Source organism: Streptomyces sp. AF1A (genome assembly GCF_047340315.1).
Lineage (GTDB): Bacteria > Actinomycetota > Actinomycetes > Streptomycetales > Streptomycetaceae > Streptomyces.
On sequence record NZ_JBLEBI010000042.1, the window covers coordinates 1 to 44,534 of the forward strand.

Annotated in this window: 35 protein-coding genes and 3 pseudogenes; 25 read left to right on the plus strand and 13 right to left on the minus strand. The window is 72.7% G+C overall.

The window, feature by feature from the left end; genetic code table 11:
* Positions 1-44: 44 nt before the first annotated feature.
* Positions 45-533 (minus strand): carboxymuconolactone decarboxylase family protein, encoded by a 489-nt coding sequence (locus ACLU3S_RS15005; RefSeq protein WP_413952331.1) that lies wholly within the window; start codon positions 531-533, stop codon positions 45-47.
* A 124-nt stretch (positions 534-657) separates the two neighbouring features.
* Here ACLU3S_RS15005 and ACLU3S_RS15010 point away from each other — a divergent pair, with 124 nt between their 5' ends.
* Positions 658-1,638: a pirin family protein gene (locus ACLU3S_RS15010; RefSeq protein ID WP_413952332.1), complete on the plus strand. Its 981-nt coding sequence runs from the start codon at positions 658-660 to the stop codon at positions 1,636-1,638.
* A 28-nt stretch (positions 1,639-1,666) separates the two neighbouring features.
* Here the strand turns inward: ACLU3S_RS15010 and ACLU3S_RS15015 are convergent, their stop codons facing one another.
* Positions 1,667-2,998 (minus strand): PP2C family protein-serine/threonine phosphatase, encoded by a 1,332-nt coding sequence (locus ACLU3S_RS15015; protein ID WP_413952333.1) that lies wholly within the window; start codon positions 2,996-2,998, stop codon positions 1,667-1,669.
* Between the two features lie 172 nt (positions 2,999-3,170).
* Between ACLU3S_RS15015 and ACLU3S_RS15020 the strand changes: the two genes are divergently transcribed.
* Positions 3,171-3,503, plus strand: a complete 333-nt coding sequence (locus tag ACLU3S_RS15020) for a cupin domain-containing protein (protein WP_413952334.1) — start codon at positions 3,171-3,173, stop codon at positions 3,501-3,503.
* Positions 3,504-3,616: 113 nt separating this feature from the next.
* Positions 3,617-4,420, plus strand: a complete 804-nt coding sequence (ppk2, locus tag ACLU3S_RS15025) for a polyphosphate kinase 2 (RefSeq protein ID WP_413952335.1) — start codon at positions 3,617-3,619, stop codon at positions 4,418-4,420.
* 228 nt (positions 4,421-4,648) lie between these two features.
* Here ppk2 and ACLU3S_RS15030 read toward each other — a convergent pair.
* A pseudogene (locus ACLU3S_RS15030) lies at positions 4,649-5,179 on the minus strand (transcriptional regulator); the annotation flags it as partial.
* Between ACLU3S_RS15030 and ACLU3S_RS15035 the strand changes: the two are divergent.
* Positions 5,168-5,581, plus strand: a pseudogene (locus ACLU3S_RS15035) (SDR family NAD(P)-dependent oxidoreductase); the annotation flags it as partial. The pseudogenes ACLU3S_RS15030 and ACLU3S_RS15035 sit on opposite strands and share 12 nt — an antisense overlap.
* 105 nt (positions 5,582-5,686) lie before the next feature.
* On the opposite strand, the gene ACLU3S_RS15040 reads toward ACLU3S_RS15035, so the two are convergent.
* On the minus strand, positions 5,687-6,559 hold the full coding sequence (locus tag ACLU3S_RS15040) for an SGNH/GDSL hydrolase family protein (protein WP_413952336.1): 873 nt from the start codon (positions 6,557-6,559) through the stop codon (positions 5,687-5,689).
* A 328-nt stretch (positions 6,560-6,887) separates the two neighbouring features.
* On the opposite strand from ACLU3S_RS15040, the gene ACLU3S_RS15045 reads away from it, so the two are divergent.
* The 7 genes from ACLU3S_RS15045 to ACLU3S_RS15075 all read left to right on the plus strand — a co-directional run bounded on the left by ACLU3S_RS15045 (position 6,888) and on the right by ACLU3S_RS15075 (position 16,090).
* Positions 6,888-7,442, plus strand: coding sequence for a TetR family transcriptional regulator (locus ACLU3S_RS15045; protein WP_413952337.1), 555 nt, complete (start codon positions 6,888-6,890; stop codon positions 7,440-7,442).
* Between the two features lie 539 nt (positions 7,443-7,981).
* Entirely contained in the window at positions 7,982-8,320 is a 339-nt protein-coding gene (locus ACLU3S_RS15050; RefSeq protein ID WP_413952338.1) for a GNAT family N-acetyltransferase, read from the plus strand.
* Positions 8,321-8,906: 586 nt separating this feature from the next.
* Positions 8,907-9,680, plus strand: a complete 774-nt coding sequence (locus tag ACLU3S_RS15055; protein ID WP_413952339.1) for a polysaccharide deacetylase family protein — start codon at positions 8,907-8,909, stop codon at positions 9,678-9,680.
* 226 nt (positions 9,681-9,906) lie between these two features.
* Entirely contained in the window at positions 9,907-11,061 is a 1,155-nt protein-coding gene (locus tag ACLU3S_RS15060; protein WP_413952340.1) for an imelysin family protein, read from the plus strand.
* A complete protein-coding gene (gene efeB / locus ACLU3S_RS15065) occupies positions 11,058-12,290 on the plus strand; it encodes an iron uptake transporter deferrochelatase/peroxidase subunit (RefSeq protein WP_413952341.1) in 1,233 nt (410 codons plus the stop codon). Before ACLU3S_RS15060 ends, efeB begins: the two co-directional genes overlap by 4 nt.
* 172 nt (positions 12,291-12,462) lie before the next feature.
* Positions 12,463-14,292, plus strand: coding sequence for a phospholipase C (locus tag ACLU3S_RS15070; RefSeq protein WP_413952342.1), 1,830 nt, complete (start codon positions 12,463-12,465; stop codon positions 14,290-14,292).
* Positions 14,293-14,542: 250 nt separating this feature from the next.
* Positions 14,543-16,090 (plus strand): N,N-dimethylformamidase beta subunit family domain-containing protein, encoded by a 1,548-nt coding sequence (locus ACLU3S_RS15075; RefSeq protein ID WP_413952343.1) that lies wholly within the window; start codon positions 14,543-14,545, stop codon positions 16,088-16,090.
* Positions 16,091-16,149: 59 nt separating this feature from the next.
* Here the strand turns inward: ACLU3S_RS15075 and ACLU3S_RS15080 are convergent, their stop codons facing one another.
* Positions 16,150-16,317 (minus strand): hypothetical protein, encoded by a 168-nt coding sequence (locus ACLU3S_RS15080; protein WP_413952344.1) that lies wholly within the window; start codon positions 16,315-16,317, stop codon positions 16,150-16,152.
* 216 nt (positions 16,318-16,533) lie between these two features.
* On the opposite strand from ACLU3S_RS15080, the pseudogene ACLU3S_RS15085 reads away from it, so the two are divergent.
* The 3 genes and pseudogenes from ACLU3S_RS15085 to ACLU3S_RS15095 all read left to right on the plus strand — a co-directional run bounded on the left by ACLU3S_RS15085 (position 16,534) and on the right by ACLU3S_RS15095 (position 18,579).
* Positions 16,534-16,628: pseudogene (locus tag ACLU3S_RS15085) on the plus strand.
* 371 nt (positions 16,629-16,999) lie between these two features.
* Positions 17,000-18,106 (plus strand): YihY/virulence factor BrkB family protein, encoded by a 1,107-nt coding sequence (locus ACLU3S_RS15090; protein WP_413952345.1) that lies wholly within the window; start codon positions 17,000-17,002, stop codon positions 18,104-18,106.
* 77 nt (positions 18,107-18,183) lie between these two features.
* The gene (locus ACLU3S_RS15095) at positions 18,184-18,579 is read left to right on the plus strand and encodes a VOC family protein (protein WP_413952364.1); all 396 of its coding nucleotides are present in this window, start codon (positions 18,184-18,186) and stop codon (positions 18,577-18,579) included.
* Between the two features lie 70 nt (positions 18,580-18,649).
* Here the strand turns inward: ACLU3S_RS15095 and katG are convergent, their stop codons facing one another.
* Positions 18,650-20,872, minus strand: coding sequence for a catalase/peroxidase HPI (gene katG / locus ACLU3S_RS15100; protein WP_413952346.1), 2,223 nt, complete (start codon positions 20,870-20,872; stop codon positions 18,650-18,652).
* A gap of 32 nt (positions 20,873-20,904) precedes the next feature.
* A complete protein-coding gene (locus tag ACLU3S_RS15105) occupies positions 20,905-21,342 on the minus strand; it encodes a Fur family transcriptional regulator (RefSeq protein WP_413952347.1) in 438 nt (145 codons plus the stop codon).
* 585 nt (positions 21,343-21,927) lie between these two features.
* Here ACLU3S_RS15105 and ACLU3S_RS15110 point away from each other — a divergent pair.
* The 4 genes from ACLU3S_RS15110 (at position 21,928) to ACLU3S_RS15125 (ending at position 26,313) form a co-directional block, all read left to right on the plus strand.
* Positions 21,928-23,001: a Ku protein gene (locus tag ACLU3S_RS15110; RefSeq protein ID WP_413952348.1), complete on the plus strand. Its 1,074-nt coding sequence runs from the start codon at positions 21,928-21,930 to the stop codon at positions 22,999-23,001.
* A 224-nt stretch (positions 23,002-23,225) separates the two neighbouring features.
* Positions 23,226-24,398: an acyltransferase family protein gene (locus ACLU3S_RS15115; protein ID WP_413952349.1), complete on the plus strand. Its 1,173-nt coding sequence runs from the start codon at positions 23,226-23,228 to the stop codon at positions 24,396-24,398.
* Positions 24,399-24,644: 246 nt separating this feature from the next.
* The gene (locus tag ACLU3S_RS15120) at positions 24,645-25,394 is read left to right on the plus strand and encodes a class I SAM-dependent methyltransferase (protein WP_413952350.1); all 750 of its coding nucleotides are present in this window, start codon (positions 24,645-24,647) and stop codon (positions 25,392-25,394) included.
* A 595-nt stretch (positions 25,395-25,989) separates the two neighbouring features.
* Entirely contained in the window at positions 25,990-26,313 is a 324-nt protein-coding gene (locus ACLU3S_RS15125; RefSeq protein ID WP_413952365.1) for a hypothetical protein, read from the plus strand.
* Positions 26,314-26,645: 332 nt separating this feature from the next.
* Here ACLU3S_RS15125 and ACLU3S_RS15130 read toward each other — a convergent pair whose 3' ends face one another.
* Positions 26,646-27,461: an inositol monophosphatase family protein gene (locus ACLU3S_RS15130; protein ID WP_413952351.1), complete on the minus strand. Its 816-nt coding sequence runs from the start codon at positions 27,459-27,461 to the stop codon at positions 26,646-26,648.
* Positions 27,462-28,389: 928 nt separating this feature from the next.
* Between ACLU3S_RS15130 and ACLU3S_RS15135 the strand changes: the two genes are divergently transcribed.
* Entirely contained in the window at positions 28,390-28,710 is a 321-nt protein-coding gene (locus ACLU3S_RS15135; protein WP_413952352.1) for an acetyl-CoA synthetase, read from the plus strand.
* Between the two features lie 36 nt (positions 28,711-28,746).
* Here ACLU3S_RS15135 and ACLU3S_RS15140 read toward each other — a convergent pair whose 3' ends face one another.
* Positions 28,747-31,386 (minus strand): glycosyl hydrolase, encoded by a 2,640-nt coding sequence (locus tag ACLU3S_RS15140; protein WP_413952353.1) that lies wholly within the window; start codon positions 31,384-31,386, stop codon positions 28,747-28,749.
* A gap of 340 nt (positions 31,387-31,726) precedes the next feature.
* Between ACLU3S_RS15140 and ACLU3S_RS15145 the strand changes: the two genes are divergently transcribed.
* The 4 genes from ACLU3S_RS15145 to ACLU3S_RS15160 all read left to right on the plus strand — a co-directional run bounded on the left by ACLU3S_RS15145 (position 31,727) and on the right by ACLU3S_RS15160 (position 34,942).
* Positions 31,727-32,143: a PaaI family thioesterase gene (locus tag ACLU3S_RS15145; protein ID WP_413952354.1), complete on the plus strand. Its 417-nt coding sequence runs from the start codon at positions 31,727-31,729 to the stop codon at positions 32,141-32,143.
* Between the two features lie 156 nt (positions 32,144-32,299).
* The gene (locus ACLU3S_RS15150; RefSeq protein ID WP_413952355.1) at positions 32,300-33,502 is read left to right on the plus strand and encodes a carbohydrate-binding protein; all 1,203 of its coding nucleotides are present in this window, start codon (positions 32,300-32,302) and stop codon (positions 33,500-33,502) included.
* Positions 33,503-33,610: 108 nt separating this feature from the next.
* Entirely contained in the window at positions 33,611-34,387 is a 777-nt protein-coding gene (locus ACLU3S_RS15155; protein ID WP_413952356.1) for a polysaccharide lyase family 7 protein, read from the plus strand.
* A 93-nt stretch (positions 34,388-34,480) separates the two neighbouring features.
* On the plus strand, positions 34,481-34,942 hold the full coding sequence (locus tag ACLU3S_RS15160) for a hypothetical protein (RefSeq protein ID WP_413952357.1): 462 nt from the start codon (positions 34,481-34,483) through the stop codon (positions 34,940-34,942).
* Between the two features lie 30 nt (positions 34,943-34,972).
* Here the strand turns inward: ACLU3S_RS15160 and ACLU3S_RS15165 are convergent, their stop codons facing one another.
* The 3 genes from ACLU3S_RS15165 to ACLU3S_RS15175 form a co-directional block, all read right to left on the minus strand.
* Entirely contained in the window at positions 34,973-38,347 is a 3,375-nt protein-coding gene (locus ACLU3S_RS15165) for a pyruvate carboxylase (RefSeq protein ID WP_413952358.1), read from the minus strand.
* A 213-nt stretch (positions 38,348-38,560) separates the two neighbouring features.
* A complete protein-coding gene (locus ACLU3S_RS15170; RefSeq protein ID WP_413952359.1) occupies positions 38,561-39,424 on the minus strand; it encodes a hypothetical protein in 864 nt (287 codons plus the stop codon).
* 354 nt (positions 39,425-39,778) lie between these two features.
* On the minus strand, positions 39,779-41,203 hold the full coding sequence (locus ACLU3S_RS15175) for a selenium-binding protein SBP56-related protein (RefSeq protein ID WP_413952360.1): 1,425 nt from the start codon (positions 41,201-41,203) through the stop codon (positions 39,779-39,781).
* 278 nt (positions 41,204-41,481) lie between these two features.
* Between ACLU3S_RS15175 and ACLU3S_RS15180 the strand changes: the two genes are divergently transcribed.
* Positions 41,482-42,471, plus strand: coding sequence for an aldo/keto reductase (locus tag ACLU3S_RS15180; RefSeq protein WP_413952361.1), 990 nt, complete (start codon positions 41,482-41,484; stop codon positions 42,469-42,471).
* Positions 42,472-42,588: 117 nt separating this feature from the next.
* Here the strand turns inward: ACLU3S_RS15180 and ACLU3S_RS15185 are convergent, their stop codons facing one another.
* On the minus strand, positions 42,589-42,933 hold the full coding sequence (locus ACLU3S_RS15185) for a DUF6343 family protein (RefSeq protein WP_413952362.1): 345 nt from the start codon (positions 42,931-42,933) through the stop codon (positions 42,589-42,591).
* Positions 42,934-43,390: 457 nt separating this feature from the next.
* Between ACLU3S_RS15185 and ACLU3S_RS15190 the strand changes: the two genes are divergently transcribed.
* A partial coding sequence (locus ACLU3S_RS15190; protein ID WP_413952363.1) for a PP2C family protein-serine/threonine phosphatase occupies positions 43,391-44,534 on the plus strand: 1,144 nt, incomplete at its 3' end.

Genomic DNA, 44,534 nt, shown 5'->3' on the forward strand with positions numbered 1-44,534 from the left:
GGCCGTCGGCCGGCGGCGGACCGGAGGCGGCGCGAGCCGGTGTCTCAGGCGGAGGACTCCGGACGGACCGGATGCCTGCTCATGATCGAGACGCGGTTGAAGGCGTTGATCGTGACGGCCACCCAGATCACCGCCGATATCTGGTCGGCGGTGAGGACGTCCCGTGCCGCGCCGTAGGCCCGGTCCTGGGCGTCGGCGTCCGAGGCGGCGGTGGTCGCCTCGGCGAGGGCGAGGGCGGCCCGCTCGGCGGGCGTGAACACTTCCGTGTCCCGCCAGGCGGCGAGCACACCGAGGCGCTGCGGGGTCTCCCCGGCGCGCAGAGCGGCGCGGGTGTGCACATGGAGGCAGTAGGCGCAGCCGTTGATCTGCGAGACGCGAAGGTTGACCAGTTCCACCAGGGCGCGGTCGAGGCCGGCGTCGGCGGCGACCGCCCGGACCGCCTCCGCGGTCTGCAGCAGCGCGTGGTAGGCCTTCGGGCTCTGCTTGTCGACGAAGATCCGCCGGGTGGCGCCGGCCGGGACGGGACTGGTCAACCTGGACTCCTCCGGATGGCGCGGCCCGGGCCTGGCCGGTGCACGTGCGCGATGCCGCGACGGGGGGCTATGCTCACTGCTAGTTGTTGAACATAAAACTATCATGGAGGGGAGGTGGGCTCGGATGAGCAACACCGAGACGCGGCCCGCCGAGATGCGGTGCGGCACGCCCGGAGAGGACCACCGGCAGGGCACGGCGGCCCCGGTGCAGGTGCTCGAGCCGCGGGACGTACCGCTCGGCGGACCGCGCGCGATGACCGTTCGGCGCACCCTTCCGCAGCGGGCCCGCACCCTGATCGGCGCCTGGTGCTTCGCCGACCACTACGGCCCCGACGACGTCGCCCGTACCGGGGGGATGGACGTCGCCCCGCACCCCCACACCGGGCTGCAGACCGTGAGCTGGCTGTTCAGCGGTGAGATCGAGCACCGCGACAGCCTGGGCAGCCACGCCCTGGTCCGTCCCGGCGAGCTGAACCTGATGACGGGCGGGCACGGCATCAGCCACTCCGAGGTGTCCACACCCGGCACCACCGTGCTGCACGGCGTCCAGCTGTGGGTCGCGCTGTCCGAACGGCACCGGCACACCCGCCCCGACTTCCAGCACCACGAACCCGCGCCGGTGCGCCTCGACGGTGCCGTCGTGCGGGTCTTCCTGGGCTCCCTCGCCGGCTCCGTCTCACCCGTTCCCACCTTCACCCCGCTGCTCGGCGCCGAGATCACCCTGGACCCGCGCGCCGCGCTCACCCTGGCCGTCGACCCGGGCTTCGAACACGGCGTCCTCGTCGACCAGGGCGACGTCCGCGCCGCCGGCACCCTGCTGCGCCCCGCCGAACTGGGCTATGTGCCCGACGGGGCCGGCGAGCTGCCCCTCGTCAACGAGTCCGACGCCCCGGCACGCGTCGTCCTGCTCGGCGGACCCCCGTTCGGCGAGGAGATCGTGATGTGGTGGAACTTCATCGGCCGCAGCCACGAGGACATCGCCCAGGCTCGCGAGGACTGGACGGTGGGCACCCGCTTCGGCGAGGTGAAGGGCTACGACGGCGATCCGCTGCCCGCGCCCGAGCTGCCGTCGGTGCCCCTCAAGCCGCGGGGCCGAGCACGCTGAGCCGGCATGCGGCACGACACCTTCGACGTCACGGTGCCGGGGTGCGCAGGGCGAGCAGGGCGACGTCGTCGTCGTACACCCCGCAGCTGGTGATCAGGGCGTCGCACAGCTCCTCCAGCGGAGCCCCGGCCAGGGAACCCGAATGCGCGGCCAGCTGCGCCAGGCCGGTGTCGATGTCCTGGCCGCGGCGCTCGACCAGCCCGTCGGTGAAGAGCAGCAGCGTGGCGCCGGGCGGGATGGGATGCGTGTGGCTGAAGCGTGGGACGGAGGGGTCGATGCCCACGGGGATCCCGTGGCGGGCGGGCGCCAGGTAGCCGGTGCTGCCGTCCGCCCCGATGAGCAGCGGGGGCGGGTGCCCGGCGTTGCTCCAGCAGAAGGCGTGTCCGTCACGGCCGTGGTCGATGCGCCCGAGCACCAGCGTGGCCGTCGGCGGGTCCTCCAGCATCGCCAGGGCGCGGTCCAGGCGCGACAGAACCGAGCTGGGCGTCCCCCACCGGTCGAGCGCGAGTGCCCACAGCATGTTGCGGATCTGGCCCATCAGCGGGGCGGCCTCGACGTCGTGGCCGGTCACGTCGCCCACCACCACGCAGGTCGCACCGTCGGGCAGGACCATGGCGTCGTACCAGTCCCCGCCCAGCCTGGACAGCTCGGACGCGGGCTCGTAGCGGGCCTCGGCCAGCAACGGCGCCAGGTCCGGGAGCACGGGCAGCATGCGGCGCTGGAAGTGCTCGGCGGCGCGAGCGAGGTGGGCGTACAGGCGGGCGTTCTCGATGCTGACGCTCGCGGCGCCGGCCAGCGCGGTCAGCAGCTGCTGGTCGTCGTCGTCGAACGGCGTACCGTCCGTCTTGTCGGCGAGGTAGAGGTCGCCGTACACGGTCCCGCGCACCATCAGCGGAACGCCGAGCAGGGTGCGCATGACCGGGTGCCCGGGCGGAAACCCGGCGGCGCGCGGGTGTGCCGACACGTCCGCCACCCGCAACGGCCGCCGGTCCGCCACCAGCGACTGCAGCACGCCGTGCCCCTGCGGCAACCCCATGTCGGCGCACAGCTGCGGGTCGTCGATCCCCACGGTGATCAGGTCGACGAAGGCGCCGCCCTCCCCCATGACGCCCAGGGCCCCGTAGCGCGCCCCGACGAGGTCGGCGGCCGCCTCCACGATGCGGTGCAGCACGCTGCGGCTGTCCATGTCGGCGCTGATCGCCGCGACGGCGCCGAGAAGCCGCCGCAGTCCGTGCCGGCCGAGGACGAGCTGCGGGGCGTCCGGAGGCGTCCCCCTCCGGGCCGCTTGCCGCGGCTGCCCGGCCGACGGGACGGCCGGCTGCGGGGTTTCCTGGGACCGCTGCCGTGGCTCGTGCACCATGGGGCTTCCTCCCGGTGCCGTCCGACGGAGTCATCACGTCGCCCTGCCTGCCACCCTACGCGCTCACCCGACCGGGAGCAGGTCCCGCGACACGACGGGCGCCGGCCGCGACAGTGGACACCGAGGGATGCGCAACCGGCATCCGGTCCCGACCCGGAAAGGTCCCACCACCATGAAGAAGTTCTCCCTCGACGCCCGCGTGCGCGAGCACCTGGAACGGGCCGCGGCGTCCTCCGCCGGCCGCAGCGCCGAGACCGTCTACGGCGGCCCTGAGCACGTCCTGCGCCAGACCCTCATCACCCTGCGCGCGGGCACCGTTCTCGCCGAGCACGAGAACCCCGGCGAGGCGACGGTGCTGGTGCTGCGGGGCCGCGTCGCGCTGCTGAGCGGGGAGGACCGGTGTGAGGGCAGGGCAGGGGACCTCCTCGTCGTACCGCCCGCCCGCCACAGCCTGGAGGCCGTCGAGGACGCCGCCGCGCTGCTGACCGTCGCCAAGGCCCCCTGACCGGCCGCGCGGGCGGCGGGGCCGCCGACAGGGTGCGGCAGCCGGCGACGATCGCCCCGTCTGCGGCCTAAGGTGTGAGTGATTCGGCGGTCGGCGGCGGTGATGGAGGCGGCATGGCCGGCAAGAAGACGGCGAAGTTGTCGCGCGAGGTCTACGAGAGGGAACTGCTGCGCCTGCAGACGGAATTGGTGAAGCTGCAGGAGTGGGTGCGGGCCGAGGGCGCCAGGCTGGTCGTGGTCTTCGAGGGGCGGGACGCCGCGGGCAAGGGAGGCACCATCAAGCGGGTCGCCGAGCACCTCAATCCGCGGGTGGCGCGGATCGCGGCGCTGCCCAGGCCGACCGAGCGCGAGCGCACCCAGTGGTACTTCCAGCGCTACGTCGAGCACCTGCCCGCCGCCGGGGAGATCGTGCTGTTCGACCGGTCCTGGTACAACCGGGCCGGCGTCGAGCACGTGATGGGCTTCTGCACCAAGGAGGAGCACCAGCTCTTCCTGCGCCAGTGCCCCGTCTTCGAGCGCATGCTGGTGGAGGACGGGATCCTGCTGCGCAAGTACTGGTTCTCGGTGAGCGACACCGAGCAGCAGGAGCGCTTCCGGCGCCGCCTGGAGGATCCGCTGCGCCGCTGGAAGCTGTCCCCCATGGACCTGGAGTCGATCACCCGGTGGGAGGCCTACTCCCGGGCGAAGGACGAGATGCTGGTCCACACCGACATCAGCGAGGCGCCCTGGTACGTCGTGGAGAGCGACGACAAGCGGCGGGCGCGGCTGAACATGATCGCCCATCTGCTCGACTCCGTCCCGTACCACGACGTACCGCCGCCGGTCCTGGAGCTTCCGCCCCGGCCGCCGTCCACCGGCTACGAGCGCCCGCCGCGCGATCTGCAGACCTACGTCCCCGACCACACGGCGGGCAACTGAGCCGCCGGCCGCCCTCCCGCACGGCCGCCGGGGACCACCGCGACCGGCCTTCACCCGTCGTGCACGGTGCCGTCGTACAGCCGGTTGACCGGCAAGTGGGCCGCCCGGTACGGGAAGTGACGCGCCGCCTCCACGTCCCGGTCGGCTCCGGGCCCCGGGGCGCTGGACGGGTGCAGCGGAGGCTACTCTCCGCCGAACACCGCGCAAACGGCCCGGCGTCAGGGGGACTCAGCGGGGCGCGGTCATGCGCTGGGTGCCGATGACCGACAGCAGCCGCAGGGCCTCCTCCGAGGGTGAGCCGGGCACGGCGGTGTAGATGACGACCTGCTGGTCGCGGTCGGTCAGGTCGAGGGCGTCGCAGTTGACGGTGACCGGGCCGACCAGCGGGTGCTGGAAGGTCTTGCGCAACGTCGGCTCCGTGTCCACGTCGTGCGAGGCCCACAGCCCGGCGAACTCCTCGCTGCCGTCCAGGAGTTCACGGATCAGCCCGCTGAGCTCGGGGTCGTCGGGGTAGCGGGCGGCGGCGCTGCGCAGCCGGCGCGCGGCGTGGCGTGCGAACGCGTCGGCGTCGGACACGCCGTACAGCCGGCGCCCCTCGGTGCGCGGGCCGAGGAAGGCCCGGCGGGCCAGGTTGCGCTCGCGCCGGGGCAGGGCGGAGAAGTCCTCCATGAGTGCGGCCGCCAGCTCGTTCCAGGCGAGCACCTCCATGCTGGCCGAGGTGACGAAGGCGGCGGACTGCGGCAGCCGGTGAAGGGCGTCTGGCTGGCCATGGCCGCCGAGGTCGCCGCCATACGGGCCACCGCCGGGGCGGGTGCCATCGTCAACAACTCGTCCGTCGGCAGCCTCCGGGGCAACCCCGAACTGCCCGTGTACGGTGCGATGAAGCGGGCGGTGAACAGCCTCACCGAGTCGGCCGCGGTGACGTACGGCCCGGAGGGCATCCGCGTCAACGCGATCGCCCCCGGCTTCACGCCGACGGAGATGACCCGGGCCTGGGAGGCCGCCTCGCCCGGTGTGCGGCAGCGGATCACGGCGTCCATCCCGCTGCGTCGCGCGGCGGACCCGGAGGAGATCGCCCAGGCCGCCGCATGGCTCCTGAGCGACCGGGCCTCCTTCGTGACCGGCACGGTGCTCCCGGTCGACGGCGGAGCACGCGCCTGATCCGCCGGTGCCCGCCCCTTGGTCGCGGAGCCCGGGACCCGTCGCTGGACGCACCTGCGTTCGGCGCCGGGCCCCAGGTGTACGACGGCCGGGGCGGGCCGTGGGTCAGCCGAGGCCGAGGACGCTCATCGTGCGCTCGGCCATGCGCCGCTCGCCGAGCGCGTTGGGGTGGACCGGGACGAGGTTCCGCCCGAACAGCAGCGGCTCGATCCACCGGGTGCCGACGGCCTGGCACGCGTCGTGGCCTGCGGACGCCTGGGAGAAGTCCACGTACGTGGCGCCGGTCTCCTCGGCGGCGCGCTGGACGACGGCGTTGAGATGGGCCTGCATCTCGTGCAGATAGGGCACATCGCCGGAGGCGATCGGCAGTTGGGCGTAGCAGGACGGGACGGCGGCGGCGGGCGTGATCCACGGGTAGCCGAGCACCGCCACGCGGGCGCCCGGCGCCTTGGCCCGGACGGCCCGCAGGGCGGACTTCAGCGCGGGATAGGTCTTCGTGTCGATCGCGTCGTCGAACGACGATCCGTACGCGTCCTTGCAGGGGCTGCCCTTGCCCCCGGTGAGGATGCCCGCACTCCCGCAGGCGAGCATGGCGTTGATGAAGGTGCCGTTGTCGTTGCCGCCGATGGTCAGGGTCACCAGGTCGGTGTTCGAGGTGACCGCGTCGGCCTGCGGGGCCACGCCCGGGTACTGGGCCTGGGTGAAGTCCTTGGTCTGGGCGGCGCCGCAGGTGACGTCCGTCAGCCGGGCGCCCGTGCGGGCGGCGATGACGTGCGGATAGTTCGCGGTGGAGCGCAGGCAGAGCAGGTTGCCGGTGTCGATGGGCAGGACGCCGGAGGCGGCGCTGTAACTGTCGCCGAGGGCGGCGTAGTCGAGGGTGGACGTGGCGTGGGCGGGGGCCGCGGTGAGGCCGAGGGTCAGGGCACCGGCGAGTGCGGAGGCGGCCGCGACGACACGGCGCAGGGCAGGAAGGGGCATGGGGTTCCCTCTTCTCGGGATAGGACGCAGGGCGGGCACGACGGAGCCCGGGCGTGTGCTGGTTCGCGAGAATGTGCGGCTCAGGGCAGGGGGGAGTGCCGGTCGCCGGGGGCGTGGACGTGGGGGCGCACGCACGACGACGGCCGTGAGGTGGGGGTTGCGGGATTACCGCCGGGTAGTACCGATAAGTAATGTGCGGTCACCGCACCCCCGAGTCAACATTGTTGACCGAACTTCTTGAAACCCTCACCGAACCGGGCTGCCAACTCCCCTGCCATGTATACGAGTTCGCCGATCACCGCGGCCGGACGCCACCTATCCTGACCCCATGCTGCAGACCGGATCCGGCTCCTCCACCCGCGACGCCATCCGTACCGCCGCCACCCGGTTGTTCCGGAACCACGGGTTCGCGAGGACCACCGTCCGCCGGATCGCGGCGGAGGCCGGGACCGACCCCGCGCTGGTGATCCGGCACTTCAAGAGCAAGGAGTTGCTGTTCCTGGAGACGATGCATCTGACGATCGACGACGCGCCGCTGCTCGACGTCCCGCTCGAGCAGCTGGGAGAACGGCTCGCCACGCTGCTGCTCGACCTCGACGGTGCGGCGCGCGGCATCTTCCTCGCCCTGGTGCACGGCAGCAACGAGCCGCAGATCCTGGGCCGCTTGCGCGAGACCCACGAGCGGGTGTTCGTCGGCCCCCTGCGCGACCGGCTGTCCGGCCCGGACGCCGACCTGCGGGCACGGCTGGCGGCGGCCCTGGCCGGCGGGCTGCTGTACGCGCTGTGGGTGGCGCGGGACGAGAGCCTGCTGCAGACGGAACGCAAGGAACTCATCACCCGCTACGGCGCCCTCTTCCAGGAGATCCTGACGCCACGCGACTGACGGAGCGCGACGCCGCCTCCACGGGACGCTCGTCCCCGAACGGCGCCCTCGCGCGCGGACCTTCGCACAGTACGCCTTCGCGCACGACACACCCCGCACACCTCCACACCTCACGACCGGCCGAAAGGCCACGCCCACCCCCGCGAGACCGTCGCCCCGAACGGCGCCACCCCGGCCACGCCCGCCCAGCACGCCCCGCGGACCTGGGCGAACGGCCTTCGTTGCCGACAGTGCGGGACCGCCCCAGGAGCGTTGGCACGACACGTCGCCGCCGCCGGCGGGCCCGTCACCGACACCGGCGCTCATGACCTGCGGGAACGGCTATAGAGTGCGGTGTGTGGTGGAACGTTCTCCGGCCGCGGGCATGGCCGCGCGGGTGCCGTCCTGTCCGGCGAGGGCATGGGGCAGGCATGCGACCGCCTCGGCCGCGCCCGGGGCGCCCCTGCTCCGGACCGACTCCGCCCTCCCTCCGAACGCCGCCGCCCTCGCCCCGCGCCGCATCCCGCCGCGCCGGTGCCCCTCCCGCCGAAAGGACGATCATGAACCAGTCCTCCCCCGCGCCCGTCGTCGAGCGGGTCGACGCACGGCACCGCTACGAGATCCGGGTCGGCGGCGAGCGCGCCGGCCTCACTGCCTATCGTGACCGCGGCGACCAGCGTGTCTTCTTCCACACCGAGGTCGACGACGCCTACGCCGGACAGGGCCTGGCCGGGCAGCTGGTCCAGTACGCGCTCACGGACGTGCGCGCCCTCGGCAAGCGGATCGTCCCGGTGTGCCCGTACGTCGCCAAGTTCCTGAAGAAGCACGAGGAGTTCGCGGACATCACGGACCCGGTGACCCCCCAGATCCTCGACTGGCTGGACTCCCAGGGGGACTGATACCGCACCGGCAACAGCGGGGCGACGCTCGGCAGGACCACCGCCAGGGTGGGGCTGCGCCGCCCCGGCGGCCCGGACAGGGTGCCGAGTGCGGTGAGTGACCAGGTGCGGCCCGGCACGGACGGAACGCAGGCCGCGCAGCCGTCGCGGGCGAGGAACGCGAGCGTTCCGGCGAGCAGTTCCGGCGGCACCGCGCACACCGGGGCCGGCAGCATCGGCGGCCGGATCCGGGGCAGGGGCACTGCTCTGCGGACAGCAGGACGCTGTCGATGGCGGAGATGCCCGGCGGCAGACTGAGCATGATCCTCGTCAGGGCCTCGGGCCGGGGCGGCCCGGTCGTCGTGTCGTACGTTCCCGCCGCTGGTGGCGGCATCTAGGATCACCCCGTCCCTCGGGCCCGGCACGGTGCGTGCGCGTCACGGGGTACCCCGCCGCAGCCGGTGCGTGCCCCTCGCCGCCCGGCGCCGGAGGTCCACGTTCCGCCGCGGAATTGTCCGTGATCGGTAACAGGGGGAGCCCGCGCTGCTTCCCGGCCGTCCTGCCAGGTGCACGAGGACCCAACGACACGGCGAGGAGCGGGGCGGACATGGCGCGGCACGGCGGGCGGGGATGGTACGGCCGGGTGATCGGGGCGGCGGTCGGGGTGACGGCGGTGGCCACCGCGGCCTCGCTGTGGACCGCGCAGGCCGGCCAGCCCGGGGGCGCCCCGGCCGCACGGGGCGCCGCGGGCCGCCCCGCCGCTCCCCAGGCCGCGCCCCTGTCCCCCGTCATCGCCCACGCCTCCGACCGGGGCGAGCACGCCGTCAACATCACCATCGACGACGGCCCGGACCCGGTCTGGACGCCGCAGGTGCTGCAGGTGCTGCGCGAGAACGGCGTGAAGGCGACGTTCTGCATGATCGGCACCCAGGCCCAGGCGCACCCGGAGGTGGTCAGGCAGGTGGTGGCGGCCGGGCACCGGCTGTGCGACCACACCGTGTCGCACGACACCTCGATGGACAAGAAGTCCCAGGCCTACCAGTCGCAGCAGATCATGGACGCCCAGCGGCAGATCACGGCCGCGTCCGGCGGCGTGCGGCCGATGTACTACCGGGCACCGGGCGGCGCCTTCACGCCGTACAGCCGGCACCTCGCGGCCTCGCACGGGATGCGGCCGCTGGGCTGGAACGTCGACTCCAAGGACTTCGAGCGGCCGGGCACCGACGCCGTCGTCGCCACCGTCAAGGGCGAGCTGGGCAACGGTCCCACCCTCCTGTTCCACGACGCGGGCGGCGACCGCTCGCAGACCGTGGCCGCGCTGCGCACCCTGCTGCCCTGGCTGAAGCAGCAGGGCTACGCCTTCGGTTTCCCGGTGCGCTGACCGGGCCGCACCGCCCCGGGTCGTGCCAACGACCGGTGAACCAGGGGGGAATTCTCGGCCATTGACGTGCCGGGACGGCTGTTCGGTTCCGTGGCGGTGTCTACCATGAGGCCGTCCCGCCGGCGATCCTGCCGCGCGGACCGCTGCGTACGCCGTCCCGGAAAGGCTCAGCATGCCGTTGCCCCGCCTCGGCACGCCGTCGGCTCGTCTCCGGACGGCCCCGGCCGTGTTCCTCGTCCTCGCCGTGGGCGTCGCGGGCGCCGAACTGGCCGTCTCCGTCCAAGGCCCGCGGCACGAGCGGGCCTTGGACGACAAGGGCCGGCACGTCGTCGTCGAGGTGTCGAAGAGCCGCTGCGGCCGCGGCTGGACGCGTCCCGAGCCCGGGGTGCAGACCTTCGACCTGCACAACTCCTCCGACGGCGCCGCCGAGGTGTACCTGGAGGACCCGGGCAGCCACGTGGTGTACGGCGAGGTTGAGGGCATCGGCCCGGGTACGACACGGCAGTTGACCGTCCGGGTCGGCAAGGGGGCGTACGCCTTCATGTGCGTGCCCGACGACGCCGACGCCGTGACCGGACCCACCGTCCGGGTCACGAGCGGCCGGCGCGGTCCGGGCGCCGCGCCCGTCACCGAGCACGACCTCATCCCGCCCGCGCTCGCCTACCAGAAGTGGGTCGGCAGCGGGCTCTTGGACGTCGTCCGGCTGACGACGGCGCTGCGGGACGCGATCGACCGCGGGGACCTCGCCGCCGCCCGGTCGGCCTGGCTGCCCGCGCATCTGCAGTACGAGCGGCTCGGGGCGGCGTACGACGCCTTCGCGGACGCGGACGCCCGGATCGACGGCACCGACGCGGGGCTGCCCGGCGGGGTGCACGACAAGGACTTCGCCGGGTTCCACCGGATCGAGTACGGGCTGTGGCACGGCGCGTCGCCCAGGGCCCTGCGGGCGCCGGCGGCGGCGCTGGTGAAAGCGGTGACCGGCCTGCGGGACAGCTGGTCGCAGGCGCGCATGGACCCCGCCCAGCTGGGTCTGCGCGCGCACGAGATCCTGGAGGACACGATGCGGTTCGAGCTGACCGGCCGCACCGACTACGGCAGCGGCAGCGACCTCGCCACCGCCCGGGCCAACCTCGACGGCACCCGCGAGGTCCTGTCCCGGCTGCGCCCGCTGCTCGCCACCCGCTACGCCGATCTCCCCGGCCTGGACAGGGCCGTGGACCGAGCCGGGAGGACCCTGGACGGCTTACGGCACGGTTCCCGCTGGACCCCGCTCGCCCGGCTGACCCGCGGCCGGCGCGAGCACGTCGACGCGGTCCTCGGCGACCTGGTGGAGCGGCTGGCGTCGGTGGCGACCCTGTGCGACCCCCGGAGGACCGCGTGAGCACCGCCGAACGTCCCGAACGGCGCGAGGGCCTGGGCCGGCGCGGCTTCCTGCGCGGCGCCGCCCTCGCCGGGGCCGGCCTCGCCACGAGCGCCGCCGCACCCGAGGCCCCGGGGACCTCGTCGGCGCCGGTCGCCCCGTTCCACGGGGTGCACCAGGCCTCGGCGATCGAGGCTCCCCGCCGCACCTGCGTGTTCGCCTCTCTCGACGTGACGGCCGAGAACCGCGCCGAACTCACCGAGCTGCTGCGCACGCTGACCGGCCGGGCCCGCTTCCTCACCTCCGGCGGCACGCCGTCCCCGGTGGGCATCACCGGCCCGCCCGCCGACTCGGGCATCCTCGGCGACCGGCTGCCGTCCGGGCAGCTGGCCGTGACGGTCGGCGTCGGCGCCTCGCTGTTCGACGACCGGTTCGGGCTGTCCGCGCTGCGGCCCCGGCGGCTGACCGCCATGCCGGCCTTCCCCGACGACGACCTGGACTCCGCGTGGTGCCACGGCGACCTCAGCCTCCAACTCCACACCGACGAACCGGACACCGCCCTGCACGCGCTGCGGGACATCGCCCGGCACACCCGGGGCGGCCTGCAGGTCCGCTGGCGGCTGGACGGCTTCACCAGCCCGCCCCGGCCCTCCGGCACCCCGCGCAACCTGATGGGGTTCAAGGACGGCACGGCCAACCCGGACGCCACCAGCCCGCGCGAGATGGACCAATTCGTGTGGGTCGGCCGGGACATGGGCGAGCCGGACTGGGCGGTGGGCGGCAGCTACCAGGTCGTCCGGCTGATCCGCATGCTGGTGGAGTTCTGGGACCGGGTCTCGCTGAGCGAGCAGGAGCGGATCTTCGGCCGCGCGCGCTTCTCCGGCGCTCCGCTGGACGGCGACCACGAGCACGACACGCCGCGGTACGCCGACGACCCCAAGGGTGACGTCATTCCGCTGGACGCACACATCCGGCTCGCCAACCCGCGCACGCCCGGCACCGCCGGCCAGCGTCTGCTGCGCCGCGCCTACAACTACGACCGGGGCACGGACCGCAGCGGCAACCTCGACATGGGTCTGCTGTTCTGCTGCTACCAGCAGGATCTGAAGCGGCAGTTCGAGACCGTGCAGCACCGGCTGGCGGGCGAGCCGCTGACGGACTACATCAGCCCGTTCGGCGGCGGCTACTTCTTCGTACTGCCCGGCGTGCGGGACGCTTCGGACTGGTACGGGCGCGCCCTGCTGGCCTGAAACCGTCCGTACCACGGGCCACGCGAGTCAACACACAGTCAAGTTTTGCCATGGCGTTCCTGACGTGCTGTTCACCGACGCGTCATCATGGCTCCGCCGCAACGCCCTGCACGGGGGTCACCATCCGTGCTCGTACGACGAACAGAGGTTCCGTCCGGAGGGGTTGACCACCATGGCCAGCAGAGGAAGACGAGCCGCGATGCGGAGCCTGGGCGCGCTGGCGGGAGCCGCGGCGCTCACCGTGCTCGGCGGCAACGCGCCCGGCTGGGCGGCAGCGCCCTCCGCGGCGCAGGGCGGGCACTCGTCGACCGCGACGCCCATCAAGCACGTCGTCGTGCTCTTCGACGAGAACATCTCCTTCGACCACTACTTCGCCACCTACCCGAGGGCCGCCAACACCGACGGCACGAAGTTCACCGCGTCGAAGCACACGCCGAAGGACATCGACACCCTCGCGCACGCCGGCCTGCTGGAGCACAACCCGAACCAGTACGCGCCCAAGCGGCTCTCCCCGTCCCAGGCGATGACCTGCGACCAGAACCACTCCTACGGCCCCGAGCAGTACGCCTACAACGGCGGCAGGGCCGACCAGTTCGTGCAGAACACCGAGGTCGACAAGTGCAGCGGCGGCCTGTTCGGCGAGCCGGGCCTGGGGATGGACTACTACGACGGCAACACCGTCACCGGGCTGTGGAACTACGCCCAGCACTACGCGCTGAGCGACCGCTCCTACAGCTCGAACTACGGCCCGTCCACTCCCGGCGCCATCAACCTGGCCTCCGGCAACACGCACGGCGTGATCTCGGTCGACCCGGCCACCGGCAAGCAGACGCCGACGCCCGACCCGTACGCGGTGCAGTCGCCCGACGCCCACGGTGTCGGAACGATGATCAACGACCCCGATCCGGCCTGGGACGACTGCTCCGGCAAGGACCACACCAGCACCAACGCGCTGGCGGCGATGCGGGGCAGGAACATCGGTGACCTGCTCAACGCCACACAGGTGAGCTGGGGCTGGTTCCAGGGCGGCTTCCGCCCGTCGGCCGCGTGGGACGGCACGTCCGGCTCGTACGCCAGGTGCGACACCACGCACACCAATGTGGGCGGCGCCGCCGTGGTGGACTACAGCCCGCACCACAACCCGTTCTCGTACTACAAGTCGACGGCCAACCCGCACCACCTGCCGCCGAAGAGCGTCTCCGAGATCGGCCACGCCGGGCAGGCCAACCACAACTACGACCTGACCGACTTCTCCGCCGCGCTCAAGGCGGGCAAGCTGCCGGCCGTCAGCTTCCTCAAGGCCGCGTCGTACCAGGACGGGCACGCGGGCTACTCCGACCCGCTCGACGAGCAGCACTTCCTGGTGAACGAGATCAACGCGATCCAGAGCGCGCCGCAGTGGAGCTCCACCGCGATCGTGGTCGCCTACGACGACTCCGACGGCTGGTACGACCACGCCTACGTCGCCCCGCGCAACGGCTCCAAGGACACCTCGCTCGGCTCCAACGGCAAGGCGACCGACAGCCCCGCCTGCCAGAACGGGCCGAAGGCGTCCGGCGGTTACGCCGACCGCTGTGGCCCCGGCACCCGCCAGCCGCTGCTCGCGATCTCGCCGTACAGCAAGGTCAACAAGGTCGACCACACCCTGACCGACCAGGCGTCCATCATCCGGTTCATCGAGGACAACTGGCGCACCGGCCGCATCGGGGACCACTCCTTCGACGCCACGGCCGGCTCGCTGTCGGGCATGTTCGACTTCCGGCACCCGAACGGCAGGCAGGTGCTGCTGAACGCCGACGGCTCGGTGAGGTCGGTCGGCCCGATCAGGCACGTCGCCCCGGTGGCCACGAGCATCACCCCGGGCCCGGCCATGCAGAACGCGGCCGCGACGACCGACGCCTCCGGCTTCCCGGTGCTCCCGGTGGGCCTCGGTGCGGGCGCGCTGCTGGCCGCGGGCGCGACCGGCACCTACCTGACGCTGCGCCGCAGGCAGCAGGCCTGATCACCCGACAGTCGGGTGCGCCCCCGGACGCCGTCCGGGGGCGCACGCATACGCCTCGGGGACCCGCCGGACAGCGGCCTTCCCGATCGTCGGCGTGTTGCTGGGACGGCGCGATGTCGTTTCAGGGGGCACACGCCCGCCCGCGCCGTCCTGGCCGGTTCCGACCGGGCGCGGCCCGTCCCGGCGGGCGCGGGGTTGCGCCCGGCCGAGGGCCGTCGGGACGCTGGAGCGGACGCATCGGGGAGGTGACGTGGCTCCGGATTCCAGCACCGTGCCGAGCGACGGACCCGGCCTCGGCCGTCGGCGCTTCCTCGCCGCCTGCGCCGGTCTCGGCCTCGCCGGGTGCACCTCCGCGCCCCGGCATGCCACCGGCACGCACGCGCGGCGGCGGCTCAGGCCGGAGACGGAGCGGGACGCGCCCGGCACCGCCGACTGGCGGCTCGGCTCCACCGGCCCGGCGGACGCGGTGGCGGGCTACACGGACCGGGTGAGCGTGACACCGGGCGAGAGCTTCGGACTGCACGTGTCCACCACCGCCGCGTCCTTCCGGGTCTGCGCCTTCCGGGTCGGCTGGTACGGCGGACGGCAGGCCCGCCGGATCTGGGTCTCGGACCGCATACCCGGCCGCGCCCAGCCGCCCCCGCACGTGCTGCCCGCCACCCGCACCGTGCGCGCCGACTGGCCCGCCACCCTGACCGTGGACACGGCCGGCTGGCCCGAGGGGGCGTATCTGCTGCGGCTGGAGGCGGACGGCGGGCACCAGCGGTACGTCCCGCTGATCGTCCGTTCCACCGAGGGCACGGGCCGTACGGTCCTGCTGCACGCCCCGGCCACCTGGCAGGCGTACAACCGCTGGGGCGGCAGCAGCCTCTACGCCGGCGCGTCCGGCGCGTACGCCACGCGGTCCCTCGCGGTCTGCTTCGACCGCCCCTACGACGGCAGCGGCGCCGAGAAGTTCCTGGTGTACGAGCGGGCGCTGGTGGTGCTGGCCGAGCGCCTGGGCATCCCGCTCGCCTACAGCACCGGCGTCGACGTCCACCGGGATCCGGCGGTGCTGCGGGGCGCGCACGCCGTCGTCTGCCTGGGCCACGACGAGTACTGGACGCCCGAGCAGCGGGCGCACGTCACGGCCGCGCGGGACGCCGGGACGAACGTCGCCTTCCTCGGCGCGAACACCTGCTTCCGCCGGGTCAGGCTGGCGGCCGGCGAGCGGGCTGAGGACCGTACGGTGGTGTGCTACAAGACCTCCTACCGGGCCGACCCCTGCTACGCGTCCCAGCCCGCGCTGGTCACCACCGACTACCGGCTCCCGCCCGGCGCCGACCCCGAGTCCTCCCTGACCGGCGTGCTCTACGAGGGCTACCCCGTGGACGCGCCGTATGTCGTCCGGGCGGCCGGCCACTGGCTGTACGAGGGCACCGGCGTCCGCGCCGGGGACGGCTTCGCGCACCTGGTCGGCGTGGAGTACGACCGGGTCACCCCGAGCGCCCCGGCGCCCGGCCCGCTGGAGATCACCGCGCACTCCCCGCTGGTGTGCGGTGGCCGCCCCAGTCACAGCGACTCGGCGTACTACACGGCTCCCGGCAAAGCGGGCGTCTTCGCCACCGGCACCCTGCGCTGGGTGGAGGGCCTCGTGGCCGGGACGGGCGAACTCGGCCTCGACCACGGCATGGACGCCCGTACCAGGGCCTTCGTCACCCGCACCACGGAGAACCTCCTGCGCACCTTCGCGCAGGGCCCGGCGGCCCGGCACGCCCCGCCGCCGCGTGCCAACGTGTCTGAGGTGTACGGGGCTTGAGGCCGGGGCAGCGGGGTCCCTACGGTCGCACCGGGTCTCAGCGGGCGCAAGGCACCTCGTCAGGCTCCCTCCGATCGCATCCGGTCCCGGCGGGCCGTGTTGTACAGCCGCCACAGATGCTTGGCCACCGCGCAGGGCACGGAATCGGCGCGGCACTGCCGGCATGCGTGGAGGTGCTGCTCGTACTGGATCCGCGCGTCTTCGACGGCGTCATTGGCAGAAGACATGGACATCTCCGGGCAGGGCGCGTCCTGGGACGCGTCAAGTGACTGACTGATACCCCCGGAGGAGAAGGTGATCATGTTACTGCCGGTACTGGGAAATCGGCCGGAAATGGCGGGCGTTCGGACCCGACGGGGCGTCAGCAGCGTGTCAGCGCTCGGTCAGTGCGTCCTGCCACTGTTGTTCACGTGAGCGGCACGGGAAACCGGAGCCGGACACAGGGAGAGGTGCCCGGAGTGGCTTATCGGGGACCAGCGAGCACGGCTCACGGTCGGGCCCCCAGGGGCCCACGCAGGTTCAAATCCTGCCCTCTCCGCGCGTGGGCATCGGCGGGGCCCGTGACTCGGCCGGGCCCCCCGGCGAACACGCTGCCCGCCCCGACGGCGTAGTGCGCCGGCCCGGAGCAGCCGATGGACGGGGTGATCAGCAGGCCGACGGTCAGCGGCGCGGGCCGCGTGCTCGCGGTCGGGAACTCGCGGCGCCGCTGCCCGTGCGCGGGTACCCGAACCACCCGCCGGCCTCGCCCGCGGTGACCCGGTCGGACTCCTTCCAGGCGTCCCCCGCGGGCGTGCAGACCCGCAGCCGCACGGGGGCGGCGTGCCGGGGCGCCGCCCGCGGAGCTCCGATCGAGCCGCCTCCGTCGGCGGACCCGGGCTTGACCGGGTGCTCACGGGTTACTCGACGGGTATGGCGAAGCTGCATCTTCCAGGTCACAAGGACACGCACGACCATGATCGGGACCAGGCTCCCCGGGTGCCGTCGCCTCAGGAGGCCGGGCCGGACCAGGAGGTCGAACGGGCGGCGCCCGAGACACCGACGAAGCTGCCGAGGCGGGCCTGGGGAGCGGTCCTCAGAGGCAGCCTGAAGGAATTCAAGGACGACGGCCTCACCGACCGGGCCGCCGCGCTGACCTACTACGGGGTGCTCTCCCTGTTCCCCGCCCTGCTGGTGCTGGTCTCGCTGCTGGGGATCGCCGGCAGGTCGGTCACCGACCGGGTGCTCGCCAATCTCCAGCACCTGGCCCCCGGCTCCGCGCGGGACATCATCACCCGGGCCGTGCAGCAGCTGCAGAACCACTCCGGCACCGGGTCGGTCGTGGCCGTGGTGGGCATCGTGCTGGCGGTGTGGTCGGCGTCGGCGTACGTGGCGGCGTTCACCCGTGCCGCGAACGCCGTGTACGACATGCCGGAGGGCCGGCCGGTGTGGAAGCTGCTGCCGGTGCGGATCGGGGTCACGGTGGTGCTGATGGTGCTGGCGGTGATCAGCTCGCTGATCGTGGTCTTCACCGGCGCCCTGGCCCGCCGGGCCGGGCAGGCGCTCGGCATCGGGGACACCGCGCTGACCGTCTGGTCGATCGCCAAGTGGCCGGTGCTGGTCCTGCTGGTCACGGTGATGATCGCGATCCTGTACTGGGCCACCCCGAACGCCAAGGTCGCAGGCTTGCGGTGGATCACGCCGGGCAGCCTCCTGGCACTGCTGATCTGGATGGCCGCCTCGGCGGGGTTCGCGTTCTACGTCTCCAACTTCGCCTCGTACAACAAGACCTACGGCACCATGGCCGGCGTCATCGTCTTCCTGGTCTGGCTGTGGATCAGCAACCTGGCGATCCTGCTGGGGCTGGAGTTCGACGCGGAGACCCTGCGGCAGCGGGCCATCGCCGGCGGGCTCCCGCCCGGGGCCGAGCCCTACACCCGGCCCCGCGACACCACGAAGTGGGACGAGGCGGACGTCCGCCGCATGGACGGCGCCTGGCCCGGAGCCGCGCCCTGCCGTCGGCGCCGGGGCGCCGACTAGGCTGGGAGACGGCATCGCGTGCCGGTCACCGGCCGGGTGAGGCATGGAGGTGCCGGGACATGCCTCGGAGGCATTCCTTGTCGGTCGAGTTCAATCACACCATCGTCCACGCCCGGGACAACCGGGAGTCCGCCCGCTTCTTCGCGGAGCTGCTGGGCCTGGAGATCACAGCGGAGTGGGGCCCGTTCATAGCCGTCGGCCTGAGCAACGGCGTCACGCTGGACTTCGCCACCATCCCGGCGGACGACATCACCCCGCAGCACTACGCCTTCCTGATCTCCGAGGAGGAGTTCGACGCGGCGTACGCCCGCATCACCGAGCGCGGCGTCGAGCACTACGCCGACCCGCACCGGCGCCACCCCGGCGCGATCAACCACAACGACGGCGGCCGGGGCGTGTACTTCATGGATCCGGCGGGCCACGCCATGGAACTGATCACGGTCCCGTACGGCGGATGGCCGGCTCGGCCGTAGCGCGGCCCCACCGACGACAGGACGTCCGGGCCGGCCTCGCGGGGCCGGCCCGGACGTCCTGTTCGGCCGGTCAGACGAGGTCGAACCGGTCCAGGTTCATGACCTTGTCCCACGCGGCGACGAAGTCCTTCACGAACTTCTCCTTCGCGTCGTCGCCGGCGTACACCTCGGCGAGCGCGCGCAGTTCGGAGTTGGAGCCGAAGACCAGGTCGGCGCGGCTGCCGGCCCACTTCAGCTCGCCCGTGACGGCGTCACGGCCCTCGAACGTGGTCTGGTCCTCGGAGGTCGACTTCCAGGTCGTGCCCATGTCGAGCAGGTTGACGAAGAAGTCGTTGGTGAGGACGCCGGGCGTCTTGGTGAGAACGCCGAGCTGCGACTGCTGGTAGGTGGCGCCGAGGACGCGCAGACCGCCGACGAGCACGGTCATCTCGGGGGCGCTCAGGCTCAGCAGGTTCGCCCTGTCGACGAGCAGGTACTCGGCCGGCAGGCGGTTGCCCTTGCCGAGGTAGTTGCGGAAGCCGTCCGCGGTCGGCTCCAGCGCCTCGAAGGACTCGGCGTCGGTGTGCTCCTCGCCGGCGTCCACGCGGCCCGGGGTGAAGGGCACCTGCACCTGGAAGCCGGCCTCCTTGGCGGCCTTCTCGACCGCGGCGACACCGCCGAGCACGATCAGGTCGGCCAGGGAGACTTTCTTGGCGCCGGAGGAGGCGTTGAACTCCTGCTGGACGCCCTCCAGGGTGCGCAGCACCTGGGCCAGCTCGTCGGGCTCGTTGACCTCCCAGCCGCGCTGCGGGGCCAGGCGGATGCGGGCGCCGTTGGCGCCGCCGCGCTTGTCGCTGGCCCGGAAGGTGGACGCGGAGGCCCACGCGGTGGTGACCAGCTGCGACACGCTGAGGCCCGACTCGAGCAGCTTGGTCTTGAGCGCGGCGATGTCCTCTGCGTCGATCAGCTCGCCCTCGCGCTCCGGCAGCGGGTCCTGCCAGATCAGGGTCTCCTCCGGGACCTCCGGGCCGAGGTACAGGGCCTTCGGGCCCATGTCGCGGTGGGTGAGCTTGTACCAGGCGCGGGCGAAGGCGTCCGCGAACTCCTGCGGGTTCTCGTGGAAGCGGCGGGAGATCGGCCCGTAGACCGGGTCGAAGCGCAGCGACAGGTCCGTGGTCAGCATCGTCGGGAGACGCTTCTTCGAGGGGTCCTGCGGGTCGGGGATGATCGGCTGGGCGTCCTTGGCCACCCACTGCTTGGCGCCGGCCGGGGACTCCGTCAGCTCCCACTCGTAGCCGAAGAGGATGTCGAAGAAGCCGTTGCCCCACTGGGTGGGGGTGGCGGTCCAGGTCACCTCGAGGCCGGAGCCGATGGCGTCCGCGCCCTTGCCGGTGCCGTAGGTGCTGCGCCAGCCGAGGCCCTGCTCCTCCAGGCCGGCGGCCTCGGGGTCGGCGCCCACGTGGTCGGCGGGGCCGGCGCCGTGGGTCTTGCCGAAGGTGTGGCCGCCGGCGATCAGCGCGACGGTCTCCTCGTCGTTCATCGCCATGCGGCGGAAGGTCTCACGGATGTCGCGGGCCGCGGCCAGGGGGTCCGGGTTGCCGTTCGGGCCCTCGGGGTTGACGTAGATCAGACCCATCTGGACGGCGCCGAGCGGGTTCTCCAGCTCGCGGTCGCCGGTGTACCGCTTGTCGTCCAGCCAGGTGGTCTCGGGACCCCAGTAGACGTCCTCCTCCGGCTCCCACACGTCCTCGCGACCGCCGCCGAAGCCGAAGGGCGTGAAGCCCATGGACTCCAGCGCCACGTTGCCGGCGAGGATCATCAGGTCGGCCCAGGAGATCTTCTGGCCGTACTTCTTCTTCACCGGCCACAGCAGGCGGCGGGCCTTGTCCAGGTTGACGTTGTCCGGCCAGCTGTTCAGCGGGGCGAAACGCTGCTGGCCGGCGCCGGCGCCGCCGCGGCCGTCGCTGATGCGGTAGGTGCCCGCGCTGTGCCAGGCCATGCGGATGATCAGCGGGCCGTAGTGGCCGAAGTCGGCCGGCCACCAGTCCTGCGAGGTGGTCAGCACCTCGGCGATGTCCCGCTTCACGGCCGGGAGGTCGAGGCTCTTGAACGCCTCCGCGTAGTCGAACTCCTCGCCCAGCGGGTTCGCGGCGGGCGGGTTCTTGGCAAGGATCTTCAGGTTGAGGCGCTCCGGCCACCACTGGCGGTTGCCGCCGCCCTGGGTCGGGTGCAGGGCCCGGTCGTGCGCGACGGGGCAGCCGCCGCTCCCCTCCGACTTCGCGTCTGTGACGATCGCGTCGTGGTTGTCAGTCATGGACATCCTTCCGAACTGGCGGAACTCGGTGCTCAGGAACTGCGGCGGTTGGAACAGTCGGGGCACAGGCCCCAGTAGACGACCTCGGCCTCGTCGATGGAGAAGCCGCGGTCGTCGGATGCGGTCAGGCAGGGCGCGTCACCGACCGCGCAGTCGACGTCGGCGACGGTGCCGCAGGAGCGGCACACGAGGTGGTGGTGGTTGTCGCCGACGCGTCCCTCGAACCGGGCCGGATGACCGGCCGGCTCGATACGGCGCACGAGGCCCGCCGCGGTGAGCGCGTGCAGAGCCTCGTAGACGGCTTGCAGGGTGATGTGGCCTACGCGGTCGCGGACCCCGGAGGCGATCGCCTCGACGCCGAGGTGGTCGCCGTCCCGGACGGTCTCCAGCAGCGCGACGCGGGCTGCCGTCACGCGCAGGCCGGCACCGCGGAGCTCGTCGGCGGTGGTCGGAGTCGGGGAGGCGGGCATGACGCCGAACCTACCCGTATAAACACGAAGGATTCAAGAAAACGAGGGATGCAATTTTGGCCGTGTGCCGACGGCTGTCGTTTGCCTCCGCGTTGCTTTGCGGGATACGGCGGGAGCGGGCGGTCCGGGGCTCGGTTTCGAGGGCATGCCCGCATCATGTGCCCCCCGGCCCGTCGGCGCCCGCGGGGCAAGCCGGGGCCATCCACCGATCGGGTGATCCGACGGGGGTCGGGGCCGGCGCACCGTCCGGCTCGCCGGAAGGGGACCCGGCGCGGTGAGGCCGTGCGGCAGGCGCGGAGGAGGCCGAGGACCGCGTGCGGCACCTGCGCGCGGAGCTGCGGCGCGGCGAGCGGGAACAGCAGCGGGCGCGCACCGCCGGCAGACGTCGCGGGAGCGGGCCCGGCAGGCCGACCACGCCGTACGCGAGGCCCGGCGCCGGGCCGAGGCCGGGAGCGAGGCGGAGCAGGCGGCCGCCTCGCAGCGGCGTGCGCTCGGTGGCTGAAAAACAGCACGGACCGGACACTGTCCGTGAGGGCCCGTGGTCGCGACCCCACAGCCGGGCCGGGCCGGGAAGCGAGGACGGTCATGGCGAGACCCATATGGAGCGGTGTCCTGACGTTCGGGCTGGTCACGCTGCCCGTCGCGCTGTACACCGCCACCGAGGACCACACCGTGCACTTCCATCAGCTCCAGCGCGGCACCTCGGACCGGATCCGCAACAAGCGGGTCAACGAGCGCACGGGCAAGGAGGTCGACACCGACGGGATCGTGAAGGGCTACGAGCTCGGTGACGGACAGTACGTGGTCGTCGAGCCCGAGGAGCTGGAGGAGATCGCCCCCGGACGGTCCAAGGTGATCGACGTGGCCGGGTTCGTCGACCTCCACCGGGTCGAGCCGGTCTACTTCGACCGCACCTACTACGTCGGCCCGCGCGGGGAGGAGTACGCCAAGGTCTACGAGCTGATGCGGGCGGCGCTCGAACGGTCCGACAAGGCGGGGATCGCCACGCTCACCATGCGCGGCAAGGAGTACCTGACCGCGTTGCGCGCCCAGCCCCGCGTCCTGGTCCTGCACACCTTGCACTGGGCGGACGAGGTGCGCGACCCGGCCGACGTGGTGGACGTGCTGCCGGACCCGCGCACGAAGGCCGGCGACAAGGAGCTGCGGACGGCGGAGCAGCTGATCGACGCGCTCACCATCGACTGGGACCCCGGCGAGTACCACGACACCTACGAGGAACGCGTCAAGCAGCTCGTCGCCGCGAAGCAGAAGGGCGAGGAGGTCGTCGGCGAGCCGGAGCCGCCGGAGGCGACCAACGTCATCGACCTCATGGAGGCGCTCAGCCGCAGCGTCGAACAGAGCCGGTCCCGCAAGCGCGGCAGCGCGGGGAGGAAGCAGCCCGCCGGACAAAAGCAGCGCGCGGAACAGAAAGCGGCCGCCGCCGGACGCAAGCAGACCACGGAGCGGAAACCGGCCACCCGCCGCAAGCGCTCCAGCGAACGGAAACCGGCCACCGGCCGGAAGCACGCCGAGGACTTGGCGTCCCTGTCGAAGGCGGAGTTGTACGAGCGGGCGAGCGCGGCCGGGGTGCCGGGCCGGTCGAAGATGACCCGAGAACAACTCGTCGAGGCGCTGGACCGGCAGGGGGCCGCGGCCTGACCACGCGACGGGAACACCTGTGCGTCAGGCGGAGGGAAGCGGGTTCGTCAAGGCGATACCCGCCGTCACTCGTACGGGCGCACCCGACCCCGCCGTCCGTGGCATACCAGGGCCGGAGTCGTTCGCCAGCAGTGTGATGTTTGCCATGTGACGTGATGAAACGCGACTGAGCGGGCAACGTTCCCCTTCATGCCCCACGCCAACCCTCTGCGGCAGGTGATTCGATGACCACGGCGACGACCCGGGCGCTCCGGACGCCGCCCAACCGAACCGGCGCGACCACTGCCAGAGTCCCTCCGGCCGCCAATCCCTCGCTGCCGTCCCTGACGGGGCTGCGCTGGATGGCGGCGCTTCTGGTGTTCGGCCTGCACGTGAACAACTTCGGCTACTTCGGAGGCACCGGAGCCCGCTTCGTCTCCTGGGGATTCGGCGCCGGTGCCACGGGAGTGTCGTTCTTCTTCGTCCTCTCCGGATTCGTCCTGACCTGGTCGGCGCGGCCACGTGACAGCGCGCTCGGCTTCTGGCGGCGGCGCATCGCCCGCATCTACCCGGTGCACCTGGTCACCTGCGTCGTCGCCCTGCTCATGACGTACACGCCGCACCAGACGAGACCGGCTCCGAAGCAGGCGCTGGCCAATGTGCTGCTGGTGCACTCCTGGTGGCACCCGTGGTGGCAGACGCTGAACCCGGTCAGCTGGTCCCTCGCCTGCGAGGCGTTCTTCTACGCGTCCTTCCCGCTGCTGTTCCTGGTGCTGCGCCGGCTCGGAGCGCGCTGGTCGGTCGTGGCGGGCGGGCTGTGCGTGGCGGCGATCGTGGTGCTGGCCTGGGCGGACGCCCACCACTGGTGGAAGTACGCGCTGTACTCCTTCCCGGCCGCGCGGCTGCCCGAGTTCGTGCTCGGCACGGTCACCGCGCGCCTGGTACTGCTCGGGCGGTGGCGCGGGCCCGGTCTGGAGGCCTCGCTCGCCCTGGCGGTCATCGGCTACTTCTTCGTCCCGCAGCTCGCGCCCGGCTACTCCGCCACGGTGTGCACGATCGCCGGGTTCGCCCTGCTCATCCCGGCGGCGGCCGTCGCGGACCTGAAGGGGCTGCCGTCCCTGTGGCGGCGCCGGCGGCTGGTGCGGCTCGGGGAACTGTCGTTCGCCTTCTACATGATTCACCTGCTGGTGCTGCGCGCCGCCACGAACGTGCTGGGCAACAAGCCGCACTTCGGTGCCCTGGCGGGGCTCGCCGTCACCGCGGCCGCGTTCGCGATGTCGCTCGGGCTGTCCTGGCTGCTGTACGAGACGGTCGAATGCCCGGCGAGACGGCTGCTGCTGCGGTGCCGGCGCCGGGGCGCCTCGCCGCAGGAGCCGGCGCCGGACCGGGCAGAGGCGCCCGCAGCCACCTCCGACTGAGCCGGCGGCGAGCCGTCGTACGCGGCCGCCGAGAAAGTCGGAGAAGTGGCCGTCGGTCGGCCCGGAAAGGGCCCTTGCGGGTGTGTGGCGCGGGCGTGGGGCGCGGTGCGGCGGGGCCTCGGCGAGGAGCTGCGCCTGCTCCCCGCCCGCCCGTCAGACGCGCGTCACCGCCCTCGCGCCAACCGGTGCGACCTGGTGTCCCCTCCCGTCCGCCCCTAGATTCCCGGCATCGGGAGAGGGGGCCGGATGGACCGGAACATCCGCACGGTGGAGGACGTGCTGCGGCTCTTGGACGGGCTGTTCGCGCCGGGGGCCGACCGCTGGACGGGCGACGCGGCCGCCTGGTGGGACGACTTCTATGTGAACCGGGACAAACCGGTGCCGTTCTTCGCGGCGAAGCCGGACGAGAACCTGGTGTCCTACCTGGACCGGGGCCTGATCGCACCCGGTCGGGCGCTGGACCTCGGCTGCGGCCCGGGCCGGAACGCGGTGCACCTGGCCGCGCGCGGCTTCGAGGTGGACGCCGTCGACCTCTCGCCCGCCGCGATCGCGTGGGCAGAGGAGCGCGCGAGGGAGGCGGGCTCCCCTGTCCGCTTCCACTGCGGTGACGCCTTCTCCCTCACCACGGACGCCCTGCGCGGCCCGTACCGGCTGATCTACGACTCCGGCTGCTTCCACCACCTGCCGCCGCACCGCCGGGTCAGTCATCTCGCTCTGCTGGACCGGGTGCTCGCGCCCGGTGGGTACTTCGCCCTCACCTGCTTCGCCGCGGGCCGGATGGGCTGCGAACTGTCCGATGCGGCCCTCTACCGCGAGCCCGGCCTGCACGGCGGCCTCGCCTACTCGCCCGAGGCGCTGCGCGAGATCTTCGCCGGTCTGGAAGAGGTCGAGCTGCGGGCCATGCGGCAGGAACCAGCGGACTCGCCGCTGTTCGGGGAGCCGTTCCTGTGGACGGCCCTGTTCCGCCGCCCCGACCGGTCGCCCGCCCGGACCTGAACGCCCTTTTCCCTCGACCGACCTTTTCCCTCGACCGGATGCAGGAGCCGGATCCTGCCCGGCCGCAGCGGGTCGCCCGGACGCGCCGACAGGTTCCTCCCCTGAGGGACGTCCGACACCGAAGAGCGTCACAGGGAGCGGGCCCGGCTCCGGCGAGGCAGGCCCGATGTGCGGTGGCCGCGCGCGGCGCACGGCCGGCACAGCGCGTCGAGGCAGGGGACAGCCACGAGAAAGGGCCGGCCGGTGCCCGTTCCGAGGTCCCCGGGCCGGGGCGTCCGAAACCGGGAATCGGGGGATTTCCCGGCCGGGGTGAAGTCGGGCCGTCTCCCATAGAGTTGCCGGGACAGCTGGCCCGCCGGACGCACTGGTCCGGGCCCGGAGACCGGTCGAACAGGGCCAAGTACCGCCTGCCGGAGGCGTGTTCGTCAGGGGCCGGCTTCTTGACCCGGGAGGAGCAGGCAAGCACCGGGCCGCCCACACAGCACAGCCTAAGCGCTGGACGGGACCCGCGCAGTCCGGGATGGGCTGGTCAGGTACGTGCCACGAGCCGCGGCGCCCCGAGGGCGGAGTCCGCCGCGTCCGAGACAAGGAAGCCGTGCGCCACGCCGCTGCGCGGGCAGTCCGGCGTCTCCTCGGTGATCACCTCGCCGGGCGCGGGCACCGGCACAGCCGTCGACGACGATCCAGCGGGTCGAACTCGGCGGCCCTCCGCGGGGCTCTCGCCGCCCATCACGCTCAGAGTCCGCGCCGGCGCGCGCTGCACCACGAGGTGGACACCCTGTGCGGCTTCCTGCGCGCGATCGGCCGCCGGTTGGGCAAGCCCGTCGTGATGACCGCCGAAGGCGACCACGGGAACCCTGTGCTCGGGTTCGAGCCCGCCGCCGACCGGGTGGTGCTGCTCGCTGACCCGCTCACCTGACTGCCGCGGTCGGCCGGGACTCGTAGAAGGCGCCGTCACGGAGCATCGGCGGCACGTTTGTCACGTGCGCCAGGCGGTGGGGCGGAGAAGCCGGGACGCCAGGTTGTCCGGGTGCGTTTCCTCGAAGAGTCCTTCGTTCGCGGGGCCTTGGCCCGTGATGCGGTGTGATGGATCGCCCGGAAGAACCTACAGGAGCGTTCACGGAACTCCCATCAGAGCCATTTTCGACCGTCCTCATCATGGTTGCGTTCGCGGCGCCCGGTCGACTCTGTTCAGTTGCACGAGACAGGTCTTCGGAGGCCCGACCCTTCGGCGCGCGCTGTCCGGCCGCGTCAACTCCGCGCGGTGGCCTGGCGCTCCACCATGTCGAGGAGCGCGGCATGCGTCTGCTCGTCGACCGCGGCGATCAGCCCGCCCGCACCGGTGTGCACCGGCTCGCCGTGCAGACCGGTCACCGTGCAGCCCGCCGCCCGGCACAGGGCGATGCCCGCCGCGAAGTGCACGCTGTCGCGCAGATCGCCGTCGGTGACATAGGCGGCCCGGCGGCCGGCGGCGACCCAGGCCACCGCGAGCGTGCTGGAGATCACCCGGGGCCGGAACCGCTCGACGAAGTCCGGGTCGGCCGCCAGGCGAACCGCCTGGAAACCGGGGGCGTTGGGGAACGGAGGGTCGAGGTTGAGGTCCACCAGCGCCGACTCGGCCGAGGGCGTCAGCCGCTCGTCGCCGCCGTCCGTGCGCAGCCGGGCCCGCGAGCCGTCGGTCCAGAAGACCTCCCCGGCGAACGGGTCGGCGGTCGCCGCGGCGGTGACCTCGGTGCCCGTGCGCAGCGCGACGTTCACGCCGACGAGCATGGTCCGCGCGGCGTAGTTGAGGGTGCCGCACAGGGGGTCGACGAGCCAGCGGCGATGGGCGCCCTCGGCGCCGCTGCGGCCGCTCTCCTCGGCCGTCACGGCGTCGTGCGGGCGGGCGGCGCGCAGCACGTCCAGGATGGCCTGCTCGGCGGCGACGTCCGCCTCCGTCGCGAAGTCGCCGGCCGACTTCGGCCGGCGCGCGAGCCGGCCGCCGTACAGGTCGCGGACCACGGCGGCGCCCGCCTGGGCCGCCGCCACCGCGACGTCGGCGTCGGATTCCCCGTGGGTGATCGACACAGGCGCAGCATAGTCGCAACTCGCCCGGTTCCGGTGGGGTTGTGCCGCCCGGGCCCGCGGGTGCCGGTGTGGCCACGGGCCCACTGCTGGTAGTGGAAGGTGCCGTCGCGGTCGAGGTACGGGGTGGCCGGGGTGTCCGTGGGGTGGGTGAACGGCACCGGGTCGCCCACCGTCACGCGGTAGGTGGCGTCGGCGGGAGGGGCGGACGCCGGAGCGGCGGTGGCCCCGCCCAGGACCAGGACGACGGCCGCGGCCGCGGTGCCGCCCGCTGTGTTCAGGAGTCGCACGGGTGCTCCTTGTCGCCGGAGTTCCGGAGGACCGGTCGCACGGAACGATCCGGCCCCGGCCGTTTCCCCGGCAACGGACTCCAGTGCCCCGCCTCTTGCACGTTCGCGGGGGCGCGGCCGGCTTCGGAATTCCGGACGCGTCGGCGCCGGCCCGGCTCCGTCGGGCCGGCTTCCCGACCCGGGCGAGGGCGTCGTGCCCCGAGACGTGGGTACTCCCCCGGCCAGGTGTACCCGGGCGCCCGGGACCCGCCCTCGCCCGCGGCACCCCTGCGCATCGACACCCCGCCCGTACGGTTCCGCAGGGTCCGGGCCGGCGTGCGTCGCCGGCTGAGGCATGCTGGTGGCATGGCCGGAGGCCGGGAGGTGCGGGCATGCGGTGGTGGGCCGGTGGATTGGGGTGCGCGGTCGTCGCGGTCGTCGTCCTCGCGGGATGCGGGACGCCGGCCGGTCCTGACCGGGGTTCGGGCGCGGGGCCGTCCGGGAGCGGGCCGGGGCGGCCGTCGCCGTCGTCGTCCGCGAGCGTGCCGGGGCGGCCGTCGTCGTCCGGGAGCCGGGCGACGCGGCCGTCGTCGTCGACACCGTCGACGGCTTCTTCGGGGCGGACGGCCGGTGCCTCGCCGCAGGGCTGCCTCGCCGGGCACGTGGACGTCTCCGTCTCCCCCGGTGACGCGGTCCGGCGACAGCTGTGCGTGCGGCCCGGGACGGTGGTGGCGCTCGAGCTGCGGCCGAGGCTGGACGACAAGCGGTGGACGGGCGTGCTGAGTTCGGTGCCCGCCCTGGTGCCGGCCTCAGACTGGCGCGTCGACCCCGACGGCACCGCGCACGCCACGCTGCGGTGTGCGGGCACCCGGGGCGGCACGGCGCGGGTCACCGCGGCGGCCAAGGCGCCGGACGTGGCGGGTGCGCCGCGCACCGCCTTCACGCTGGACGTGCGTGTGGTGCCGTACGCGCGGGAGGGGTGACCCGGCGGGCCACCCCTCCCCCGTCGGCAGGTCCGGTCAGCGCAGGTCGCGCACCCTGACGGTGTAGATGCCCCGGCCGTGCGTGGCGGCGTAGAGCGTGCCGCCGTCGGGGCTCGTCTTCAGCTGGAGGACGGCGACGGCGGGCAGGTTGCCGACGCGCTGCCAGGTGCCGCGGCCCGGCGCCCGGTAGACGACGCCGAGGTCGGTGGCGACGGCGAGGCCGCCGTCCGCCGTCACCGTCGCCCAGTTGGTGGGCACGTCGGGCAGGTTGCCCGAGATGTCCTTCCAGGTGGTGCCGCCGTCGGTGGACTCGAAGACATGGCCGACGCCCGCGCCGGGGCCCTCGGTCCAGTGCCGGGAGAAGCCGTTGACGGCGAGGAAGACGTGATCGGCGTTCTTCGGGTCGATGGCGAAGCCGCTGAGGTAGCGGTTGGGCACCGTCCCGTCCACCGGCAGGCTGATGTCGTGCCAGCCGGTGCCGTCCGCGTTGCCGACGGCGATGCCGCGGGCGAAGCCCTGGTTGTTGCAGGGGCCGCACCAGGCGGCGTAGATCCTGCCGCCGGAGGCGGCGACGGCGGTCGCGGTGCGGCCCTCGCCGAGGTCGTGCACGCTGGTCCACTCCGACCCGCTGCGGATGGCGTAGCCGTGGGTCTGCACCCAGATGTGACGGCCGCCGGCGACCCAGGTGTCGCCGTTCTTCATGTCGGCGGCGAGCGGGGCGATGAACCGGGCCTCGCCGGTGGCGTTGTCGGCCGGGGCGACGCTGTACGACGTCACCTTGCTCGGGTCGGTGACCCAGCCGCCGTCGTTCACGGCGCAGTTCTGGGTGACCTGCACGGCGAGGTAGACGTACTCCTGGGCGATGTTGCAGCCGTTGGCGGGGTCGGTGAGGGTGTCGCCGCCGTCGCCGCCGAAGTTGGAGCCCATCACCCGGTCGTTGCTGCGCAGGATGGACTGGCCGTTGTCCTGGAGCCCGCCGGTGACGGACAGGCCTCCGTGGTCGAGGTCCTTGCCGATGCCGACGGAGTAGTACTGCAGGGTGTCGATGGTGCCGTCGTTGAGGGACGTCCAGTCGGTGGCGTGGCCGGAGGCGTCCTGGGAGCCGTTCACCGGGCGCCGGTACATGCCGCCGTCGTTGCCGACGTACACGTAGGCCTTGCCGTGGTAGCGGCCGATCGCGACGCCGTGCTGGTCGGAGTGGGTGGTCTGGTGGCAGTCACCGGTCTGCTTGGCGGGGTCGATGCTCCAGCAGGGGAAGGTGAAGTTCCAGTAGGGGCCCACGGTGGACCAGGTGCTGCCGCCGTCCTTGGTCTCGTAGACCTCCTCGAGCCCGGCGTACACGTGCTGCGGGTCGCTCGGGTCGACGGCGAGGAACTGGTTGTACCAGGCCTGGACGCCCGGCATGTAGCCCGCGGTGGTCAGGGCCGAGTTGTCGGCGGCCAGTCCCTTGTAGTCGGCGATCTTCGTCCACGGGCCGGCCGGCGAGCCGGACTTGGAGACGTAGATGCCCTCCAGGGCGCTGTCCGGGTTGGTGTTGAGCTGCTCCGGCGACTGGTCGATGGCGTAGTAGCGGGAGCCGTCGGCGGAGCGGGCGAAGGTCACGTTGCCGACGGCGTCGGGGTCGGCGGGCAGGTCGCCGAGGCCGCTGGTGATCCGGGTCCAGGCGCCGTGCACCTTGGTGTAGAAGCCGTTGTAGTCGTCGCCGCTGCGCCAGCCGACCGCCAGGACCACCTTGGACGGGTCCCTGGGGTCGATAGCGATGTCGTTGGCGATGTTCTTGTACGGCGCGTCCGGGTCGTCGGCCTTCGCACCCTTGGGCAGGAAGTCCGGGTTGGGCGCGAACTCCAGCTTCCAGGGGCCGCTCAGGTGCCGTGTGGAGTGGCTCCACACGCCCTCGCTGGTGGCGGCCCACACCGTGCCGCCGCCGAAGCGGAGCTCGTGGATGGTGGTGCTCTCCAGCTCGTTCCCGCCGACCCGGCTGCGCGTGGAGAACGTGCCGTGGTGCGGGTGGTCGAGGACGTAGACGCCGCTGCCGAGGTAGGCGTCGGAGTTGGTGGTGGCCTCGCCGGTGCCGAGCCACAGCCGGCCGCCGCCGTCGACGGCGAGGGCGCCGGTGGACTGGGCGGGCAGCCGGTCGCTGATGGGCTGCCAGTGGCCGCCTCCGCTGTGCGAGCGCCATACGCCGCCGCCCGCGCTACCCGCGTAGACGTAACCGTCGTCGTCGGCGGCCACCGCGGCCATGCGGCCGGTGACGTTGCCCGAGCCGCCGCTGGAGTTGGAGTCGAAGTCGCGGTAGCGCGGGTCGTCCGAGTTGTACGGCAGGTCGGTGATGTTGCGCCAACTGCCGCCGGCGCTCTTGAGGTTGCGGAGATCGCGCCATGCGGCACCGTAGGCGCCGGGAGCGACGACACCGGGCGAGGTGCGGGCCTCCGCGTACTGGTCGGCGCCCTCGGCGATCTCGTCGGATTCGTTGCCGTCGTCGTCGTCCGCCGCCAGGTGCGGCGACATGGCACCCGTCGACTGCGCCCGCTCCTTGGCGAGCTGGCCGACGGCACGGACCCCGAAGGGGCTCGTCGAGCGTCCGGAGGCGGCGGACGGGGGTATCGCGACGAGCGCGGCGGACGCGGTGAGCGCACAGACGGTGAACCACCGTCTTCTGCGGGTGGGTACGGACACAGGACCTCCCGAAACGGGCATGGACTCTGCCGACGCAGGAGACCCGATCACACGACCGGTGCGAGCTCCGCCACTTGACCAAGTCTTTGACGAGAACCTGCCAGTAACCTGAGGGGTGCGGTCCCCGTCACCCCGATCGCGGCGAGTGGCGGGGCGCCACCGCCCTCAGCAGCCGGTCGGCGAAGTCGAGACGCGCCCCGCCAAGGACGCCCATGGCGGCGGACGTTGTGCCGTCGAGCTGCGAACTCGGCGCCCGGTACGGCTGGTTCACGGCTCCGCCCGTCCGGCTCCGGCCGGCACACTGCCTGATCGTCCGGACTCCCACGAAAGGCGGTACGCCATGCCGTCCCTCTCCGAACCCGCCGAGCTGCTGGCCGCCATGCCGTTCGCGGCCGGGCTGGGCATCGAGCTGACCGAGGCCGGCGCCGAGCGCACCGTCGGCACGCCGGCCTGGTCCCCGCAGGCGTGCACGGCGGGCGGCGCGCTGCACGGCGGGGCGCTGATGGCGCTGGCCGACAGCGTGGGCGCCGTGTGCGCCCATCTGAACCTGCCCGAGGGCGCCTCCGGCACGTCGACGGTGGAGTCCAAGACCAACTTCCTGCGCGCGGTCACGTCGGGACACGTGCGGGCCACGGCCCGGCCGCTGCACGTCGGCGGCACCCTGCTGGTGGTGCAGACGGACCTGCGCGACGACCGGGACCGGCTGGTCGCCCAGACCATGCAGACCCAGATCGCGCTGCGGAAGAACGCCGGCTGAGAGGCGCGCGCACCCGGTCGACAAAAGGCAAAGGAATCGTATGGTCTAGTCCAAAGACCAGGTTGGTCTAGTCCAACTTATTGACGTGACCGCATCAGCCTCAGAGGGTGGGGACCCTCCCCCCATCGGGCTCACCCCCACCTCTGGAGGCACGCAGTGAGACGTCTTCACGCCTGTCTGAGCGCGGCGGCCGCCGTCACGCTCGCCGCCGCGGGCACCACCGCGCTTTTCGCGGGCAACGCTTCGGGCGCGACCACCGCGCTGAGCAACCGCTGGTACGCCGCCGCTCCCTATCTGATGCCGCTGGACAACGACCCGCCGGACCCGGCCGCCATCATGGACGCCACCGGCCTGAAGGCGTTCCAGCTGGCCTTCATCCTCGCCCCCAACGGGGGCGGCTGCACGCCCACGTGGGGCGGCACCGCATCCGTCTCCTCGGACACGGCCGTCCAGTCGATGATCAACACCATCCGCGGCAAGGGCGGTGACGTCTCCGTCTCCATCGGCGGCTACGGCGGCACCAAGCTCGGCCAGGCCTGCGCGGACGCGGCCGCCACGGCCGCCGCCTACCAGCAGGTCATCACCAAGTACGGCCTGCACGCCATCGACTTCGACCTGGAGGAGCCGGAGTACGAGAACAGCGCGGCCGTCAACAACGAGATCGGCGCCGCGAAGATCCTCCAGCAGAACAACCCGGGGCTGTACGTGTCCGTCACGACGGCCGGCACGGCGGACGGCACCGGCTGGTTCGGCAAGCAGATGCTGCTGGAGGCCAAGTCGCAGGGGTTCACCCCGAACAACTTCTCCATCATGCCCTTCGACGGCGGCTTCAACGGGGCGGCGAGCCAGACCAGCGCCCTGACCAACTTCAACTCGATCCTGCAGTCCACCTTCGGCTGGGACCAGGCGACCGCCTACGCCCACGAGGGCTTCTCGGGCATGAACGGCCGCAGCGACTCGGGCGAGTACTTCACGCAGGCCGACTTCCAGACCGTCCTCGACTACGCCACGAGCCACAACATGGACCGGTTCACATTCTGGTCCCTGAACCGCGACCGGCAGTGCAGCCCGCCCGATAACGGCGGCCGCACCTCCGGCACCTGCTCGAGCGTCGCCCAGAACTCCTGGGACTTCGCCGCGTACTCGGTGAAGTTCGCGGGCGCCACCCCGCCGTCCAGCACGCCGACTCCCCCGCCCCCGCCCACCTCGTGCAAGGCCGCGTGGAGCTCGTCGGCGGTGTACACGGCCGGGGACGAGGTGTCGTACGGCAAGCACAACTGGAAGGCCAAGTGGTGGACCCAGAACGAGGTGCCCGGCGCCTCGGAGTGGGGCCCGTGGCAGGACGAGGGCGCCTGCTGACTTGACGTGTCTGGTTCAGACCTTTAGTTTCACGGGTCACCGGCGACCAAGAATGCGTTCAGCGTTCAGCATGCTGAACGCATTCCGGTCCGACGAAGGGACCCCCACATGACCCGATCCCGGCTCCTCGCGGCGGCGACCACCGCGGGACTCGCCCTCACCCTCACCGTCCTGGGCACCGGCAGCGCCGGTGCCGCCGACCCCCGTGTCGCGCCCGGCGGCAACTTCGACCTGTCGGTCTGGGAACTCCAGGAGCCGGTCGGCTCCCCCGGCAGTCCCACCACCATCCCGTCGTCCCGGCTGCAGGGCCCGAACGGCTACCAGGACGCCTACTTCTACACCGACACCCGCGACGGCGCGATGACCTTCTGGGCGCCGGAGAAGGGCGTCACCACCCCGAACTCGCACTACGCCCGCTCCGAACTGCGCGAGATGAACCGCGACGGCAGGCCCGCCGACTGGGCGCTCGGCGGCTCCCACCGGATGAGCGCCACCCTGCGGGTGGTGTCCGTGACGAAGAACGTGTGCGTGGGCCAGATCCACCTCGGCAGCGGCGGCACCTCCACCAAGCCGCTGGTGGAGCTGTACTACCACGCCAACGGGGACATCGTCCTCGGCACGGAGAACTCGCCGTCCGGCGGGCAGACCACGCACACCGTGGGACACGTGTCGATCGGCAGGACGTGGACCTACACCATCGCGGTCTCCGGCGGGAACACCGTCGACCTGACCGTGAACGGCACCACCACCCACTACGGGATTCCGTCGTCGTTCAACCGGTACAAGCAGTACTTCAAGGCCGGTTCCTACAACCAGTCCTCCTCGGACAGCACCACCAACGGCGCCCGCGTCGCCTTCTACGGCCTGACCGTGAAGCACGGCTGAGACACGCCGTGCGACCTGCGCGAGTGGTGCAAACGGCCGCACGGCCGTAGCGTCGAGTACACGGTCGGACACAGCACGACGGTGGGAGCGACCATGCGCGGATCTGTAGTGGGAACGGCGGTCACCCTGGCGGCGGGAGCCATGCTGACGGCGGCGATGACGACGGCTTCGGCCAGTCCGCCGAACCAGGCCGCACCCGGCGTGAAGGCCGTCGCGTCCCAGCCCGTGCTGGTGGACTGCTTCTTCCATCGCACCGTGCGCCCGGCCGAGTTCATCCTGGCCTGCGGCGACGGCAACAGCCGGCTCGCCGGACTCCAGTGGACCCAGTGGGGTCCGGGCGCGGCGCAGGCCGTCGGGTCGAACTGGGTCAACGACTGCAAGCCGTACTGCGCGGCCGGCGCGTTCCACCAGTACCCGGTCGTCGTCCGGCTCAGCGGCGGGAAGCAGTGGCAGAAGCATCCCTCCTTCGAGCGCTTCACGCAGCTGACCCTCACCTACACCGGCGCCCGGCCGGAGGGCTTCAACCAGGTCATGAGCTACCCGCTCTGGGACTGACCCGGGGCAGCTCCGGCCGGCGCGCGACGGTCAGGCGATCTCGACGAGCAGGTCGCCACCCTCCACCTGCTGGATCCGGTTGATGGCGAGCCGGGCCACCCGGCCCGCCTTGGGCGCGGTGATCGTGGCCTCCATCTTCATCGCCTCGATGGTGGCGACGGTGGCACCGGCCGCCACCTCGTCGCCCTCCGCCACGGAGAGCGTCACCACACCGGCGAACGGGGCCGCCACATGCCCCGGGTTGGACCGGTCGGCCTTCTCCGTCACGGGCACGTCCGAGGCCGCCGCGCGGTCGCGGACCTGGATCGGCCGCAGCTGGCCGTTGAGCGTGGACATCACCGTGCGCATGCCGCGCTCGTCGGCCTCGCCGATCGCCTGCAGCTCGATCAGCAGCCGGACGCCGGGCTCCAGGTCGACGGCGTACTCCTTGGCCGGGCGCAGGCCGTAGAAGAACGCCTTGCTGTCCAGCACGCTGGTGTCGCCGAAGGACTGGCGGTGCGTCTCGAACTCGCGCGTGGGGCCGGGGAACAGCAGCCGGTTCAGGGTCGAGCGGCGGTCCTTCGCGAGGCCCTCGCGGTCCTCGGCGGACAGCTCGGGCGCGGGCTTGGCCGGGCCCCGGCCCTGCAGCGCCTTGGTGCGGAACGGCTCCGGCCAGCCGCCGGGCGGGGTGCCCAGCTCGCCGCGCAGGAAGCCGACGACCGAGTCGGGGATGTCGAACTTGTCGGGGGTCGCCTCGAAGGCGTCCGGCGAGACCCCGGCGCCCACCAGGTGCAGGGCGAGGTCGCCGACCACCTTGGAGGACGGGGTGACCTTGACCAGGCGGCCGAGGATGCGGTCGGCGGCCGCGTACATCGCCTCGATGTCCTCGAAGCGGTCGCCGAGGCCGAGGGCGACGGCCTGGGTGCGCAGGTTGGACAGCTGGCCGCCGGGGATCTCGTGGTGGTAGACCCGGCCGGTCGGCGAGGCGAGGCCCGCCTCGAACGGCGCGTAGATCCTGCGCACGCCCTCCCAGTACGGCTCCAGGTCGCCGACGGCCTGCAGGTCGAGGCCGGTGGGCCGGTCGGAGTGGTCGGTGGCCGCGACGATCGCCGACAGCGAGGGCTGCGAGGTCGTACCGGCCATGGAGGCGACCGCGCCGTCGACGGCGTCGGCGCCCGCCTGGATCGCGGCCAGGTAGGTGGCCAGCTGGCCGCCCGCGGTGTCGTGGGTGTGCAGATGCACCGGCAGGTCGAACTCGCGGCGCAGCGCCGAGACCAGCCTGGCGGCGGCGGGGGCGCGCAGCAGGCCGGCCATGTCCTTGACCGCGAGGACGTGCGCGCCCGCCTCGACGATCTGCTCGGCCAGGCGCAGGTAGTAGTCGAGGGTGTAGAGCCGCTCGGCCGGGTCGCTGAGGTCGGCGGTGTAGCAGAGGGCGACCTCGGCGACGGCGGTGCCGGTCTCCCGCACCGCCTCGATGGCGGGGCGCATCTGGCCGACGTCGTTGAGCGCGTCGAAGATGCGGAAGATGTCGATGCCGGTGGCGGCGGCCTCCTGCACGAAGGCATCGGTCACCTCGGTCGGGTACGGGGTGTAGCCGACGGTGTTGCGGCCGCGCAGCAGCATCTGCAGGCAGATGTTGGGGACGGCCTCGCGCAGGGCGGCCAGGCGCTCCCAGGGGTCCTCGGCGAGGAAGCGCAGGGCGACGTCGTAGGTGGCACCGCCCCAGCACTCCAGGGACAGCAGCTGTGGCAGGGTGCGGGCGACGACGGGGGCGACGGCGAGCAGGTCCTTGGTGCGCACCCGGGTGGCGAGCAGGGACTGGTGGGCGTCGCGGAAGGTGGTGTCGGTGACGCCGATGGTCGGGGACTGGCGCAGGTGCCGGGCGAAGCCCTCGGGGCCCCGTTCCACGAGGAGTTGACGCGAACCGGCGGGCGGCTCGCCGGCCGGGAGCGGGGGCAGCTTGGTGACCGGGTCGAGCAGGTCCGGCCGTTCGCCGTGCGGCTTGTTGACGGTGACGTCGGCGAGGTAGGTGAGCAGCTTGGTGCCGCGGTCCGCGGAGGAGCGGGCCGTGAGCAGGTGCGGACGCTGCTCGATGAAGGAGGTGGTGACACGCCCGGCCTGGAAGTCGGGGTCGTCCAGCACCGCCTGCAGGAACGGGATGTTGGTGGCCACGCCACGGATGCGGAACTCGGCGACGGCGCGCCGGGCCCGGCCGATGGCGGCCTTGAAGTCCCGGCCCCGGCAGGTGAGTTTGACCAGCAACGAGTCGAAGTGGGCGCTGATCTCCGTACCGGCGTGGGTGGTGCCGCCGTCGAGGCGGATGCCGGAGCCACCCGGCGAGCGGTAGGCGCTGATCCGTCCGGTGTCCGGGCGGAAGCCGTTGGCCGGGTCCTCGGTGGTGATGCGGCACTGCAGGGCGGCACCGCGCAGGGTGATGGTGTCCTGGGAGAGGCCGAGGTCGGCGAGGGTCTCGCCGGAGGCGATCCGCAGCTGGGCCTGGACCAGGTCGACGTCCGTGACCTCCTCGGTCACGGTGTGCTCGACCTGGATGCGCGGGTTCATCTCGATGAAGACGTGGTTGCCCTCCCGGTCGAGCAGGAACTCCACGGTGCCGGCGTTGCGGTAGCCGATCCCACGGGCGAAGCGGACGGCGTCGTCGCAGATCCGCGCGCGCACCTCGGGATCGAGGTTGGGGGCGGGAGCCAGCTCGATGACCTTCTGGTGGCGTCGCTGGAGCGAGCAGTCGCGCTCGTAGAGGTGGATGACGTTGCCCTCGCCGTCGGCGAGGATCTGCACCTCGATGTGGCGCGGCTCGACCACGGCCTTCTCCAGGAACACGGTCGGGTCGCCGAACGCGGCGTCGGCCTCGCGCGAGGCGGCCTCGATGGACTCGCGCAGCTGGGCGGGGTCCTCCACGCGGCGCATCCCGCGGCCGCCGCCGCCCGCGACCGCCTTGACGAAGACGGGGAAGCCGATCTCCTCGGCGGCGCGCACCAGTTCGTCGACGTCCGTGGAGGGCGCGGAGGAGCCGAGCACGGGCACGCCCGCGGCGCGGGCCGCGGCCACCGCCCGGGCCTTGTTGCCGGTCAGCTCGAGCGTGGCCGCGCTCGGGCCGACGAAGGTGATGCCCGCCTCATCGCAGGCGCGGGCCAGTTCCGGGTTCTCGGACAGGAAGCCGTAGCCCGGGTAGACGGCGTCCGCGCCGGCCCGGCGGGCGGCGCCGACGATCTCCTCGACGGAGAGGTAGGCCCGCACCGGGTGCCCCTGCGTGCCGATCTCGTACGCCTCGTCGGCCTTCAGCCGGTGCAACGAGTTGCGGTCCTCGTGCGGGAACACGGCGACGGTGCGCGCGCCGAGTTCGTAGCCCGCCCGGAACGCGCGAATCGCGATCTCTCCACGGTTGGCGACCAGCACCTTGCGGAACATCCTGGATTCCCTTCAGCTGCCTGCCGGCGACGAACACCACGGTGTCAGCCACGCCCTGCCGTATCTCGCGGCAACCCTAGGGGGTGGCCGTCCGTGCCGATGTGCGAAAACCATCACACCGAAGACGTGTGCCGCGCCACAGGTGTACGCCGCCGGGGCAGCGTTCCGGTGAGTTCCGGTGACGTCATCGCGGCGTTCCCGGCCCGGTCGCCCCTAGACAAGAGGCGGCGGCCCGGCACGCACGACTTCGGGACGCGGCGGGGCGGGTGCCGCGACCGGCGCGGTCGCGGGCCGCGCCGGCACGCGGGGCCGGGCGGCGGGCAGGACGGTCGGGGCGGGGTCCCGTGCGGGCAGCAGGGGCCGTACGAGGGCCCGCAGCCGGTCCCGGCGGCCGTGCAGGAGCCCGAGGACGATCGCCGCTCCCACCGCGATCAGATGCTCGCGGCCGGCCAGGTTGGGGATGGCGATGGACTCCCACACCATCGATCCGCCCGTCAGTGTGAACACCACCGGCGCGCGCTTGATCACCGCGAGGTAGGTGAAGAGGCCGACGACGGCCGCCGAGGGCCCGGTGTCGAGCACCCGCCCGCACGCCGACGGCAGGCCGAAGCCCCACCAGCCCGGCCCCACCGCGATCATGATGCGGGCGGTGAGCGTGCCGGCGAGTGTGGTGGCGTAGGCGATCGTCAGGGTGCGGGCCCGGCCCAGCGCCAGCTCGGCCCAGGCGAAGGCGAGGAACAGCTGCGTGATGCCCGCCCACACCGGCAGGTCGAGGGCCGGGACGTACAGCGACACCGGGGTGCGCAGCAGGGAGAGCCACAGCGGCAGATCGGCCGTGACGCCACCGAGCCACCGCACCCACACCGCTCCCGTGTCGTACTGGGCGATGTCGTGGAAGAAGACGACACCGAACGCGGCGACGAACGCCAGCAGCAGTCCGGACAGTCCGCGCCGGGCGAGCCGCTGCACCGGCTCGACGACGATGGCGTGCCACTCGCCGCGCAGCGTCCGCCCCGTGAACCGGGCGAGGCGTGCGAGCAGCCCGTGGCACCGCTCGACGCGCTCTTCAGCGGTCATGAGGCGCGGCAGCGCGTCGCCTTCGGCTCACCCGTCATGTGCATCGCCCCCTTCGCCCCGCGTACGGCGGTCGGCCGTGCGAAGCGTGTTCCCGTCGTCCGCCCGTTCCAGGCGCCATCGTGTTGATGTACGGATCTTCCCCCGGCCGGCTCGCCCCCTCCCGCGGCGCGCCGACCCTCCCCCTCGAAACGGGCTTCCGCGGTGGTGAGGCCCGGTGACAGTTCACCGAGCGGGACGGCGGGCGTCAAGATCCTTTACGGGTGGGAAGCCCCACAGGTGGACGGAACGGAAAACACGGGCCGGAAGGCAACCTTCTCCCCTTCGCGACCGTCCTCCGGATCGGGCCTCCCGGCCTCAGCGGCGGTAGCAGTACGAATCGGAGGACGCGTCGCCGCCCTGCAGGCGTATCTGGTGAATGCGCAAGCCGTGGAAGTCGGGGCCGTGCGGGAAGAACCGGCTGTCGACGCGGAGCCCGCCGTGCGCGGTGTCGGCGTCGAGTTCGACCATCCACGCGTCGATGCCCGCGGGGTAGAACTGCGCGTCCCAGGCGGCGTACAGCGAGTTCGTCAGGTACACGCGCCGCCCGTCGCGGCTCAGCTCGACCATCTGCGCCCCGCCCGTCAGCGCGGTGTCCGGCTCGGCGGGGTGCGGTTGCCGGGCGACGATGCCGCCCAGACGCACCGACGCGGTCTGCCGGGGACGGAACGGGTCGCTCACGTCGTACTGGAGCAGGTCGCCGGTCCCCCATGCGGATATGTACAGCCACCGGTCGTCCACCGACAGGTCGATGTCGGTGATCAACGGGGGCACGGCGCCGAACGGCTGCAGAGCGGGGGGCAGTTCCTCCGTGCTCGCGGGCTCGGCCGGGAGGGTGATCACCTTGCGGACGGCGAACCGCTCGCCGTCCCGGTACCACAGCCACACCGAGGCCGACAGGTCCTCCACGTCGACCACCGTGTTGGTGAACCCCCACATGGCCTCGGGGTCGTGCGCGGGGCGCAGTTCCAGCACCATCTGGTGCCGGTCCCCCAGATCGACGCGCTGCAGATGCCGGCCGGAGTCCAGCTCCCAGAAGTGCAGTGAGTGACCGTAGCGGCGGGCCATCAGCAGCTCGGGGACGAGGCCGTCCTCGATCATCGAGGGCGTCCCCCACTCGCTGGTCACCGCGATGTTCCGGCGCAGATGCCACCAGACGTCGTAGGAGAGCCGCTGCGGCCCGCGGTCGCTCTCCCACGCGCCCAGCACCTCGAAGCTCTCGTGGTCCAGCAGGGCCACGCCGCCGGGCCCGTCCGCACCGTCGGCGCCGCCCAGGCAGGACAGGAACATGCCGTCGGGCCCGCAATGGAGTGTGTGGGGGCGCGAGTATCCGGCCTTGGCCGCCAGCTCCTCCGGTTCGATCACCTTGACCAGGCGCGGGCGGACGGGATCGGGGCCGGTGTCCAGGACGTGCAGCCGGGACGAGCGCAGTCCGGGGACGATGAGGTAGCGCCGCGCAGCGTTGTGGTGACCGGCGTGCGCCAGCGCGCTCGAGCAGGCGTTCCAGCCGAAGTGGTGCAGTTCGTTGCCCGGATCGGGCAGCTCCACCCGTGAGGTCACCCGGCCGTAGGCGGGGGAGGCCGGGTCGGTGTCGACGGTGAACAACGCGTCGGCGCGCTGTGCGGCCGGGTCGAAACCGACGACGTAGGCGAGCTTCTCCGGGGGTGCGGCGACGGCGTCCGCCGGAGTGCGGTACAGGGTGGGGTCACTGTGGTCGCCGCCGTGAGCGTGATGCGTCGTCATGAGCGGTCCTTCTCCCGGACGGGAGTCATGAGGACAGCGTTTCACAGCCTCGGAGCACTGCCAACGCGGCGGCGCGTCGACAGCGAAACCGTCCGGCGCCCTCCCGCGAGCCCGGCTTGACTTCGAGCGCGCTCCAGCCCATAGCGTCGCAGACACCCCGTGCGCAACGGCCGCGCCCGGCTCCCGCACGGGATGCCGGGTGCCCGAATCCTTCGCTGGATGGAGGAAACCCAGACCGCAGGGGGGAACGACGATCCACGACGCGGAAAGGACCGCCCATGCAGAAGCGCAGTCTGCGGGACCTCCAGGTATCGGCCATCGGCCTCGGGTGCATGGGGATGTCCGCCTTCTACGGCACCAGCGACCAGGACGAGGGCATCGCGACCATCCGGCGCGCCCTCGAACTGGGCATCGACTTCCTGGACACCGCGCAGCTCTACGGCCCGCTCACCAACGAATCCCTGGTGGGCGAGGCGATCAGGGGCCACCGGGACGAGTATGTGATCGCGACGAAGTTCAACTACCGGATGGACGACGCGGTGCCGGGCGACATGAGCACCGTGGGGCGGCAGGACGGCTCGGCCGAGCACGTGCGCAGCTCCGTCCACGGCTCGCTCAAGCGCCTGGGCACCGACCACATCGACCTGTACTACCAGCACCGGGTCGACCCGAACGTACCGATCGAGGAGACGGTCGGCGCCCTCGGGGAGCTGGTCGCCGAGGGCAAGGTGCGCCACATCGGGCTGAGCGAGGCGAGCGCGGAGACCATCCGCCGCGCCCACGCCGTGCACCCGATCACCGCGGTCCAGAGCGAGTACTCGCTCTGGACGCGCGACGTGGAGGCCGAGGTGCTGCCCGCCTGCCGGGAACTCGGCATCGGCTTCGTGCCGTACTCGCCGCTCGGCCGTGGCTTCCTCGCCGGGCGCTTCACCTCCCCGGAGGACCTGGACGAGAACGACTTCCGGCGCACCAACCCGCGCTTCACCGACGCCAACCTGAAGGCGAACCTGCGGCTCGCGGCGAAGGTGAAGGAGATCGCGGCCGAGAAGGACGTGACACCGGCCCAGCTGGCGATCGCCTGGGTGCTGGCGCAGGGCGAGGACCTGGTGCCGATCCCGGGCACCAAGCGCCGCACCTACCTGGAGCAGAACGCCGCCGCGGTGGACATCGAGCTGACCAAGGACGACCTGGCCCGCATCGACGCCGAGCTGCCCGAGGTGGCGGGCGAGCGGTACGACGAGGCGGGGATGCGGTCGGTGAACCGCTAGGCGGCTCGGGGGTGCGGTTCCCGCCGCCGACGTCACCCCCTGTGCTGCGAGTCGTGCCAGTGACCGGCGCCCTGTCCCGTCGTGTCCGCCTCGACGACGGCAGGGCGCCGGCCCGGCTCAGCGCGCCGGCGGGGCCGGCGGCCGCTCCCGCCGTCTGCGGCCCGTCACCACCGCGAGGTCCACCGCCGCGCCCAGCGCGAGGACCCCGCAGACCGCCGCCAGCGCGGTCAGCGGCCCGCTGCTCGGGGAGCCGCCGGGCCCCTGGTGCGCGGCCCACACCGCGAAACCCGCGGTCGCCGCGGCGAACAGCGGCAGGAAGAGCGCGGACAGCACCTGCCGCAGACGCAGCGCGCTGCGCGCGGTGACCGGTTCGGCACCGAGGTGGGGAGGGCGGTGGCCGGTGCTTCCGGAGGGCCTGCGGGGAAGCGGCGGAACCGTCCGTCCGTGCTGATCGTCACGCATGTCGGGCCTCCTTTCACGGAACCGGAATGGTCCCTGTCGCGTAGCCCGCGGCCGGGCCGGCGAAACCGCTGTCCGCGCGGGTCTGCGGGGAGCCACGCCCAGGCGCCCGACCACCGGGCGCGCGGCGGTCGTCCGTGGTCGTACGACCCCGGTGGCGGGAGCCGCCGACGACGGCTGTCCCCTCCCGTCCGCCACCATGGCCGGCGCCCTGAACGGGGGTCCCGGCCGTACGGCGCACCCGGTCCGACCGGCACCCGCGATCGCCCATCCCGACCCCTTCGGCCGGCGGGTACCGCCTGTGCCTGCCCCCCCGGGAGCCGTACGGGTACCCGGCGCCCGCACGGCGACACGGGGCAGCACCGCCACGGGTCGGCCGCCGGTCCGCCGTCGCGTGGCCGCCACGGCGCCGGGCGGGGCGCGAGTGGCCGCCCGTCGTACCCGGGAGCACCCTGAAGGCATGGCACTCCGGCTCGGCCCGGTGGCTCCGCGGCAGCCGTGGCAGCCGGCACATGCGTTGCTGCTGCTGCCGATCCTGCTCATCGTGGTGATCACGGTGGTGGACGTGCAGGCCCCCACGAACGTCCATCTCGGGCCGGCGCTGGTGATCGCGCCCGCGCTCGTCCCGTCCTTCGCCGGGCCCCGGACCACGGCGGCCGTCGGTGGGCTGGCGCTCGCCGCGCAGATCCTCATCGTCTTCACCCACGGCGGGATCGGCACCTCCAACCACATCGTGCAGATCATCACGCTCGCGGTCCTCACGGCGATCCTGGTCGTCTACAGCGCCCTGCGCGATCGGCATCGGGCACAGCTGGCGCAGGTGCGCTCGGTCGCCGAGGCGGCGCAGCACGTGCTGATGTGGCCGCTGCCCGAACACATCGGCCCCCTGCGGATCGCGTCCCTGTACCTGGCCGCGGAGGACGAGGCCCAGATCGGCGGCGACCTGTACGCGGCCGCCCGGTACGACGGCGGCGTGCGCGTCCTGATCGGTGACGTCCGCGGCAAGGGGCTGCCCGCCATCGGCGAGACCGCGCTGCTGCTCAGCTCCTTCCGGGAGAGCGCCCACCGGCACCTGCCGCTGGGCGAGCTGGTGGGCGCGCTGGATCAGAGCGTCACCCGGTACTCGGCCGACCTGGAGCCGGAGGAGGACGCGGACGAGCGGTTCGCCACGGCCCTGCTCGTGGAGATCCCGGACGACGATCCGATCACCCTCATGACCAGCTCCGGCCATCCGCCGCCGCTGCTGCTGAGCCCCGGCCACGTGGTCACCGCCCCGAGCCTGCATCCCTCTCCGCCGCTCGGGGTGCAGGCGGGCACTGAGCACACGCTGGACGTGTTCTCCTTCGAGCCCGGGGACACGCTGCTGCTCTACACGGACGGGGTGCTGGACGCCCGGGACGCCCGCGGCAAGTTCTATCCGCTGGCCGAGCGGGCCGCGCGCTGGACGGAGGACAGTCCCGAGGCGCTGGTGCACCACCTGCGGCGCGACCTGCTCGCCCACGCCGGCGGCCGGCTGAGCGACGACGCGGCGCTCATCGCCCTGCACCGCACGGCGGTCGAGCGGCACCGCCGCCACGGCCGCGACGCCGTCCGGCGCAGCTCGG

Bases quoted from the DNA above. Each gene is read 5' to 3' on its own strand.
- ACLU3S_RS15010 (WP_413952332.1), top strand. From the start codon at position 658: ATGAGCAACACCGAGACGCGGCCCGCCGAGATGCGGTGCGGCACGCCC.
- ACLU3S_RS15015 (WP_413952333.1), bottom strand. From the start codon at position 2,998: ATGGTGCACGAGCCACGGCAGCGGTCCCAGGAAACCCCGCAGCCGGCC.
- ACLU3S_RS15020 (WP_413952334.1), top strand. From the start codon at position 3,171: ATGAAGAAGTTCTCCCTCGACGCCCGCGTGCGCGAGCACCTGGAACGG.
- ppk2 (WP_413952335.1), top strand. From the start codon at position 3,617: ATGGCCGGCAAGAAGACGGCGAAGTTGTCGCGCGAGGTCTACGAGAGG.
- ACLU3S_RS15040 (WP_413952336.1), bottom strand. From the start codon at position 6,559: ATGCCCCTTCCTGCCCTGCGCCGTGTCGTCGCGGCCGCCTCCGCACTC.
- ACLU3S_RS15045 (WP_413952337.1), top strand. From the start codon at position 6,888: ATGCTGCAGACCGGATCCGGCTCCTCCACCCGCGACGCCATCCGTACC.
- ACLU3S_RS15050 (WP_413952338.1), top strand. From the start codon at position 7,982: ATGAACCAGTCCTCCCCCGCGCCCGTCGTCGAGCGGGTCGACGCACGG.
- ACLU3S_RS15055 (WP_413952339.1), top strand. From the start codon at position 8,907: ATGGCGCGGCACGGCGGGCGGGGATGGTACGGCCGGGTGATCGGGGCG.
- ACLU3S_RS15070 (WP_413952342.1), top strand. From the start codon at position 12,463: ATGGCCAGCAGAGGAAGACGAGCCGCGATGCGGAGCCTGGGCGCGCTG.
- ACLU3S_RS15080 (WP_413952344.1), bottom strand. From the start codon at position 16,317: ATGTCTTCTGCCAATGACGCCGTCGAAGACGCGCGGATCCAGTACGAG.
- ACLU3S_RS15090 (WP_413952345.1), top strand. From the start codon at position 17,000: ATGGCGAAGCTGCATCTTCCAGGTCACAAGGACACGCACGACCATGAT.
- katG (WP_413952346.1), bottom strand. From the start codon at position 20,872: ATGACTGACAACCACGACGCGATCGTCACAGACGCGAAGTCGGAGGGG.
- ACLU3S_RS15105 (WP_413952347.1), bottom strand. From the start codon at position 21,342: ATGCCCGCCTCCCCGACTCCGACCACCGCCGACGAGCTCCGCGGTGCC.
- ACLU3S_RS15110 (WP_413952348.1), top strand. From the start codon at position 21,928: ATGGCGAGACCCATATGGAGCGGTGTCCTGACGTTCGGGCTGGTCACG.
- ACLU3S_RS15115 (WP_413952349.1), top strand. From the start codon at position 23,226: ATGACCACGGCGACGACCCGGGCGCTCCGGACGCCGCCCAACCGAACC.
- ACLU3S_RS15120 (WP_413952350.1), top strand. From the start codon at position 24,645: ATGGACCGGAACATCCGCACGGTGGAGGACGTGCTGCGGCTCTTGGAC.
- ACLU3S_RS15145 (WP_413952354.1), top strand. From the start codon at position 31,727: ATGCCGTCCCTCTCCGAACCCGCCGAGCTGCTGGCCGCCATGCCGTTC.
- ACLU3S_RS15155 (WP_413952356.1), top strand. From the start codon at position 33,611: ATGACCCGATCCCGGCTCCTCGCGGCGGCGACCACCGCGGGACTCGCC.
- ACLU3S_RS15160 (WP_413952357.1), top strand. From the start codon at position 34,481: ATGCGCGGATCTGTAGTGGGAACGGCGGTCACCCTGGCGGCGGGAGCC.
- ACLU3S_RS15165 (WP_413952358.1), bottom strand. From the start codon at position 38,347: ATGTTCCGCAAGGTGCTGGTCGCCAACCGTGGAGAGATCGCGATTCGC.
- ACLU3S_RS15170 (WP_413952359.1), bottom strand. From the start codon at position 39,424: ATGACCGCTGAAGAGCGCGTCGAGCGGTGCCACGGGCTGCTCGCACGC.
- ACLU3S_RS15175 (WP_413952360.1), bottom strand. From the start codon at position 41,203: ATGACGACGCATCACGCTCACGGCGGCGACCACAGTGACCCCACCCTG.
- ACLU3S_RS15180 (WP_413952361.1), top strand. From the start codon at position 41,482: ATGCAGAAGCGCAGTCTGCGGGACCTCCAGGTATCGGCCATCGGCCTC.
- ACLU3S_RS15185 (WP_413952362.1), bottom strand. From the start codon at position 42,933: ATGCGTGACGATCAGCACGGACGGACGGTTCCGCCGCTTCCCCGCAGG.